General features: G+C 43.6%; 47 protein-coding genes, 3 pseudogenes and 2 riboswitches. Of the genes and pseudogenes, 5 read left to right on the plus strand and 45 right to left on the minus strand.

Translation table 11 applies throughout. The features are described 5' to 3' along the window. The 39 genes and pseudogenes from AWV70_RS05440 to AWV70_RS05620 all read right to left on the minus strand — a co-directional run. Positions 1-158: pseudogene (locus AWV70_RS05440) on the minus strand (TIGR01457 family HAD-type hydrolase); the annotation flags it as partial. Continuing rightward, positions 158-607 carry a DUF86 domain-containing protein gene (locus AWV70_RS05445; RefSeq protein ID WP_060204996.1) on the minus strand — a complete coding sequence of 150 codons (450 nt, stop codon included), beginning with the start codon at positions 605-607 and terminating at the stop codon, positions 158-160. The gene AWV70_RS05445 and the pseudogene AWV70_RS05440, both read right to left, overlap by 1 nt. 107 nt (positions 608-714) lie before the next feature. Then, complete coding sequence (locus AWV70_RS05450; protein WP_082713479.1) at positions 715-1,026, minus strand: YutD family protein; 312 nt, start codon at positions 1,024-1,026, stop codon at positions 715-717. 17 nt (positions 1,027-1,043) lie between these two features. Next, on the minus strand, positions 1,044-2,003 hold the full coding sequence (lipA, locus tag AWV70_RS05455) for a lipoyl synthase (protein ID WP_414714819.1): 960 nt from the start codon (positions 2,001-2,003) through the stop codon (positions 1,044-1,046). 156 nt (positions 2,004-2,159) lie between these two features. Then, complete coding sequence (locus tag AWV70_RS23360; RefSeq protein ID WP_153009906.1) at positions 2,160-2,267, minus strand: methionine/alanine import family NSS transporter small subunit; 108 nt, start codon at positions 2,265-2,267, stop codon at positions 2,160-2,162. A gap of 12 nt (positions 2,268-2,279) precedes the next feature. Then, a complete protein-coding gene (locus AWV70_RS05460; protein ID WP_060205000.1) occupies positions 2,280-3,821 on the minus strand; it encodes a sodium-dependent transporter in 1,542 nt (513 codons plus the stop codon). Positions 3,822-4,130: 309 nt separating this feature from the next. Continuing rightward, on the minus strand, positions 4,131-5,708 hold the full coding sequence (locus AWV70_RS05465; RefSeq protein ID WP_060205002.1) for a Na+/H+ antiporter NhaC family protein: 1,578 nt from the start codon (positions 5,706-5,708) through the stop codon (positions 4,131-4,133). A gap of 234 nt (positions 5,709-5,942) precedes the next feature. After that, positions 5,943-6,119: riboswitch (Lysine riboswitch) on the minus strand. A gap of 53 nt (positions 6,120-6,172) precedes the next feature. Beyond that, a complete protein-coding gene (gene yunB / locus AWV70_RS05470; protein WP_235588553.1) occupies positions 6,173-6,985 on the minus strand; it encodes a sporulation protein YunB in 813 nt (270 codons plus the stop codon). A gap of 41 nt (positions 6,986-7,026) precedes the next feature. Next, positions 7,027-8,442, minus strand: a complete 1,416-nt coding sequence (locus tag AWV70_RS05475) for a bifunctional metallophosphatase/5'-nucleotidase (protein WP_060205004.1) — start codon at positions 8,440-8,442, stop codon at positions 7,027-7,029. Between the two features lie 2 nt (positions 8,443-8,444). After that, the gene (locus AWV70_RS05480) at positions 8,445-9,269 is read right to left on the minus strand and encodes a sulfite exporter TauE/SafE family protein (protein ID WP_060205005.1); all 825 of its coding nucleotides are present in this window, start codon (positions 9,267-9,269) and stop codon (positions 8,445-8,447) included. A gap of 2 nt (positions 9,270-9,271) precedes the next feature. Beyond that, complete coding sequence (locus AWV70_RS05485) at positions 9,272-10,132, minus strand: DUF72 domain-containing protein (RefSeq protein WP_060205007.1); 861 nt, start codon at positions 10,130-10,132, stop codon at positions 9,272-9,274. Positions 10,133-10,372: 240 nt separating this feature from the next. Beyond that, positions 10,373-11,422, minus strand: a complete 1,050-nt coding sequence (locus AWV70_RS05490) for a 2,3-butanediol dehydrogenase (protein WP_060205010.1) — start codon at positions 11,420-11,422, stop codon at positions 10,373-10,375. A gap of 403 nt (positions 11,423-11,825) precedes the next feature. Then, positions 11,826-12,665: a metallophosphoesterase gene (locus AWV70_RS05495; protein ID WP_060205012.1), complete on the minus strand. Its 840-nt coding sequence runs from the start codon at positions 12,663-12,665 to the stop codon at positions 11,826-11,828. After that, on the minus strand, positions 12,662-13,642 hold the full coding sequence (locus AWV70_RS05500; protein WP_082713480.1) for an ABC transporter ATP-binding protein: 981 nt from the start codon (positions 13,640-13,642) through the stop codon (positions 12,662-12,664). The genes AWV70_RS05495 and AWV70_RS05500 overlap by 4 nt, the downstream gene beginning before the upstream one ends. Then, entirely contained in the window at positions 13,602-14,612 is a 1,011-nt protein-coding gene (locus AWV70_RS05505) for an ABC transporter ATP-binding protein (RefSeq protein ID WP_082713481.1), read from the minus strand. The genes AWV70_RS05500 and AWV70_RS05505 overlap by 41 nt, the downstream gene beginning before the upstream one ends. A gap of 13 nt (positions 14,613-14,625) precedes the next feature. After that, positions 14,626-15,432, minus strand: coding sequence for an ABC transporter permease (locus tag AWV70_RS05510; protein WP_060205016.1), 807 nt, complete (start codon positions 15,430-15,432; stop codon positions 14,626-14,628). Next, entirely contained in the window at positions 15,433-16,377 is a 945-nt protein-coding gene (locus AWV70_RS05515) for an ABC transporter permease (protein ID WP_060205018.1), read from the minus strand. It abuts the gene before it with no gap. Between the two features lie 12 nt (positions 16,378-16,389). Continuing rightward, complete coding sequence (locus AWV70_RS05520; RefSeq protein WP_060205020.1) at positions 16,390-17,943, minus strand: ABC transporter substrate-binding protein; 1,554 nt, start codon at positions 17,941-17,943, stop codon at positions 16,390-16,392. Next, positions 17,933-18,688 carry an MBL fold metallo-hydrolase gene (locus AWV70_RS05525; protein WP_060205022.1) on the minus strand — a complete coding sequence of 252 codons (756 nt, stop codon included), beginning with the start codon at positions 18,686-18,688 and terminating at the stop codon, positions 17,933-17,935. Before AWV70_RS05525 ends, AWV70_RS05520 begins: the two co-directional genes overlap by 11 nt. Continuing rightward, a complete protein-coding gene (locus tag AWV70_RS05530) occupies positions 18,685-19,524 on the minus strand; it encodes a MurR/RpiR family transcriptional regulator (protein WP_060205024.1) in 840 nt (279 codons plus the stop codon). The genes AWV70_RS05525 and AWV70_RS05530 overlap by 4 nt, the downstream gene beginning before the upstream one ends. A 178-nt stretch (positions 19,525-19,702) precedes the next feature. Then, on the minus strand, positions 19,703-20,245 hold the full coding sequence (locus AWV70_RS05535) for a 5' nucleotidase, NT5C type (RefSeq protein ID WP_060205026.1): 543 nt from the start codon (positions 20,243-20,245) through the stop codon (positions 19,703-19,705). A 333-nt stretch (positions 20,246-20,578) separates the two neighbouring features. Further along, entirely contained in the window at positions 20,579-21,976 is a 1,398-nt protein-coding gene (sufB, locus tag AWV70_RS05540) for a Fe-S cluster assembly protein SufB (RefSeq protein WP_060205027.1), read from the minus strand. A gap of 72 nt (positions 21,977-22,048) precedes the next feature. Then, entirely contained in the window at positions 22,049-22,489 is a 441-nt protein-coding gene (gene sufU / locus AWV70_RS05545; protein ID WP_060205029.1) for a Fe-S cluster assembly sulfur transfer protein SufU, read from the minus strand. Next, the gene (locus AWV70_RS05550) at positions 22,489-23,709 is read right to left on the minus strand and encodes a cysteine desulfurase (protein WP_060205030.1); all 1,221 of its coding nucleotides are present in this window, start codon (positions 23,707-23,709) and stop codon (positions 22,489-22,491) included. The genes sufU and AWV70_RS05550 overlap by 1 nt, the downstream gene beginning before the upstream one ends. Continuing rightward, positions 23,709-25,013, minus strand: a complete 1,305-nt coding sequence (gene sufD / locus AWV70_RS05555; RefSeq protein WP_060205032.1) for a Fe-S cluster assembly protein SufD — start codon at positions 25,011-25,013, stop codon at positions 23,709-23,711. The genes AWV70_RS05550 and sufD overlap by 1 nt, the downstream gene beginning before the upstream one ends. Positions 25,014-25,031: 18 nt before the next feature. Beyond that, on the minus strand, positions 25,032-25,811 hold the full coding sequence (sufC, locus tag AWV70_RS05560; RefSeq protein ID WP_060205034.1) for a Fe-S cluster assembly ATPase SufC: 780 nt from the start codon (positions 25,809-25,811) through the stop codon (positions 25,032-25,034). A gap of 273 nt (positions 25,812-26,084) precedes the next feature. Beyond that, complete coding sequence (locus AWV70_RS05565) at positions 26,085-27,284, minus strand: dicarboxylate/amino acid:cation symporter (RefSeq protein ID WP_060205036.1); 1,200 nt, start codon at positions 27,282-27,284, stop codon at positions 26,085-26,087. Positions 27,285-27,438: 154 nt separating this feature from the next. Beyond that, positions 27,439-28,293 carry a MetQ/NlpA family ABC transporter substrate-binding protein gene (locus AWV70_RS05570; protein ID WP_060205038.1) on the minus strand — a complete coding sequence of 285 codons (855 nt, stop codon included), beginning with the start codon at positions 28,291-28,293 and terminating at the stop codon, positions 27,439-27,441. 55 nt (positions 28,294-28,348) lie between these two features. Beyond that, positions 28,349-29,017 (minus strand): methionine ABC transporter permease, encoded by a 669-nt coding sequence (locus AWV70_RS05575; RefSeq protein ID WP_060205040.1) that lies wholly within the window; start codon positions 29,015-29,017, stop codon positions 28,349-28,351. Next, positions 29,010-30,020, minus strand: coding sequence for a methionine ABC transporter ATP-binding protein (locus AWV70_RS05580; RefSeq protein WP_060205042.1), 1,011 nt, complete (start codon positions 30,018-30,020; stop codon positions 29,010-29,012). The genes AWV70_RS05575 and AWV70_RS05580 overlap by 8 nt, the downstream gene beginning before the upstream one ends. 95 nt (positions 30,021-30,115) lie before the next feature. Then, positions 30,116-30,220, minus strand: a riboswitch (SAM riboswitch). Positions 30,221-30,276: 56 nt separating this feature from the next. After that, on the minus strand, positions 30,277-30,576 hold the full coding sequence (locus tag AWV70_RS05585) for a thioredoxin family protein (protein WP_060205079.1): 300 nt from the start codon (positions 30,574-30,576) through the stop codon (positions 30,277-30,279). Between the two features lie 21 nt (positions 30,577-30,597). Further along, entirely contained in the window at positions 30,598-30,939 is a 342-nt protein-coding gene (locus AWV70_RS05590; protein WP_060205044.1) for a toprim domain-containing protein, read from the minus strand. A gap of 112 nt (positions 30,940-31,051) precedes the next feature. Further along, entirely contained in the window at positions 31,052-31,435 is a 384-nt protein-coding gene (gene gcvH, locus AWV70_RS05595; RefSeq protein WP_060205046.1) for a glycine cleavage system protein GcvH, read from the minus strand. Positions 31,436-31,496: 61 nt separating this feature from the next. After that, positions 31,497-31,613 (minus strand): annotated as a pseudogene (locus AWV70_RS24360) (ArsC/Spx/MgsR family protein); the annotation flags it as partial. A gap of 580 nt (positions 31,614-32,193) precedes the next feature. Continuing rightward, positions 32,194-33,111 (minus strand): oligopeptide ABC transporter permease, encoded by a 918-nt coding sequence (gene opp4C, locus AWV70_RS05600; protein WP_060205048.1) that lies wholly within the window; start codon positions 33,109-33,111, stop codon positions 32,194-32,196. 14 nt (positions 33,112-33,125) lie between these two features. Next, positions 33,126-34,091, minus strand: coding sequence for an ABC transporter permease (locus AWV70_RS05605; protein ID WP_060205050.1), 966 nt, complete (start codon positions 34,089-34,091; stop codon positions 33,126-33,128). A gap of 68 nt (positions 34,092-34,159) precedes the next feature. Continuing rightward, positions 34,160-35,995 carry a peptide-binding protein gene (locus AWV70_RS05610; RefSeq protein ID WP_306464369.1) on the minus strand — a complete coding sequence of 612 codons (1,836 nt, stop codon included), beginning with the start codon at positions 35,993-35,995 and terminating at the stop codon, positions 34,160-34,162. Between the two features lie 140 nt (positions 35,996-36,135). Then, complete coding sequence (locus AWV70_RS05615; RefSeq protein WP_060205053.1) at positions 36,136-37,170, minus strand: ABC transporter ATP-binding protein; 1,035 nt, start codon at positions 37,168-37,170, stop codon at positions 36,136-36,138. After that, on the minus strand, positions 37,167-38,156 hold the full coding sequence (locus tag AWV70_RS05620) for an ABC transporter ATP-binding protein (RefSeq protein ID WP_060205055.1): 990 nt from the start codon (positions 38,154-38,156) through the stop codon (positions 37,167-37,169). The genes AWV70_RS05615 and AWV70_RS05620 overlap by 4 nt, the downstream gene beginning before the upstream one ends. A 315-nt stretch (positions 38,157-38,471) precedes the next feature. On the opposite strand from AWV70_RS05620, the pseudogene AWV70_RS25975 reads away from it, so the two are divergent. Then, positions 38,472-38,942 (plus strand): annotated as a pseudogene (locus AWV70_RS25975) (IS1634 family transposase); the annotation flags it as partial. An 89-nt stretch (positions 38,943-39,031) separates the two neighbouring features. On the opposite strand, the gene AWV70_RS05630 reads toward AWV70_RS25975, so the two are convergent. The 4 genes from AWV70_RS05630 to AWV70_RS05645 form a co-directional block, all read right to left on the minus strand. After that, positions 39,032-39,391, minus strand: coding sequence for an arsenate reductase family protein (locus AWV70_RS05630; RefSeq protein WP_060205059.1), 360 nt, complete (start codon positions 39,389-39,391; stop codon positions 39,032-39,034). Positions 39,392-39,652: 261 nt separating this feature from the next. Beyond that, the gene (locus tag AWV70_RS05635) at positions 39,653-41,440 is read right to left on the minus strand and encodes an acyl-CoA dehydrogenase family protein (RefSeq protein ID WP_060205061.1); all 1,788 of its coding nucleotides are present in this window, start codon (positions 41,438-41,440) and stop codon (positions 39,653-39,655) included. A 405-nt stretch (positions 41,441-41,845) separates the two neighbouring features. Beyond that, a complete protein-coding gene (locus tag AWV70_RS05640) occupies positions 41,846-43,021 on the minus strand; it encodes an acetyl-CoA C-acetyltransferase (RefSeq protein ID WP_060205063.1) in 1,176 nt (391 codons plus the stop codon). A gap of 30 nt (positions 43,022-43,051) precedes the next feature. Continuing rightward, entirely contained in the window at positions 43,052-45,436 is a 2,385-nt protein-coding gene (locus tag AWV70_RS05645; protein ID WP_060205065.1) for a 3-hydroxyacyl-CoA dehydrogenase/enoyl-CoA hydratase family protein, read from the minus strand. A 209-nt stretch (positions 45,437-45,645) separates the two neighbouring features. Here AWV70_RS05645 and AWV70_RS05650 point away from each other — a divergent pair, with 209 nt between their 5' ends. The 3 genes from AWV70_RS05650 (at position 45,646) to AWV70_RS05660 (ending at position 47,089) form a co-directional block, all read left to right on the plus strand. Next, positions 45,646-45,963, plus strand: coding sequence for a thioredoxin family protein (locus AWV70_RS05650; RefSeq protein WP_060205067.1), 318 nt, complete (start codon positions 45,646-45,648; stop codon positions 45,961-45,963). 128 nt (positions 45,964-46,091) lie between these two features. Then, positions 46,092-46,547, plus strand: a complete 456-nt coding sequence (locus AWV70_RS05655; protein ID WP_060205068.1) for a hypothetical protein — start codon at positions 46,092-46,094, stop codon at positions 46,545-46,547. A gap of 23 nt (positions 46,548-46,570) precedes the next feature. Then, a complete protein-coding gene (locus AWV70_RS05660; RefSeq protein WP_060205070.1) occupies positions 46,571-47,089 on the plus strand; it encodes a hypothetical protein in 519 nt (172 codons plus the stop codon). Positions 47,090-47,238: 149 nt separating this feature from the next. Here AWV70_RS05660 and AWV70_RS05665 read toward each other — a convergent pair whose 3' ends face one another. After that, positions 47,239-48,135, minus strand: coding sequence for a 5'-3' exonuclease (locus AWV70_RS05665; protein ID WP_060205073.1), 897 nt, complete (start codon positions 48,133-48,135; stop codon positions 47,239-47,241). 79 nt (positions 48,136-48,214) lie between these two features. Between AWV70_RS05665 and AWV70_RS05670 the strand changes: the two genes are divergently transcribed. Further along, positions 48,215-49,447, plus strand: coding sequence for an NAD(P)/FAD-dependent oxidoreductase (locus AWV70_RS05670; RefSeq protein ID WP_082713483.1), 1,233 nt, complete (start codon positions 48,215-48,217; stop codon positions 49,445-49,447). A 20-nt stretch (positions 49,448-49,467) separates the two neighbouring features. On the opposite strand, the gene AWV70_RS23760 is transcribed toward AWV70_RS05670, so the two are convergent. Continuing rightward, on the minus strand, positions 49,468-49,738 hold a 271-nt coding region (locus AWV70_RS23760; RefSeq protein ID WP_160327631.1), incomplete at its 5' end, for a hypothetical protein.

The following is a 49,738-nucleotide window of genomic DNA, read 5'->3' on the forward strand; positions in this document are numbered from 1 at the left end:
TGTCCTGCCGTAAGCGAAGAATTATTCGTTACATAATAAGGGGCGATGCCTCGACGCTGAAGTCCTTCTATTAAGAGGGCAGCTTCCGGAATCACTTCATTTCCCCGATAGACAGTCCCGTCCAAGTCAAAGCAGACCGCTTTATAGTTGTCCATCATTATTGCTCCAGTGGACTGAAGGCGGAAACAGGACCGAGTTCATTCTCCAGGTAATGGCGTACTTTTACCGGGAATTGCTTAATTTCCTTTTTTGATTCATTCAAAACCGCTTCGATTTCTTCATTGTCCACGTCAACAAATTCACGGACGATCATTTTACGAAGCCCGATCACTTTTTTCAAAGGATCAGCCATTTCCGGGGAAATCACTTTCTCATCTTCCATAATGTCAATAATATCGTCATAGCTTCCTGGATCACGCATAATGAAACCGTCGATCATCGAATTACCGACATCGATGATTGACTCGACAATCGTATGAGCAATCCTTTCGAGCGCTAAAGCGTGAACTTTACTTTCATTCCATTTTTGATGCCCTTCAAACAAAGCAAGAAGACTTTCCATATAAGCAAGTGTTTCATTGATTTTTTGACGATCGATAAAGTACAAAATCGTTCCCTCCCGGTTGTCTAAACTCATATCTATCATATCATAATGAGCACATGAATGAACCGCCCTGCACAACAGCATCCCGTGTACGAGGCGGTTCATCTTTTCTATTCCTGTTCAACACCTTCGACTGGCTGCGCCTTCGCCCTGCCGACTTTACGTAGGACAAAATAGGCACACCCGAAATTGCAGTATTCATAAAGATAATCCTGCAATGTGCTGATTTTTGTTTCATAGGTCGCCTTGGAATTACGATCTTCATAAAAACCTTTCAGCCGTAGCTGGCCGTATCCCCAGTCACCTAAAATATAGTCATATTTGGAAAGCACGTCACTGAATCTTGCGTCCAATGCTTCCTGATTGAAACCATTCCGGTAATCTGTCATGATTTCGTATTCAAAATTATTCATCGTTACCAAACTTATCACTTCCATTTTCAGCTTTGCACTGCTGTTTCTAACAGTGCGTCCCCGATCCGCTGTTTTTCTTTTGCAGCGGCATTGACTTGTTCGTCGGCATGATAGCTTGAACGTACCAATGGACCCGCTTCGCAATGGGAAAACCCTTTTGACATTGCTATTTTACGGAGCTCTCCAAATTCTTGGGGCGTGTAATACTTTTGAACTTTCAAATGTTTTTTCGTTGGCTGCAAATATTGGCCGATTGTCATGATATCGACTTTATGGGCTCGTAAATCATCCATCGTTTCGATGATTTCCTCCATTGTCTCACCAAGTCCAAGCATTAAGGAGGATTTCGTCGGGATTTCCGGATACATTTCCTTAGCACGAAGAAGAAGCTCCAAGGAACGGTCGTATGTCGCACGTGCACGAACCCGCGGCGTCAATCTACGCACCGTTTCTATATTATGATTCAAAATGTCCGGTTTTGCATCCATCAAGCGCTCGAGGTTATCATAAACCCCTCCCATGTCGGATGGCAGCACTTCGATCGTCGTAAACGGGTTTTTACGGCGGATGGCGCGGATCGTTTCAGCAAATACGGCTGATCCTCCGTCTTTCAAGTCATCTCTTGCAACTGCTGTAACAACGACATGTTTCAAGTTCATGAGGGAAACTGAATCCGCGACGCGTTCCGGCTCAGCTAAGTCGAGCTCGTTCGGCAATCCGGTTTTCACTGCACAAAAACGGCAAGCACGCGTACAAACAGCTCCGAGGATCATGAATGTTGCCGTTCGGCGTTCCCCCCAGCATTCATGGATGTTCGGACAGCGAGCTTCTTCACAGACGGTATGTAAGTTTTTTTCGCGCATCAATTTTTTTAGGTCCGTATAGTTTTCGTTCGTGTTCAATTTTATTTTAAGCCAATCGGGCTTTCGAACATGTTCTGTCTTTTTCCCTATTTCTGGTCTACATGACACGATAACCGACTCCATTCCTATATGCTTGTTTTGCAGTACATCACTTCTGTCAATGTATCATATATTCTGACATCCAACAACTATTCATAGCAGAGAAAAGACCTAGTATAAAAGAAAAAAAGCGCCGTGTTATAGGCGCTTTCCTTATAAGTTCATTCACTTCAGACAGAGTCAGGCTCTGCTTTTCGATTTAGATACTGCCCAAAATATACTTCCCGCAAGTCCTCCCCAAATGACGAGGATTCCGAGAATCATCATAAAAACAGCTCCACCGCTCATAGCGAATCCTCCTTATCGATTATCAAAATCTGTTGAGTCCATTGCTTTCCTGTTCCATTTCAGTGCCGTAAAGATGATTGCCATGACGATGGCGAATAATGCGACCATCCAGCCGCTCGACATGATGAAGGCATCCGGATATCCTTCGTAGTTTCCAATTACGTTTCCATCCGCGTCTGTATGCAATTTCATAATGTTGATGCGCAACAGATCGAACATCATATAGCCAAGGACGATTGGTGTAATGACACTCAAACAAATCTTCCACCACATGCCGACACGTATATCCGATATTTCGTTCGCGTGATTTTGGAAAACACCAAGCTTTCTGAAGACCCATGCAATCAGGATAACTTCCACTAGGCCGATCGCAGCGACGCCGAACTGGTTAATGAAATAGTCTGCTGCGTCGAGGAAGTACAAACCGCCTCGTGTAGCGAACAGCAATGAAACAATCGCTGCCAATCCAGCTCCGAAGATTACAGACTTCGTGCGCGAGATATTAAATTTGTCCGACAGACCTGCGATATACGTCTCACAGATCGAGATAAGCGAGGTGAGACCTGCCAAGACGAGCGACAGGAAGAACAGTGCCCCGAACAGACCATTCATCCCCGGCATTTCATTGATGATTTTCGGGAATACGACGAATGCAAGACCAACACCTGCGGAGGCAACTTCTGAAACTGGCTCGCCCGCTTGAGTCGCCATAAAGCCTAGGGCGGCGAAAACCCCGATTCCTGCAAGCAATTCAAATCCTGAGTTCGCAAATCCAGTGATGAATGCGTTATTTGTAATGTCCGATTTCTTCGGCAAATAACTTGAGTATGTGATCATGATAGCAAAGGCTATCGATAAACTAAAGAAAATATGTCCATATGCCGCTACCCATACTTGCGAGTTTGCCAGCTTGCTCAAATCCGGCTTGAAGAACGCCTCAAGTCCAAGTGCCGCTCCGTCAAGAGTGATTGCCCGGATGACGACAAGAAGGAACACGACGACAAGCGTTGGAATGAAAATCCTGTTCGCTAATTCGATTCCCCGTTTGACGCCTGCCAATAAAATGATGAAAGCGATTGCCCAAACTAAGATGAGCGGGATAAGCACGCCTGGCACAAGCCCGCCAACCTCTCCGGGATTATCCGCCAAGTTCAGAACGCTTCCGAACAGGAATCCTCCTGTATCGTCACCCCATGCTGTAGTGAGTGAATAGATCGTGTACTTCATCGCCCAAGCGATGATGACTGCATAATACGTTGAGATGACGAATGACACGAAAATGCCCCACCAACCCAACCATTCAGCCCCTTTTCCTTTCATCCGAAAGAATGATAGAGGTGCGGAGCCACGATACTTATGACCTATTGTGAACTCCATGATGAGAATCGGAATCCCTGCGGTCAGAAGTGCAAATAAATACGGAATGAAAAATGCCCCTCCGCCGTTTTCATACGCGACGTACGGAAAACGCCAGATGTTTCCTAGACCGACAGCCGATCCGACAGCCGCTAAAATAAAGCCGGCGCGTGTCCCCCATTGCGAACGCTGTTCCATTACAAATCCCCTTTCCTTTTATCCTGTTAAACGTTTGCTATTTTCAGATTATTATATAATCTTAAAATAAGTATATCCGTCTTAGTATCTATTGTCAAAATATTTTTTATTGAAAAAATACCCACTTCAGCTTATGACTTTTTCACTTCATCACGGGAATCGGGAAGTGTGCCGGTAATGGAAATTTATGATTAGGGAGCCCCTATTATGCCTTAGTTCAAGAACAAAAGTGAAGGACGCCCGGAGTCTAGATGATAAAAAAACCGCCACATCCGCCGGGTGCCCGGCAGATGTAACAGTTTTGATTCATTAGAAGGAAGTCGCTTTCACTTCTGCTTTATTCCGTTTTGAAGTCCATATAGTGAACAAGCAGGCGATAAGAATGATGACCGCTGCGAGTCCAATCCATACCGACCCTGTAAGTCCTAGGACAATATAGCCAACTGCAGCGATACCTGCAGACATCAATGCATAAGGAAGTTGTGTCGATACATGATCCATATGATTGGAGCCCGCCCCTGTCGATGAGAGGATCGTCGTATCGGAAATCGGTGAACAGTGATCGCCAAATACAGCCCCCGCTAATACGGCAGATAGCGCAGGAAGAAGCAGCTCAGGCTCCGCATTGATCATGATCGTTCCTGCAATCGGAAGAAGGATGCCGAATGATCCCCAAGACGTACCTGTCGAAAACGCCATTAATCCTGCAAGGACAAACATGATGACAGGCAAGAAATTGACAGGTACATTTGATTGTTCTACGACACTCGATAAGAAAGGTCCTGTTTCCAATACGTCGATCAAATGCGTCAAAGCCCATGCAAATACCAAGATAAGAATCGCCGGCATCATCGCGCTGATTCCGCTTGTGAATGCCTTGCCTACAAGGCTATAGGATGCGGTCTCGTTTTTCCCCATTTGGGAAATATAAAGGATGGCTGCCAATAGTGTACCCGCTAGGCCGCCTACGACCAATGACATCGGAACATCCGTGTTTTCGAAAATCGTCCAGATGCTCGGCGAACCGCCAATGCGATAGCCAGTCCAGACCATCATTCCTAATGTCACAATAACAAGCGTAACAATCGGAGCAATCAAGTCAACGACACGCCCATGGGAATGGACAGGAAAGTCTTCTTTTAATTGACCAGGAATCTCTTTTTCCGGATCGAAAAGCTCTCCTTTTTCCTGAGCACGCGTCTCATGCCTTTTCATTTCAAAGTAATCGATATTCGTCCAAGCAAAGAAAAACACCATTGCCAGCGTCGCGATAACGTAAAAGTTCATCGGTGCCATCATCAAGAAGGCGGATAGCGGCGAATAGCTTATCGCGGCAGATGTGCCGAAAATGAGAGCCAATTGGCCGATGAGAAATGCCCCCCAGCTGGAAATTGGCGAAATTACACAGATCGGAGCAGATGTGGAATCGATGAAATATGCCAATTTCGCCCTTGAAATGCGGTGTTGATCCGTAATCGGCCGTGCAATTTGCCCAACAGCCAATGAATTGAAATAATCATCGACAAATATAAGGATACCAATCAACACTGTCAGCAACTTCGCCCCGCGTCTCGTTTTAATACGCTTGACCGCCCATTCCGCAAAAGCCCTGCTTCCGCCGGACAAACTGACAAACGCCGTTATGACCCCTAGTAATAAAATGAATATCATGATGAAAATATTATAAGTGTTCAATTCCCCTTCGGACCAGAAAGAGATAAGCATACCTGTCCAAAGATTTTTCAACGTATCGACCGGTGAAAAGCTGGCGACCAATAATGCTGCAGTCACAATTCCCGAGCCAAGTGATAATAATACCCTTTTTGTTGCCAGCACCATAACAATTGCTACGATTGGTGGCAAGATTGAAACCCAAGTGCCTATCATAAAAAACATTCCTCCAAATTCTAAAGCGCAGAGTGGCGGTTAACTGCGACAGGCATAAGGCGGATCTGCGAAACGGCGCTCTTTGCCGTGCAGCAGAGCTGACTTATGACCCGAGCAGTTGCCACTCGGAGCTAGATGATAAAAAACCGACACCCTTTACACTAGAATGTGTAGTAGGTGTCGGCTTATTCTACGGTTCGTTTGTAAGATAATCTAAGATGTTTTATCTAACGTACGATCTGTAGCTCATCATGCGGTATTCGCATGACAGTGCCATTCCTATTCGGAATGACCCCAGCATGGATGGATCGGCAACCCATTACATGCTTCGGCAAAACTTCCTTTCACGGGCGGTCATCGATGCCAATCTCGCGTCCATTACTCATAAGCCTTGCAGCCTCTACCTAATCGGTGTTCCTTTTGTTATCCTAGCATAACACAATTTCGCTATTTTTCAAGGGCTATTATTGTTGGCTGCCAGGCGTGAATGGAACTTCAATTTGTGGAGGGTTATTTCCGCCCCCATTATAGATTTGAGGAATCGGGCTCTGAATCAAACCGATGGCAACAGGAATCCGCTGTTCTACTACACTTCTACTCGTCGCTAGCGGAACGATGATCTGGACATTCACCGTCACCAATATATTCACTTCAATCATTGCGTTATTAATGCCAAACTCGGTGACGTCCGTCTCGACCGTCGTCTGCGCCTCCCCGATTACGTGGAACCGTATCGGGATTTTCGGTCCGAAGTTTCCGATCAACGGAAGGCCTGTCGCTTGCCCCATCGGTACGAAGAAGACGACGCCTCCGTCTTCTTCCATCGCTTCGGGATCGTATTCGACGTTTTCGCTGAGCGGCAGCATTTCCAAATTTCCGCTTTCAGCCATTTTGAGATAGGCCTCTATGAGACTATGAATTTCCGCTCGTGTTTTATTGATGATTTCGGCATCCAATGTATTTGTCACCATTCCAGGTGAATCATTTGGAACATTTCCAATGATTTCACTGACATCATATATGTCTGTGGATCGTGACTTAATCGCTTGTGTGATGACATGCGCTGCAATCCTCTCCGTTTCAACTTCCGCGTAGGAGAGATAAACCGGAGTGAGCTTTGAGTTAATGAAATAAAGAAAAATAACGATCGTCACAAGGAACGCTGGAAAGATGAGCGGCAACAAACGACGCTTCCGGCGAGGTCTTCCAATATGACTGGAACGACGATAACGATTCTTTTTTGTATAATTTCGAGACGGCTGCCCATAAAATCTCAAAACGACCCCTCCTGCCTAATATTATGCAGGTCCGGGGTCGTTCATTCTTGTTTGTATCGCGCATTCCTCATATCCGGCGGGATGCAGCTGTCTCTTTTCATGCCATACCAACTGAAGACATCCCGAATCAATTCAGGCATATGATATTCTTTCAACGCATATTTTAAGGATGGGAAAAAGAAGCCGAACGTGAACATGTCAAGTGTTGCTAGCGTATAGGATTCCCCGGCAATCACTTTTCGATTGCCGGCGTATAGTTCCCCATCACTTTTCGTGAATAGCCTTTCAAAAATCATTTTTCCCATGAATGTGCCGCGAAAGCCGAGCCCTTTGATTTCCATTTCCGGCCATGACTCATTGCCGGAGAGCCTATGAACTTCCAATAGCTCCGTACCATCCAATGTGACCGTACAAGGATTGATCGGGTGTGGCAGTAAAGCATGCACCATCCGTTTCGTCACCCATCCTTTTTCGAGGCTCCCAAGGAAGATTCCTGCATTAAACATGGCACAATCCGCACCCGTGTAATCGATCAATGCTCTTCCAAAAAACGAAGACATCGGGCTTTCATCGAAGAGATGTTGCTTTAAAGGACTCTTCATATAAAAAACGTTTTCCTCCAATGCTTCATTCCCTGCTTGGATCAGATCATTCACTTCCTGTATGTCCTCTTCCTTACTTTTCAGCTCGCTCACATGGACAACTTCCGCTTTTTTTTCGAAGATCTTCCAGTCGTCTGCATCGATTCGGATTTCAATATGCCCGACATATTCCCCGAACTTTCCTGTGGCGGCCAGTAACGTATCATTCACCATTTCACCTTCTGGGAATAAATGATGGGTATGCGCGCCTAAAATGACATCGATCAGTTCGCATTCTTCGGCAAGAAGCCTGTCTTCATTCACGCCCAAATGCGATAGGCAGATAATGATATCCGTTTTATGCCGGATTTGTTCAGCCACTTTTTTCAATGCTTGCCTTGGCTCTTCGATGCGCCACCCTAATTTCGCATAAAAATCCGTATACATCGCGGTTGCACCTATGACTCCGATAGTGAGCCCGTCAGTAGTTTCGTAAATCTTGTAAGGCTCCAGCCATTTGGGGAATGAACCATCCGTATCCGTTAAATTGCATAGGACGACGTCGAAATCAGCACCTACGTAAAGAGTATCCAATGCTTTTTTGGACATTGTGATTCCTTCATTATTGCCGATTGTCACTGCGTCATACCCTGCACTGTTCAGCAATGCGACATTTCCTTTGCCGGATGTGCCTTCCGTAAAAGGATGATACCTGTCGACATGGTCTCCGATATCGAAAATGAAGCACGCTTCTTGTGCTGAATTGTGCAGCTGCCTCTGTGTGTGAAAATACCTGCTGATCTTCGGCCAGCTATCGAAATGGCTATGGATATCATTCGTATGGTAGAAATGGATTTTTTCTAAATTTCGTTTCATCGTTATCCCCAAATCCCCTCAATGATTGACCTCACCCCAAATAATAACAGCATGATTCGCAACACGAGCACCAATGTTTCCGAATTCATCTTTTTATTGAGCATCGTTCCGACCATACCGCCGATATAGGCGCCTGGAATTACAGGGAGCGCATATAGCCAAGGCACATGGCCTAAGGAGATATGGCTGATCGAGTTCACGATCGCTGATAGGAAGACGATGAACATCGATGTGCCGACTGCAATATGCGGCGGGAACAGGAACAAGAGGATTAGCGCGGGTACAATCATCGTCCCCCCTCCGATGCCGAATAGGCCGGAAGCAAAGCCAATGAGGAAAGTCAGTATGAGCGCAAACCAGATCGGATACCCATACACATGGGTTTCTCCATGCGTATCGGTAAATGTCCTCTGTTTGCCGTGTTGGACAAACCATTGAATCGGTTTCAAATATTTGCGTGCAAGCAAAAGAATGGAAAGGACAATAAGCAAGATGCCGAAGTATAAATTAAATGATGGCAAATCCATTCCTTTATTCACAAACGCCCCAATAATCATTCCTGGTATAGAACCTACAAAAAAGATCCACCCTGTCCGGTAGTCGACCGTTTTCACTTTCATATGTGAAATGGTGGAAGAAAGGCCATTGAAAACCATCATAATGACTGAAATACCGACTACACTTTGCGGGGTGATCCCTGGGATCCAACCGAAATTGATGCCGACCAATAATGTCAGCGGCACGAGAATCGTTCCGCCTCCGAGTCCGACGATCGACCCCATCACGCCGGATACCGCACCGATAATTGCCAACAACAGAAACGCCATACTTATTCCTCCTCAAAAAAGTCAAGCTGCTTAGGTGCAAGTGCCTGGAAGTCAATGCCCATCATTTTTTGAAAGCGTTTTGCGTTCTCAGCTGCATGGCCACCAGAATTATTATTAAAAATGACAAATACGTTATCCGTTTCCCTCTCCAATTTTAGGACAGTTTCACGGATTTCCTCTAGTTCTTCGTCTGAATAATTATAGAGATATCGAACTTTACGCCACGCTTCATTGTCTCCTGTCGTATTACGCCAGCCATTCACATTCCTGCCGTGCAGACGGACGAACACTTTATCATTACGTGTTGATACGGCAACGAGCGGAACACTGCCATCGCCAGCTTGCGGCTCATCACAAACGGTGTGAATGAAGTCCAAGTCTTTCAGAAATGAAAGTGTCTTTTCCTGTATGGATGGAGTGTACCAGGATTGATGGCGGAACTCGATTGCGACGTCATATCCTTCGAGCTGGCTTCGAATGTATCTGATCTGGTCCACGTTTTCCCTTTTGCAATCAAACCATGGCGGAAATTGAACTAGAATCATAGCAAGTTTCCCGGCGTCCCTCATCGGATCGATGGACAGCTTGAACTGCTCAAACATTTCTTCAGGAGTATCGTACGGCAACTTGCCTCGCTGATGTCCCGTCATTCCTTGATACGCTTTGACGATGAATTGAAAATCATCGGGCGTTTCGGCAATCCATTTACGGATGTTGCGCTCAGGCTGAATGGCGTAAAAGGATGCATCAAGCTCGACGATAGGAAAGTGAGCACTGTAATCGATCAATTTTTCATTTTTCTTAGAGGTTGGGGAATAGACATCCGGATGGTCGCCCCACCCTGTCAATCCGACCTGAATCATAGTATCCCTCTTTTCCGTTCGAAGATGAATATTGTCATCATATCATATGTTTGCAGGGTAATTCCGCCATTTTGCACTATGGGTGCGGGGGACGGTTTATAAGCGGGGGAACTCATTTATGAGCGCGGAGGACGGGTTTACGAGGGAGGGACTCATTCACAGCACACTGAGCGTGAGATACCCCACTCCAGACAAACGAAAGAGGCAGCCAAAATTTGGCTGCCCCGCAAATGGAGAGTATTACATTTCTCCGCTTAATTTCACTAAAATCTTTGATTGTGTTTTATCATTCGTCAAAGCTTCAAAGCCTTTATCCACAATATCATCCAACTCAATTTGAGAAGTGATAATACCTTGTGGTTTCAACTGACCCGTGCCGATTAAATCAACTGTTTGTTGGAAGGTAGTTGGTGTATAGGCGATGGACGAAGTTACTTTAACGCCAGTATTCGTCAATTGCATTGGATTCCATTCTATTGGACGAGCAAAGATCGATACGATAACCATCGTACCGCGAGCACGTGTTGCGTCGATTGCTTGTTTGAATGTTGGTGCAACGCCGGCAACTTCAAAAGACACATCCACGCCATCAGGAACCACGTCTTTAATGGCTTGTACAGGATCAACTTGTCCCGAATTGAATACATGTGTAGCACCAAGTTCTTTTGCTTTCTCTAAGCGTTCATCCGACAAATCAAAGGCAAAGATTTTGCTTGCGCCCGCTGCTTTAGCAGCAATTATCGTCAGCAATCCAATCGGGCCAGCACCAAATACTGCTACTGTATCACCAAACTGCATATTTCCTTCTTTAATTGCCTGTACGGCAACCGCAGTAGGTTCAACTAATGAACCATCCTGTAATGTCATACCTTCCGGCAATTTATATATAAAATTTTCACCTGCGTTTACAAATGTAGCAAAACCGCCGTCCGACCCTAAACCGATGAATTGGAAGCCATCATAAGCATCCACATCTTCATGCTTATTGCCGAATGTATACATAGGGTTTATTGCAACACGATCGCCAACCTTGATTGATGTTACATCTTTCCCTACTTTTTCAACAACACCCGCAAATTCATGACCCATTGTGAGTGGTGCTTGTTGTCCAGTTAACTGATGAGGTTCATTAACCGGAATAAATACTGGTCCCTCTTGATATTCATGTAAATCCGAACCACAAATACCTGCCCACGCTACGCGCACTGTCACCTCATTGTCTTGCAACGGCTTCAGTTCTCGTTCTTCTACACGGATATCATTCACGCCATACCATACTGCTGCTTTCATACTTCATACCTCCTATTTTTTGATGAAAATCTACTGCGAGGATTCTAAAATGGAAATAGAAGAATTAAATTAAAGCATCTTTAATTCAAGATAATTATATCACTTAAACTTCAACTAGTCAAAACATATGAATTAGGAAAGTAGTCTTTTATATGGAAGATATTATAAAGTTTTTACAGTGAAGAAATTAAAAAGCATTTGCAATGCATACTGGATTCGGAGCTAGCTGTTTTGGACGCGATTTCTGAAAAAGAAACATACTAACCGTTTGAAGCTTCCGCTCGAACTTGTTTAACGACGAATTTCAAGGATAATCAGTGGAATTCAGAATTAAACAAATGCTATTCAAATCCTTAGAGGGAATCATATCACTATAAATTCTTAGATTACACCTCGTCCTTGTCTACAACAATCGCCCGTTTCCTAAATCTATAACTTGAAAAGCGGATTGTAATTCCTTTTCTAAACTAGACGTCTGCCATTCTGATTCATTTCCTAAACAAGCACAGATGTAGGTTTGTCCATTTTTCGCGAACTTTTTTCTATAATGTACATGGCCATTAATAATATAGCGAATCGAAGGATGTGATTCAATCCATTCTGCATAACGTTTACTTCCTAAAAAAGCATTAAAATAGTCAAACACCGGGTGGGGTGTAGGCACGATAAAGGCATCTGTTGCAACCATGTGGAGACATAAAATCACCTGACGATTCCCAATGCGTTCAAGATCAGATTGTAGTTGAATCAAACTCTGTTCTACTACTTCATCATCTGTCATTTTCCAGTCAATATAAAGATGATCTTTCCATGTCCTACCATTGTACTGTTTTTGTTTAAATTGTTCGTGAGTAGTGAAGTGATGGCCAAAAGAATAATCGTACCATCCGCTATGACCGATCATTGCCCATTCGTCATTTAATATATATGGTCTATTTTGTAAGGAATGTAGATCTGCCTGAAGTTGGCCAGCAATTTGTTGTGTGTTTTTCTCTTCTTCAGAGATTGTCCATAGATCATGATTTCCTGCAACAAAACGAACTGGGCAGGGCAGATGATCCTCTAAATCGGTGATGAATTGTAAAGTGAGCTGACTATCATTACTAATATCACCGGCGATTGCTAAACAATCTAGCAGATGTTGCTCTGCTAGTTTAGACAGATGCTCTAAATAGCTAGCGTATAACCGCTCCGGATTTTTACGGTTGTCAATATGTAAATCTGAGATCACACCTATTCTCATTGTATGTCTCCTTTCTGAATCGAGGAAGCAAAATGACAACGAACAGCATTCCCGTTGGCTAATTGGTCAAGGGTAGGCAATTCGTGTAAACAAGTTTCCTGCACGTAGGGGCAACGTGTACTAAATTTACAGCCTATTGGCAAATCGATAGGACTTGGGATTTCACCTTTTAGCAATGTTAATGTTCCTTTTTGATCAACTTGTGGAATAGCAGAGAACAATGCTTTCGCATAAGGATGAACCGGTGTTTTACCAACGTTTTGGCGCTCTATGATTTCTACAATTTCTCCTAAATACATCACAGCAATGCGATCACAAAAGTACTGGATGACATTCAAATCATGAGAAATAAATAAGTAGGTCAATCGGTATTGCTTTTGAATTTTTTTCAGAACGTTTAATATTTGTGCTTGAACGGAGACATCCAGTGCAGACACGCCTTCGTCGATGACAATAAATGACGGGTCCAAGACAAGTGCACTCGCGATTGCTATCCTCTGTCTTTGTCCACCGGATAGCTGATGGGGGTAACGTTGAAAAAAGCTATCGTCAATGCCTACATCCTGTAACACGCGGCTCACTTTCTCACGGCGTTGTTCTGTATTTCCTAGACGATGAATACGTAAAGGTTCTTCTACAATTGAAAATACTGTTTTACGAGGGTTCAGAGATGAGTATGGGTCTTGGAAGACGATTTGCACTTCCTTGCGCCACTGCTTCATTTCCTTACGATTCATGGTCGCTATATCTCTTCCTTTATAGTTAATAGATCCAGAAGTTGGTTTTAGTAAACGTACGATTAGTTGGCCTGTCGTTGATTTCCCACAACCCGACTCCCCGACTACACCAAAGGATTCGCCTTCAAACAACTCTAAGTGAATACCATTTACTGCGTGTACAACTTTCTTTTTCTCAAAAAAGGACTGCTGAGGGACATCAAATGTTTTGCAGACATTTTCGAGCTGAATCATCGGCATCAACACCATCCTCCTCATATATGAGATGACAACTAGCATAATGGCCTAGTTCTCCAGTAATGAACGGTCGATCGACGATACATTGAGGCATACGCTCTGCACATCGATCAACAAATAGACAGCCATTCTTTCTTTCTTGCAAGGGTGGAACTGTTCCAGGAATTGTATATAAAGGATACCCTCTCTTACTGTACGTCGGAATCGCTCGTAGTAATCCTTTTGTATAAGGATGCTTCGGATGACTGAAGACATCTTCTACTGCACCTGTTTCAATAATTCTTCCTGCATACATAACGATGACACGATCACAAATTTCTTTAATGACACCAAGATCATGAGAAATAAATACAAGTGAAGACTGGCGTTTTTTCATCACGGATTTAAATACATGTAAAATTTGTGCTTGAATCGTTACATCAAGAGCAGTTGTAGGTTCATCCGCAATGATTAAATCGGGTTCATTGATTAAAGCCATCGCAATGACTACTCGTTGGCGCATGCCTCCAGATAGTTCGTGTGGGTAGGAACGATACAACGTCTCCACCCGAGATAATCCGACTTCACGCATCACTTCATATGCCTTCTCTTTTCGTTCATTTTTTGAAAGATTCGTATGTTGCTTTAAGCTTTCAGTCATTTGTTTACCAATAGTCATCAGAGGATTGAGGGCGGTCATCGGTTCTTGAAAAATCATCGCCATTTCATTTCCACGGATTTGATGCCAATCTGTTTGCTCGTTTAACACTTTACCATTCAATCGCATTTTACCTGCAGTTCGTTCTGAGCTCCGATGGAGTAAATTCATCATCGTCAATGATGTTAAACTCTTTCCACAACCAGACTCGCCTACAATTCCAACGATTTCATTCTGTTGGATTTCAAATGAAATTCCATCTAACGCTTTATATGTGCCGTCTTTCAAGTGAAAAGCTACATCTACATCGATCATTTCAAATAACGGTTGGGTCATCGATAAACTCCTTTCATTTTCTGGCATTTGCATCACGAATTCCATCGCTCAATAAATTAAACCCGAGTACCATACATGTAATAACTACACCAACAATGACGATATAACTTGGTGTAGCTGCAATAAATGGTTGAGCTTCTTTTAACATCCTGCCCCAACTCGCGAATGGGGGTTGTACACCTAACCCAAGATAACTTAAGCCGGATTCCGCTAAAACTGAACTCGAAAAACTTAATGTAATCGCCACAATAATTGGCGATAAACTATTCGGCAAAATATGGTGATACATGAGACGTACATGTGTTGCTCCTTTCGCTTTACTCGCTTTCACATAGTCGAATTCCTTCGCTTGCACGAAACATGAACGAATGATTCGGGTAAATGAAGGAACACTCATAATACCAATCGCAATAATCGTAATCGTTAAGCTGGGGTTAAAGACTGCTACAAGTACAATTGCAAATAAAATACCAGGTAACGCCATCATCGCGTCAATCAATCGCATAATGAGCTCATCGATCCATCCACCAAAATATCCGCTCATCGATCCGAGTAACAACCCAAACGATAAGCCGATCGCTACCGACAATGCTCCAATTAAAAACGCTGTCTGCGCTCCTTCCATGACACGACTCAGAATATCTCTCCCGAAGTTATCCGTGCCCATCCAATGTTCCATGCTCGGTCCTTGAAGCCGTTCATCAGGAAACATTTGATTCGGATCATACGGCGTATAAATCAAACTGACCAACATGAGTAAGGTGAGTGATCCCACAAGCACATAACCGATGTGTAGTGAAAGATTTTTCTTCACACGCATTCAACCTTTCTTCTTTATTCTTGGATCGATGATGCGGTAAAGCAAATCGATAACAATATTAATGACAATTACAAATATCGCAATATACGAAACGAGTGCTTGAATTAACGGAAAATCTCGACTCGTAATCGACTGAATTAACAAACTCCCTAAACCTGGTAATGCAAATACATTTTCGATAATAATACTTCCCGCAATGGTGTCCGCAACAATCATTCCCATAATCGTTAACACAGGAATGAATGCATTTCTTACAATGTGACGAGACATTACTTGATGATCTTTAACCCCTTTACTTTTCGCTGTTCGAACGTAATCCATCGTCGTCTGATCGAGAATGGTATTTCTTAAATAACGGACAACGACAGCAATATTTGATACAGCAATCGCAACACTCGGTAAAATAAACGATCGGATTGCTTGCATCGGATTTTCACTCCATGCAGTGTAGCCAAATGTAGGGAACCACCCTAGTTTCACACCAAATAAATAAATGAGCAAAAAACCAAACCAAAATGATGGAATTGCAATGCCTAGTTGCGTGAAGAGATTTAATACAAAGGCGTACCATTTGTCTTGTTTCATTGCGATAAATATTCCAAGTGGTATAGCGAGTAGAGCCGTTAAAACAAGTGATGACAGTGCTAAAGCTAGAGTGACAGGCACTCTTTGCTTTAACACATCAATCACTGGCATTTGGTACTTCAACGACTCTCCTAAATCGCCTGTAAAAATTCCTTGTACCCACTGCATATAACGAGTCGTGAGCGGTTCATCTAGTCCTAGTTTTTGTTCAAGTTGCTTGATTTGCGCTTCATCAGCATCAATCCCTAAAATGATTTGTGCCGGATTTCCTGGTAACACTTGAAACATGAAGAAAATCAACAAAGTGACGATAAACAAAGTAAGAATAGATGATAACAATTTATAAGTTAGTCGTTTCAATGGCTAAACTCCTTACTTCTTATCTGAAATTGTCACATCTTCAAGATTGAATTTTTGAATCGGATACATTTTAAAACCAGAAATTCCTTTACGCATACCGATTGAACGATCCGGATCCATGATGAAAACACTTGCGGCTTGTTCTGTCAAAATCGTTTGTGCCTTTTTATAAAACTCCGCACGCTCGTCCTCATCAGTCGTTGCAAGAGCTGATTGAATCGCTTGATCTAATGCAGGATCATTGAATTTAACGAAATTTTTCGCGTAATCACTTACGAATCGACCGACTACTTCAAACGGATCTAATTTTCCTGTAAAGCTAATGACAGTCGCTTCGTATTGCGCATTCGTATACACGCGTTCTAACCATGTACTAAATTCAATTGACTCAATCGTTACAGTAATTCCGACTTCTGCTAACTGGCTTGCCAACATTTGAGCTGTATCTACATGGAATTGATATTCAGATGGAACGGTTAACGTAAAAGAAAAGCCTTCTGGATAACCTGCTTCTTCAAGAAGCTTTTTCGCTTGTTCAATATCATATGGATAATGGTCATCTAATCCTTCTTGGAAAAAGAAATCCATTGCTGGACTAAAGTTTGAACCTAATTTCGTCCCTTTACCTTCAGCTACCGTTTGAATGATGACATCTTTATTAATTGCATGATTGATGGCTTGGCGGACTTTCACGTTTGTAAAAGGCTCAATTGAATTATTCATCGCCATTAGTTGCACCATGTTTTGCGGGCCTGAAACGACCTCAATCGCATTACCTAATTGTTGAATACCTAACTCGGAAATACCTGGAATCACATCGATATCTCCCGCTTGTAATGCAAGCAATGCAGCTTCTGAATCTGGCATAATTTTAAATTGTACTTCGTCAACAGTAGGCACCCGGTCCGTTAAATAATAGTTTTCGTTTTTCTCTAATACCAATTGTTGACCTGCATCATACTGTTTGAACGAAAATGGACCAGCACCAACCGGTTTCGTCGATTGTTCTTCATAACCTTCTGGTAAAATCGCTACGATATTACGTGCTAAAAATGATGAATCCACTTCTTTTAACACGACTGCCACTTCTGTATCTGACTTCGCTTCTATTGAAGATATGACTGAAAACTTAGACGAAAGAGGTTCACCTGAAGTTAAACCAGCTAAACGATCATAAGAATACACGACGTCTTTCGCAGTAAATTTTGCACCGTTATGGAATGTGACGCCTTCTCTTAACGTGAATGTATACGTAAGTCCATCTTCAGAGACCGCAACGTCTGTCGCTAATCGCGGCTCTAATTCTCCCGCTTCATTTGTATCAAATAATCCATCAAACACATTGTCCATCATCGAACCCGTATCAGTTGCTGCTGATTGATAAGGATCCAAATTATCTACTTCAGTAGCCATTGAAATACGCAACACTTGTCGTTCTCCTTGCGAAGAGGTTTGTACTTTACCTTTTTCACTTGTTTCTTTCTCTCCCTCTTCTTTTGACCCACAAGCTGTAAGAATCAGTAAAGCTGAAAGGATAATAAATACTAATGATTGATTAAAGCGCATGATGATTCACTTCTCCTTTGATCGTCATTGTCATAAATGGTTTTGCTAATTGTACTGCGTAATTTGTAAGTTGCTTCACTTCTTCTACTAATAGCTCTTGTTCACCATAATGCGGCAAATGCGTAAGAATCGTTTGCTTCGCTTTGGCAATATTCATCATTTTTGCCACATCGAATGACGTACAATGAGTAGATGCAATCGATTGCTGAGCTGCATAAAAACTACACTCAGTCAGATAAATGTCGGCTCCTCTCGCAAATTGCGCTAATTTTTCACAATAAGCGGTATCTGCTGTATAAACTAACACTTGATCCTTCCATTGTAATCGCATGGCGAGTGTAGGCACGTTATGATTCGTTTCAAAAAATGTACATGTTAATTCCTTCATCGTAATTTTTGATGAGGGTTGTAATAAATGACTTTCAATCATGTCGGGAAATTCAAATGAAATACTCTCCTCAGGGTCATAGAGAAACACTTGTAGTTTCTTCTTTCTTCGTTTTAGTTGGGTATCCACAAGTGCAGCGTATTGTAGCGTCATCAAATCCGCAATATGATCCGCGTGGATATGACTGACAAATACCACATCAATCGTTGCTAGATCTATCAATGTTCCAAGTTGAGCCAGGCTCCCACTTCCCACATCTACCACAATCTTCAAATCGTCACACTCTACTAAATAGCAGGCGGTTGCTTCTCCTTTTGCTGGATATGCTCCCCATCTGCCGATGATCGTGACTTTCATGATATTCCTCCATCTACCTCGTAATACCTTTGAAATTGGTGCTCCATCGATTCAATCTTTTTGACTAATCGAGAGGAGTCTTGTTGCGCAATCGCATGCATGATTGCGTGGCAAATCGAAAGTGCCCCCGTATAAGAATCTAAAAAATATGTTGACTCCTGACGTGACGTAAACTGAACATCAGCGTACGGTGCTGCAGGAGACGCGAGCTGGTCCGTCAAAACGATGACTGTCATACCTTTCTGTTTCGCTTCCCTTATGACATATAAAGTGTGCGGACAATATCTCGGATAAAAACTGACGAATAAAACGTCCTTCGCTTGAAAGACATCTACATATTCAGGTATATCTCCAATTGGAATGAAAGTCGTTCGGCCAAGTGTATAGTGTAAAAGATAACTCATATAACTCGTTACAGCTTGCCCCATTCGCCAACCAGCGACATAGATATGACTCGCTCCCAATAAATCACTAGCTGCTTGTTGAACATCATCTTCTTTCATCTGCTGTCCAGTCGTCATCACATTATCAACTTCTGTCATAAAATGTTTAAACAACCAGGATTCCGCAGGCACTTCAGTCATCTTCATCAGTTTAGTAATCACTTTTCGATTGTGCTGGTTTAAAAATTGTAGCTCTTGTTTCATTGATAAAAAACTGTCAAATCCAAGTTGCTTTGCAAAACGATGAACTGTCGTCTCACTGACTTTTGTTCGATTAGCGATTTGTTGTGCAGTCAAAAAACTACATTCTTGTAAATGCTGCAAGATAAATGTCGCGATATTCTTTTGCGACCTACTCCATTTCACATCCGGATTTTCTAACCTCTCAATCAATGTTGAAATACGCCTCCCTCCTTTCATCTCTACTGTAAGACCTGAATGTTAATCCTTTACGGTGTATTTGTAAAAATCTCATGAAGAAAAACCACCTTTTAATCACTTTTGAAAGGAATCCACCATTTTTTTAAAAAAATAACCTAACAACAGAACCGCAGCTCTGTTGTTAGGTTATTTACGCTATTACACTGAACTCTTCCATAAAATACGTCTCAACTTCTTGCCAGTTATTCACACGGACATCATAATCAGAATCGACATTTTGCGGTGCTGTAAACATTACGCCCCGCCCTTCAAAATGAGTCAATTGCTGGATATTGTCATCGATTAAATAATCGGCTTGTACGACTTTTTTATTGCCACAGAAAATAAATAAATGCGGATCTAAGAATGGAAAATGTTCAAGTAACCAATGAAACTTGGCAGCGAATGAATTCGGCACTTCCATCGCTGCTGTCGCAATGACGATTTCATAATGTTTACTGAGTCGCTCTAACACTACTTGACTACCTTCAATTACTTGCATGGTACGGAAGAAATAATCCGTGTGAATTTGTTCTACTAGATAGTCCATTTCATTCGGGTATAATTCTTCAATCGAATACTTGTCCAAATCAGCACGTGTATAGCTTTCATTTGTTTTTTCATTTAATACGTCGAGAACTTGTTGCGTAAAATCCGCAAGTACCTCATCCATGTCTACAGCAATTCTTTTCATAACAATCCCCTTTCTCTTCTATCCTCCCGAGTATACTCTACTATTTATTGATCACCTCACTTTTTACACAATCTTTACGCAACCTTATCATTCTCACAAAGTTAGTTGTTTTACATTTCATGCAGTCCTTACTAAGGGAAGCAGTACATTTATTGTTGATGGACTAGAATTCGTCAGATTTTACATACTATTTCAAAGCTAGTCATAGTAGACAAAATAGCCGGCGTATATGCCCAAAGTTTTGCGGTTTTATATTTAAGTAAAAATAATGTAAATATACATTTCCACAAAAAAACCTTGCCACAAATATTGATGTGACAAGGATTAAAACAATTATCCGATTGAACCTTCCATTTCGAATTTGATAAGGCGGTTCATTTCTACTGCGTATTCCATCGGCAATTCTTTTGTGAATGGCTCGATGAAGCCCATGACGATCATTTCAGTCGCTTCAAGCTCAGGAATTCCGCGGCTCATCAAGTAGAAGAGCTGCTCTTCTGATACTTTGGAAACTTTCGCTTCGTGCTCGAGTGAAATGTTGTCGTTCAGGATTTCGTTGTATGGAATCGTATCGGAAGTCGATAGTTTATCCATGATGAGCGTGTCACATTCGATGTTAGCACGCGCTCCATCTGCACGGCGTCCGAAGTGGACGATTCCGCGGTACGTAACTTTACCACCGTGTTGGGAAATCGATTTTGAAACGATTGTGGATGACGTATTCGGCGCCAAGTGCATCATTTTCGCTCCAGCATCTTGGTGCTGCCCTTTACCAGCCAAAGCGATGGACAATGTCATACCGCGTGCACCTTCACCTTTGAGGATACATGCAGGGTATTTCATTGTAAGCTTCGAACCGATGTTGCCGTCAATCCATTCCATTGTAGCGTTCGCTTCACATACTGCACGCTTCGTAACGAGGTTATATACGTTGTTCGCCCAGTTTTGAATCGTTGTGTAACGGCAGTATGCATCTTTTTTGATAATGATTTCGACGACCGCACTATGAAGTGAGTTCGTTGTATAAACAGGAGCTGTACATCCTTCTACGTAGTGAACGCTTGCGCCTTCGTCAACGACGATCAATGTACGCTCGAACTGACCCATGTTTTCCGAGTTGATACGGAAATACGCTTGAAGTGGCGTTTCGACTTTGATGCCGGGTGGTACATAGATAAACGAGCCGCCCGACCAAACAGCAGAGTTCAGAGCTGCGAACTTGTTGTCTGTGTTCGGAATGACTGTTCCCCAGTACTTTTTGAATAGCTCTTCGTTTTCACGCAAAGCTGAATCTGTGTCCTTGAAGACGATCCCCATGTCTTCAAGTTCTTCTTTCATGTTGTGGTAAACAACTTCGGATTCGTACTGTGCAGAAACTCCAGCAAGGTATTTTTGCTCAGCTTCAGGAATTCCTAATTTATCGAATGTGCGCTTGATTTCTTCTGGCACTTCATCCCAAGAACGTTCTGTCGCTTCGGAAGGTTTTACGTAATATGTGATTTCGTCGAAGTTAAGGGAATTCAAGTCTCCGCCCCATTGTGGCATCGGCTTGCTGTAGAAGATTTCAAGGGATTTAAGACGATAGTCTAGCATCCATTGCGGCTCTTCTTTCATTCTCGAAATTTCTTCAACAATTTCACGTGTCAAACCACGTTCCGAACGGAAAACAGATACATCTTTATCTGCGAAACCATATTTGTAATCGCCAATTTCAGGCATTTTTTTAGCCATCAATATTCCTCCGTTCTTACATTTGTCTTACCCGCCCAAACGCTTTGCATTAACCGACAATCGATTTCGGAATCATTGTTCGGACTCTTCAGTGACCCCTTTTTCCATTGCTTTCCATGCTAGTGTTGCGCATTTAATGCGTGCAGGGAATTTTGCTACTCCGGAAAGGGCTTCGATATCGCCAAGGTCGACAGAATCGTCGATTTCCTTGCCGAGCATCATGTCAGAAAATATATGAGCATACTGAACTGCAGTATCCACATCCTTGTTTTTGATGATTTGTGTCATCATCGAAGCGGATGCCATGGAGATCGAACAGCCTTCCCCTTCAAACTTCGCATCCTGTACAATGCCATCTTCGACTTTTAGAGTCAAATGGATGACATCTCCGCACGTCGGATTATTCATGTCGATTGTGACATTGTTCTCTTCCAGTACACCTTTATTCCGTGGATTTTTATAATGATCCATGATGACTGAACGATATAGCTGGTCTAAATTGTTTGTAGGCATTATTGGAAATACTCCTTTGCGATACGGAGTCCTTCTACGAGACGGTCAACATCTTCTTCTGTGTTATACACATAGAAGCTTGCACGGGCTGTCGCTGAACATTCAAGCCATTTCATAAGCGGCTGCGCACAATGATGACCTGCCCGCACTGCGATTCCGTTCATATCTAGTACCGTGGCAAGATCATGCGGATGGACATTATCCAAATTGAACGTCACGATGCCGGCACGTTTCTTCGGGTCATGTGGACCATAAATCGTCAGGCCGTCCATCGTTGACATTTTCTCCATAGCATAACCCGCAAGCTCATGTTCATGCCGTTCGATTTGATCTAAGCCGATTTCTTCCAAAAAGTCGATGGCGGCGCCTAATCCGATCGCTCCTGCAATGATCGGCGTACCACCTTCGAATTTCCATGGAAGTTCTTTCCATGTTGATTCGTGCAGACCGACAAAGTCGATCATTTCACCACCGAATTCAACCGGCTCCATTTCGTTCAATAACTCTTTCTTTCCATAAAGTACACCAATCCCCGTAGGGCCGCACATTTTATGGCCTGAAAAAGCGAGAAAATCGCAGTTCAATTCCTGGACATCCAATTTCAAGTGAGGGGCAGCCTGCGCACCATCGACAACCATGACGGCTCCATGGGCATGCGCAATCTCTGTAATTTCCTTGATCGGGTTCATCGTGCCGAGCACATTGGATACATACATGATCGATACGATCTTTGTGCGATCAGTGACCGCTTCCCGCACTTTATCAAGGGAGAGAGTGCCGTCTTCCTCTAGAACGATATACTTCAGGACTGCGCCTTTTTCCTTCGCCAATTGCTGCCACGGAATAATATTGGAATGGTGTTCCATATGGGTGATGATGATTTCATCGCCTTCGCTGACATTCGCACGTCCATAGCTTTGGGCGACCATGTTGAGGGCTGTTGTTGCTCCGCGAGTGAAAATCACTTCCTGCGTCGATTTCGCATTGATGAACTTACGGACTTTTTCACGCGCCCCTTCGTAATGATCGGTAGCCCGATTGCCCAATGTATGGACTCCGCGGTGGACGTTCGCGTTATCATACGAATAATAGTCATTGAGTGCCTCAATGACTTGCCGCGGCTTTTGGGAAGTCGCGGCGCTATCTAAATAAACGAGCGGGTGCCCGTTGATTTCCTGGTCAAGTATCGGGAAATGTTTGCGGATCTCTTTGCTGAGCATTAGCGCACTTTCCTTTCAATTACCTCCGTCAATTGCTTCTTGACGCCTTCGATCGGCAATTTGCTTACGACAGGTGCAAGGAAACCATGAATGACAAGGCGTTCTGCTTCCTGTTTCGAAATGCCGCGGCTCATCAAGTAGAACAATTGAAGCGGATCAACACGGCCTACGGATGCAGCGTGACCTGCAGTAACATCGTCTTCATCGATCAAAAGGATTGGGTTCGCATCTCCACGAGCTTTTTCACTCAGCATCAAAATACGTGATTCTTGAACGGCGTTCGATCTTGTAGCACCTTTTGCAATTCTGCCGATGCCGTTGAAGATTGAAGAAGAAGATTCCTTCATAACACCATGCTTCAGAATGAATGCATCCGTATCAAGTCCCCAATGGACAATTTCAGAAGTGAAGTTCTGCTTTTGGCTTCCACGGCCAACAACGACAGTTTTCAAATCGCTTGAAGAACCGTTTCCGACGAGGTGCGTGATGTTTTCTGAAATCGTATCGCTGTCATTCATCAATCCTAATGCCCATTCGATACGGCTGTTCAAACCGGCTATTCCGCGGCGGTTGACATATGTCGTGAATCCTTTTGCAAGGACGTCCACTGCGCCGTAGATGACCTTCGCATTATCGCCCGTAAAGACTTCCGCGATAATATTCGCTTGTCCTGCTGCCTCTTCGACCGTGGACAAATAGTTCTCCACATATGTCACTGAGCTGTTCGCTTCAGCTACGACTATCACGTGATTGAAGAGAGATGCTTGTGCATCATCATGTAAAAACAGCACTTGAAGCGGCTCTTCAATGACAACATCTTTCGGCACATAGACGAAAACGCCGCCGTTCATAAGCGCTGCATGCAATGCAGTCAATTTATGTTCATCCACTTTCACGCCATCCGTCATGAAATACTTTTTCATTAAGTCGGCATGTTCGCGTGAAGCAGTGAAAATATCTGTTAGGATAACACCCTTCGCTTTCAAATCATCTGAAAGGGAAATGAATGCAGGTGTATTGTTACGTTGTACATAGATGTTGCTTTGATTTTCTTCGACCAACTCTTTCGCTTCTGCTGGCAAATCTGCAAGTGTAGCAAATGTCGTGCTTTCCACTGAATGCGCAGGGAAATCAACAAAGTTCCACTTGTCGATTTTTGTTTTATCTGGTGTCGGCATCGGAAGCTGTTCCACTTTCGCTAACGCATCTGCGCGGAATTCTGCCATCCAATCGGCTTCATTCATGTTTGCGGAAAAAGAGCGGACGTCCTGTTCGGTCAATGCCATTTTTGTTTCAACCGTCATTTTGAATCGTCCCCTTTCTTATGCTTCTTGTCCAACTGTTTCGTCTTCGATTCCTAATTCTTCTTTAATCCACTCATAACCGCCCTCTTCAAGCTTCTTCGCTAGTTCGGCGCCGCCGGATTTCACGACTCTACCTTGCATCATGACGTGCACGAAGTCAGGTGTAATGTAGTTGAGCAGGCGTTGGTAGTGAGTGATGATCAGGCAACCGAATCCTTCTCCGCGCATTTCGTTGATTCCTTTTGAAACGATTTTCAAAGCATCGATGTCAAGTCCGGAGTCAATTTCATCGAGTACAGCGAATTTCGGATTCAACATCATCAGTTGAAGGATTTCATTGCGTTTTTTCTCTCCACCCGAGAATCCTTCGTTCAAGTAACGTGTTGCCATATCTTGATCCATTTCAAGGAGGTCCATTTTGCTGTCCAATTCACGGATGAATTTCATAAGGGATATTTCATCGCCTTCTTCACGGCGCGCATTAATTGCTGAGCGCATGAAGTCCGCGTTTGTTACGCCTGTGATTTCGCTTGGGTATTGCATCGCAAGGAAAAGACCTGCTTGTGCACGCTCATCCACTTCCATTTCAAGGACATCTTCGCCGTCAAGCGTAACAGATCCGGAAGTGACTTCGTATTTCGGGTGGCCCATGATTGCGGAAGCAAGTGTCGATTTACCGGTTCCGTTAGGTCCCATGATCGCATGGATCTCACCTGTATTGATTGTTAGGTTGACGCCTTTCAATATTTCTTTACCTTCAATTTCGACGTGAAGGTCTTTGATTTCCAAAGTTGCCATTCCAATACCTCCAATATGATAAAGATGAACGGGGTAAACCATTCTCTATTTAGTATCATTCTAATTTTAGCTCATTCGGCAGGTTGTTGCAAATCATTAAGAATTATTATCGTTTTATGATGAAATTACGATTAACTCAACGTTTTATATTATTATTTGTAAGCAACCCATTTTCAATTATCGCAGGCTTACTGAGAATCAATAAAAATATTTTTTTATCAAAATAAAAAGCAGAAGGCAGGAAATATTGAATTCCTTCTTCTGCTTTTTAGATTACTTCGTTTCAACGCCTTTTACTTTTGGAGTTAGGCGGTCGACAATCATGGCCAGGGCTCCGTCTCCGGTTACGTTTGTAGCGGTGCCGAAGCTGTCTTGTGCCATGTAAAGTGCAATCATCAACGCTACCATCGATTCGTCAAAGCCCAGCATAGTGCCAAGAAGTCCTACTGCGGCCATTACAGCTCCTCCAGGGACTCCTGGTGCAGCGATCATCGTGACGCCAAGCATGAGGATGAACGGCAGATAGCTTGCGAAACTGATCGGCATGCCGTTCATAAGCAGGACGCCGATCGAACAGGATACTAATGTGATCGTACTCCCAGACAAGTGGATCGTTGCGAACAACGGAATCGTGAAGTCCGTCACTTTTTCCGATGCCCCTGTCTTTTTCGCCTGTCTCAATGTGACTGGGATTGTTGCAGCCGAGGATTGCGTCCCGATTGCTGTCATATAGGCAGGTGCCATCGTCTTCATGAGGAAGAATGGATTCTTCTTGGAAAGGGTCCCGGCAACTGTATACTGAATGACCAACATGAGCAGATGCAAAGCAATGACCATGACAAAGACGAGAGAAAAGACTGATAAGACCTTCGCGACTTGCCCGCTATATGTCATGTTAAGGAAAATACCAAAAATATGGACTGGCAACAGCGGGATGATAATGAAAGAAATTACCTTTTCAATAAGGACATTCAACTCTTCAAAGAAGGAGAGCATTGTTTTGCTGTTGATGGATGCCATACCGATTCCGAAAATGAATGCAATCAGCAATGCCGACATAACGCCCATGATCGGTGTCATTTCAAGTTCGAAAAATGCTTCTGCTGGGGACTTCCCTGCATTTGCAACAGATTCAGAGCCAATGCCGCCAACGAAATTCGGCAAGATCGTCATTGCTGCAAAAAATGCTAAAATACCTGCCGCAATCGTAGATGCATAGGCAAGCACTGTAGCCAGCCCTAACAGTTTTCCGGATCCTCTGCCCAGTTTCGCTATTCCAGGCGCAATGAATGCAATGATGATAAACGGCACAACAAAGTTCAGAAAACCTCCGAAAATCATGTTGAACGTTGCGAATAACCTCGTAAATCCATGTGCAAAACCTTCATGTATTTCTGGGAGCAACATACCTAGCCCCACTGCAAGCCCTATAGCGATGATGATTCGCCATATGAGGCCTATTTTCCACTTCATAATGTGTCCTCCTCAAATGTACAAATGTTTATAAAAACAACAACACCACTTTACCATAGTAAAGGAAAAATAGGAACACCTTTATTAACTTTTATACATTTGAATTAGAAAAAAGCCATCTGCATCCTATTCGGAAGCAGACGGCTGTTCTTGATTATTTTACCGGAACGACGGAGCCGCCCCATTCTTTCAACATGAACTCCTGGATTTCCTTGGATTGCAACACTTCTACAAGTGCTTTGATTGCGTCGCTGTTTTCATCACCTGAACGGACTGCTACGACGTTGACATATGGTGAATCAGTCTTTTCAAGCGCAATTGAATCTTCCAGCGGATTTATACCTGCATCAATTGCATAGTTTGAATTGATAAGAAGTGCGTCGCCTTCGTCATTTTTATAAAGCGTCGGCATTAGAGCTGCTTCATAATCCGGTTCAAACTTCAGATTCTTCGGGTTGTCCACGATGTCCCCTAGTTCAGCTTTCACTTTTTCTACACCTTCAGCAAGTGTGATCAATCCTTCTTTTTCAAGCATTTCAAGCACACGGCCATGATCCGAAACCGAGTTGCTCATAAGGACCGTCGCACCGTCCGGCAATTCAGTTAAAGATTTATATTTCTTCGAATAAACCCCCATCGGTTCGATATGGATTCCTCCCGCGTTGACAAAGTCATAGCCAAAATCAGCAATTTGACTTTCCAAGTAAGGGATGGTCTGGAAATAGTTTGCATCCAATAGACCTGATTCCAAGTCCTTATTCGGCAATATATAGTCCTGATATGTTTCGATTTCCAAGTCATATCCTTTTTCTTTCAACATCGGCTTCACTTTTTCCAAAATGACGGCATGTGGCGTGTTGGATGCGCCGATGACGATTTTCGTACTTTCTTCTTTATCACCTGCCGCATTATTGTTACCGCTTGTATCATTTCCTTTATCTTTCGTTCCGCATGCTGCCAAAGCAAGCACAAGAACAGTCAGTAGAATTGCAGACAGTATTTTTTTCATAATTCCTCTCTCCATTCTTAGATGATGTTTATAATGAACAGGACATCCCTGTAAATTATCGCTTATCCAATTTTTTGACGGCAAAATCTCCAATGATTTGGATAATAAATACGATGACCAAGATGATGACCGTTGCGACAATCATTACATCGGTGCGGCTCCGCTGGAATCCTTCGTAGTATGCGAGGTTTCCGAGCCCGCCGGCGCCAATGACACCTGCCATCGCCGTATAGCCGACAAGAGCAATTGAAGTTACCGTGATTCCTGAAATGAGGGCCGGCATCGATTCAGGCAGCAATACTTTAAAGATGATCGTGCTTGTTTTCGCACCCATCGATCTTGCTGCTTCTATAACGCCTCTGTCTATTTCACGCAAGCCAATCATGACCATTCGCGCATAAAACGGGGCAGCCCCGATGACAAGCGCTGGGATTGCCGCTTCAGGACCACGGATCGTCCCAACGAGAAGGGTTGTGAACGGGATCAGTAAAATAATTAATATGATGAAAGGGATCGACCGGAATATATTGACGAACGCTCCGGTAACGCCATACACCAATTTATTTTTCCAAAGCTGTCCTGGGCTCGATAAAAAAAGGAGGACACCGAGAACTAGCCCGAAAATGAATGTATATAAAGTTGAAAGCCCCGTCATATATAATGTTTCAACAGTCGCTTCCCACATTTTCTCCCAATTGACATTTGGAAATAGATTTTCAATCATTGCCGATCACCTCTGTCTGCACATCTAGTTCATGGAGATAGGCAATTGCCGTATCAATATCATTTTTATTGCCAACAAGCTGTAAAATGAGCGAGCCATAAGCGCCACCTTTTGTATGGGAGATATTCCCTTGGACGATATTAACGTCAATATCGAACTTCCGGATCAAGCTAGCCAACACGGGATGTTCTGTCTTCTCTCCGACGAATGCAAGTTTTACAAGCGTGCCTCCTGGTATATGCGCGAGAACTTGTTCAGTTCCTGCCGGCTCCGTCACTTGCGAAACGAACCGCTTCGTAATCGGTGCTTGCGGTGACTGGAATACTTCAAGCACTGGACCGATTTCCACTACTTTACCGGCTTCCATGACCGCCACTCGATGGCAGATTTTCCGGATGACATGCATCTCATGTGTAATCAATACGATGGTCAAGCCAAGTCGTTCATTGATATTTGTCAACAGATCGAGAATCGCATCTGTCGTTTCCGGGTCTAGCGCAGAAGTCGCTTCATCGCAAAGCAGCACTTCAGGATCGTTCGCCAGCGCGCGGGCAATTCCAACACGCTGCTTTTGACCTCCGGAAAGCTCGGATGGATAGGCATTTTCCCTGCCGCTCAGTCCTACGAGCTCGATCAGCTCCGCCACTTTCCGTTCGCGCTCCGCTTTTTTCACGCCCGCAATTTCAAGTGGAAAGGCTATATTTTGCTTAACAGTCCGGGACCACAGCAAGTTGAAATGTTGGAATATCATGCTGATCTTTTGCCTTGCTTCACGCATCTCTTTGCCAGTGAATGCCGAAATTTCACGGCTCCCGATTTTGATTGTTCCCGTTGTCGGTGTCTCAAGGCCATTCAATAAGCGGATCAATGTACTTTTCCCTGCTCCGCTATAGCCGATGATGCCGAAGATTTCCCCCTCCTCGATCGTGAGGGACACGTTGTCCACCGCTTGGATTTCATTCGCCCGACCAAAACTTTTTTTGACGTCTTTCAATTGGATCATCATAATCACCTCTACACTATCTTGTCCAAAATAAAAACCTTTCTGCAGACAAGCAGAAAGGCTAAAACGTTATATCGAATAAACGTCAATCCGATCTCTCATCTCTCAAAGCAAACGCTTTGCGTGACTTGGCACCATTTCACTTTCGTGACGGTTGCCGGGCTTCATAGGGCACTTCCCTCCACCTCTCTTTATAAGAGCGACATATTCAGTTAAAGTTAATAGATATACTTATACCATGGGCCGCGAACTACTGTCAACCTATTATCTCAAGAAGATGAGGAATAGAATGGAATGCGTAAATTTTATGGACCACTTCCCCATCCTTCTGAACCAATAAACAAGGGACGCTTTCAATTTCATAATCGACAGCAAGATCCTCTATATAATTCAAGTCCGCCTTTCCAATAGGCAGGTCAGGTTTCATGGCAGCAATCACGTCCATCATTTTTGAAGCCACTGCACAAGTTCCGCACATGGGCGTATATAAATAAAATACCGATTCAGGAAAATCGCCTTTACTATTTTCCCATTGTTCACGTGTCCAGCTTTCAATATTGGCCACTCTTCATCACCTTCAAAGTAAAAATTCGGGATGCACTTCAAAACTTGCGGTAAGGAGGATGGCTGCAAGCACCCTGTATGGAGTCGTTTCAACTTGGCGGTATGTCCGCTCCGTGTAAAGATGGATCGCTTCGGGGCATTCCCTTTTGAATAAAGTTCGGATTTTATCCCCGGATTCATCAGCATCCAGAAAAATGAACAGCTCGCACTCTTCATAAGACATAAGCATTTCCTCAATCCGATAAGGGCTGATTGTCCCGTTCGTGCAAATGATTTCAACCGGCTCCGCCAGCACTTTTTGCAGCCTTTTCCGGTCTGACCCGCCTTCGACGATCAATACTTTCCGACTTTCCACTTGCCGGCCATCCTCCTTTGACAAAAGCGTAGAGCTTCTGACGCCAGAAATCTAGACGTGCGAACGATGAAAAAAAGCGCCGGAGTCATAGATCCAGGCGCCTCTTTACCAATTACTCGCCGACAGTCATTTTGTCGTAGTCTTCAGCTGACATAAGTGCATCGAGTTCCGCATCATCTGATGCTTCCACAACGATCATCCAAGCGCCTTCATATGGAGATTCGTTCACCAATTCAGGGCTATCTTCCAATTCTTCGTTCACTTCAACGACTTTACCACTGATCGGAGCATAAAGTTCAGATACAGTTTTCACTGACTCAACGCTACCGAATGGCTCGTCTGCCTTCACTTCGTCTCCAACTTGCGGCAATTCTACGAAAACGATATCGCCAAGCTCAGATTGCGCAAAATGTGTAATACCGATACGATACTTTCCACTTTCGTCCTTTACCCACTCATGTTCTTCTGAATAACGAAATTCTTTAGGTGTGTTCATCCCGTACCCCTCCATAAGTCTACAATTATTGATTTCCATTCAATTTTGACATATTCACATGCTAAAGACAAGAAAGTATATTAGCCTCTTCAAACTGGTCTACCTTAAAGCCGACAGTCACTTTCGAACCATCTGTCACAATCGGTCATTTCAGGAGCATACCATCCGTAGCCAATAGCTATAGTATTATTCTTATAATATCATATATAACTTCTTCCTTATATAGATAATTTTCCATGAAGCCAGCTATCTCATTACTTGTAGATAAAGCAAAAGTGATTGTCTAGAAAGTCGCATACTAAAACAGGCGAAGCAGAAATATCGATTTTCCCTTCACCCGTTTTAGTATAGTATTAATTAAAAAAGCTACAGAAAATATCGTCACGAAGTTTGATCAGGATAAGGCAATCAACGATTACCGGGACCTATGCAACGATTGTACAACCCCTTTCCAGTAGATTTCTATATAAGTTGAAATAATTAACTTCTTCTAACCGTTGATTTCCGTTCCGAGCGGACGCTTTCCGCAGGCACGGCTTCAGCCTCCTCGGATGTGCTCCCAACGCTGCGCTTTTGGTCGCAAAAGCCGTTCTTCGTGACGGCTTTTCCTGCGGGGTCTTCAGCTCGCGCTGTTCCCGCTGGAGTCGCCGCTCTGCACTCCAATCAACTAAGTTAATAGGTAAAATAATAAGTTCAACTTATATAGTTGAATAGATGCCTACCGATAGGGAACCATTTGTTTTTATTTGATATACATTTTATCGTCTATCACTCTTTGGATCAAACGCGTCTCTTAGTCCGTCCCCAATGAAGTTGATACTGAGTACCGTTAGGAGAATTGCGAGACCTGGTGGAATCCATGCTTCAGGATGATACCGTAGTATACGTAACCCTTGTGCCTCTGAAATCATATTTCCCCATGTTGGCGTCGGTTGGGGAATGCCCATGCCGATGAAGCTAAGTCCGGATTCGACGATAATCATTGCAGCCATTAATAATGTCGCGTTTACAATGATCGGCCCAATTGCATTCGGTAAAAAGTGTCTAAAGATGATTCTGAAGTCGCTTGCACCAATTGCCCTTGCACCAAGGACAAATTCCTGTTCACGTAAGGAAAGGAAAGTACCACGAATAATTCTCGATAATGTCGGCCAGCTTGTAACTGCAATAATGACTACGAACAGCCCGATCGTAACTTTTTTCAAAAGTGCAATGATTGTCAGCGCCAAGACGAGAAACGGTAAAGCTAGAAACAAATCCGTGATTCGCATAATGATGCTGTCGATTTTGCCGCCGTAGTAGCCACTAAGTGTCCCAAAAATCATGCCTAACAAGACGGTGAAAACCATTGTGCTAATACCGATGGTCAATGAAACTCTTGCACCGTATAGCAATCTAGAGAAATTATCGCGACCCGAGCTATCCGTTCCTAGAATGTGTTCTTTGCTTGGTTTTTGCTCAACCTTTAAAAGATTATGCTCTTTCGGATCATGGTCCGTCAAGAGAGGCGCGAAAACCGCTGACCCAATGATAATGATGAGAACAATCATGCCTGCGATGGCGAGCTTGTTTTTCAGGAAACGCCGAAGAGACAACTGCAAAGGACTTCGATGTTTCCTTGTTGTTTCAATCTCGAGTTCATCATGTTGATTTTCTTTTTCATTAACAGTATGCATATATTCTCACCACCTCAGTCATAGCGAATCCTCGGATCTACGACGCTATATAATATATCTGCCAACAAATTCCCTACAAGAATTGCAACTCCCAATAAAAGAGTAATCGCCATAACAACTGGATAATCTCGGTTAATAACGGAACCGATGAAAAGTGTGCCGATACCAGGGAAGTTGAAAACCTGTTCGGTAATAATTGCTCCGCCAAGTAAAGGGCCAAGTTCCATGCCGAGTAATGTGATAACCGGAATTAGCGCGTTGCGAAGTGTATGTTTGTAAAGAACGTTATTGTTCGACATCCCTTTTGCTTTGGCAGTTCTAATATAATCACTGCCAAGAACATCCATTACTTCAGATCGCATGTAACGCATATAACTAGCTGTACTTGCCAACCCAAGCGTCAACCCTGGTAAAATCATGTGATGTATTCTATCTTTGAACTCTGCAAAGCCTGTTAGTTTATTGGAAGAAAGAGTCCCTTGTGCAGGAAACCATCCTAGTTTGATGGAGAATAAGTAAATGACAACCAGACCAAAGAAAAAGTTTGGAACGGCTAGTCCGAAAAAGCCGAATGTCGTTGATCCGTAATCCAACAGTGAGTATGGACGGCGTGCGGAATATATCCCGATAGGAATCGCGACTAGTAAAGTAATAAAGAGTGCGAATAATCCTAAATATACAGTGTTTAGGAAGCGCTCTTTAATTAGACTCTCAACGGATCTTCCTTTATAAGTAATCGACTCACCGAAACTGCCTTGTACAATTTTTTCTGCCCAGCGCAAGTATTGGACTGGAATTGGTTTGTCCAAACCAAGCTCTGCTCGTTGTTTTTCATATATCTCCATACCGACTTCCGGATCAAGAATCTTGCCTGAAAATGGATCACCAGGAGCTGCCTTTGCTAAGCCGAAAACGATGATTGATAATGCAAGTAACATTGGGATGAATTGTAAGACTCGTCTTATTATATATTGGTACATTCGTTTTCCCCCTACCTAGGAAGGAGGAGAGTATACGATTGACGTATACTCTCCATATTTCCTTCATGTTATTCCGCGTCCTCGACCCACCATTCATGTGCATCTTGGTACATGGAATGTGGAAGAATCTTGATGCCTTGAATACGATCATTGTATGCCCAAAGACTATTTTGCGCGTAAAGGAGCAATGCTGGCAATTCTTCAGAGAAATGTTTTTGCCACTCAGCATATACCTCAGAACGGTAATCTTGATCAAAAGCGTCAGGAGCTTTTACAGCTTTTTGCATTAACTCCTCAGATGTAGGACTGTTCCAACGGGAGAAGTTGTAACCCGCTTTAGTCGCCCATAAACCAGCTGGATCTGGATCTGTACTACTTAAGCTCCAACCAATGAGGTAAAGATCCCAATCCGTATTGTCATCTGTCAAACCAGGTACATAAACTGACATTTCAGCAGGTTGGCGTAGGTTGACCTTAATACCCACATTTTCTAAGTCCGACTGAAGGATAGGAGCAGAACGTTCACGTAGTTCGTTTCCAGTAGGATAATCAAAATTCAATATCCATTCCTTGCCATCCGGGTCTTCTCGGAAGCCGTCGCCTGTAACATCAACATAGCCGAGGTCATCTAAAATTTCGCCAGCTTTTTCCGGGTCATATTCATATGCGGTAACCGCAGATTCGTCATATGCCCACATTTGTTGTGCGATTGGTGAATTGATCGGCTGTCCACGACCATGTAATAGACCTTCTCCGTGCCCAGTACCAACAAGACCTTGACGGTTAACAGCGTGAGCAATTGCTTGACGCACTTTAGGGTTAGACAATTTTTTGTTCGGGACCCAATTATCAGGATTCAAGGCACCCGACTCTACATCGGCTGTCGTTCTATGGTTCATCTTAAAGCCCATTAGTTGATAACCAAAATCAGCTTGCTCAATAATTTCAATGTTTCCAAAGTCAGCTACAATGTCATAATCAGCTGGAGCAATCCCACCAGGACTTGCTACAAAGTCAATTTCACCTTTTTCAAGCAGTCCGATCATGACAGATTGTGCAACTACTTTCCAAACTATGCTGTCTAGGTGTGGAGCACCTTGCCAATAATCTTCATTGCGCTCAAGAATATATTGTTCGCGTTCAATCATATCAGCGAATTTGAAAGGTCCTGTACCAATTACTTTGCCAGGATCTTTTGATTCAGCAGCTTCAGGAATATCCTTAACAGAAATAGAACTGAAAATATGTTCAGGGATAATTGGGAAGCTCGCATAGTAAAGTGGTGATACGTTCGGTTCAGCGAACTTGAATGTCACCTTATAGTCCCCATCAGCTACTACTCCTTCAAATACGTCTGTTTCTCCAGATTGGTAAGCCTCGTATCCAAGTAATGGAGCTACGTAGTTTACTCGTACACCACCAGCGTTTTCATATTCAGGATCAGACATTGCTTGATAAGTGTAGACAACATCATCAGCTGTGAATTCCTCTCCATCATGCCATTTCACGCCTTCTTTCAAGAAAAACGTGATTTCAGTTTGATCATCGTTTACTTCCCATTTTTCGGCGAGGTTTGAAATAAATTCAAGTTTATCATTTTGTGTTACTAAACCTTCATGTGTAAAGTCTAAAATGTTTGCTTCATAAGCTTCTTCATAAAAGATTGGATTGAACATCCCTGCTGGTGCAGAATACATAGCACCTACAATTGTCCCTCCGTCTTTTGGACCACCGTCATCTGTTGCATCTTCTTCACCGTCATCCGTTTCCGACACATCAGGAGTTTTAGAACCGTTTGGATCGCTTAGTTCTTTATCACCGTCTTTGTTACATGCAGCCAAAATCATTCCTAGCGTCAACAATAAAATCAGAAGAGCAAATCTGTGTTTAAAATGTTTTAACAAAATAGCGTCCCCCTTTATTTACTTTAGTCGTAGAACAAAATGAAGCCTTGCTACAATGAGTCACGAATCACCCCCTAAAAGTAACTGCCTGAATTAGTAAAATGAAACTCAAATGAGTTGTCATAGATGCTTAAGTATACTTAACCTTCACTATATAAATGACAGGCGACGAAATGGTCCTTCTCAATCTCTAAAAGTTCAGGTCTGTCAACAGCACACCGATCGTGTGCCTTAGGGCATCGGGTTCTAAACGTGCAACCTGAAGGCGGGTTAGCCGGGCTAGGTAAGTCTCCTTCAAGTTTGATTTTTTCTTTCTTTGCATTTCCTACATTCAAGTCAATGGTTGGAATAGAAGAAAGTAATGCTTGTGTATACGGGTGTAAAGCCTTCTCGTATAATTGTTTTTTTGGTGCAATTTCTGCAAACCTTCCTAAATACATGACAGCTACACGATCACTGATGTGCTTTACGACACTCAAATCATGGGCGATGAATAAGTAAGTAAGTCCTAAATCGCCTTGTAGGTCTTTCATTAAATTAAGAACTTGGGCTTGAATTGACACATCCAAGGCGGATACTGGTTCATCACAAATAACAAACTTAGGATTAAGAACAAGTGCACGTGCGATACTGATTCGTTGTCTCTGACCTCCTGAGAATTCATGGGGATATTTTTGTAAATCGTCTTTACGTAATCCGACTTTCTCAAGAACCTCTAACACCTTTTCTTTACGTGCAGCTTTTGCCAACTTCCCTTGGACAAGCAAAGGTTCTTCAATAAGCTGTTCTATACTCATCTTGGAATTCAAGGATGCAAACGGATCTTGGAAGACCATTTGCATGTCCTCACGAATAGGTCTAATTTGTCGTTGTCTTAAATTGGTTATATCAGTCTGATTAAAGATAATCTGACCAGCTGTCGAATCTAACAATCTGATAAGAACCCGTCCGAGTGTCGACTTTCCAGAGCCGGATTCACCGACGATACCTAATGTCTCACCTTTGCGAATAGTGAAAGAAACATCGTCAACTGCTTTTAATTGCCCGACCGTTTTCTGTAAAATGCCACCTTTAATAGAAAAATACTTTTTTACATTGCGCACTTCGACGAGAACATCCTCATCGATCGACCGTTTTTCATCAAGAGCCTCTTGCTGTTTTGTCAACATTGTCATTGACTCTCGCCTCCTTCTTCATAAAGATGACAACGGACAAAATGATCTGTGTCATTTTGAAGTAACTCCGGATTCGTCTGTTTGCATTTTTCCATTACAAATGGACAGCGGGTCGAAAACCTACAGCCTACCGGGAAGTTATAAGCGGCAGGGACTGTACCTTGGATAGTTCCTAATCGTTCTACATCTTCATCCATTTTAGGCAAGCTGCTCAACAAACCTTTTGTATAGGGGTGCTTCGTGAGAGATAAGAGCTGCTTTGTAGGGGCTTGTTCAACGATTTGCCCTCCATACATGACAATAACTTTGTCGGTATACTCATAGACAACACCCAAATCATGAGTAATGAGAAGAAGTGCCATGTTATAACGCTGTTGCATCTCAAGGAGCAAGTCTAATATTTGCGCTTGTATGGTCACATCCAGCGCCGTAGTCGGTTCATCGGCGATAATGAGTTCGGGCTCACATGAGATTGCCATCGCAATCATCACGCGTTGTCTCATTCCGCCCGAAAGTTGATGAGGATATTCTTTGATGATTTGTTCGGGGCGGGGGATACCGACAATTCTAAGTAATTCGATTGCCTTCAGTTGTGCAATTTGCTTAGATACCTTTTTATGTTTACGTATCATTTCGGTAATCTGATTGCCAATCGTGAATACGGGATTTAAAGCAGTCATGGGCTCTTGAAAGATCATTCCAATATGGTTACCACGGATAGCCGTCATCTGCTTAGGTTTTAAATTAAGCAGATTTTTATCTTTTACGTGAATACTGCCTTCCACAATTCGACCAGGCTTGTTAATCAATTGCATAATGGAAAGCGCAGTAATACTTTTTCCACTTCCTGATTCGCCAACAATCGCCACAGTTTCCCCTGGGTAAACAGAAAAACTGACGTCGTCCACAGCTTTTGCAACTAACTCCTGTTCCAAATAGAAATACGTTTTCAACTTCTGAACATCCAATACTGGCTGACTACTCATATAGACACTCCATTCCATTCCTTTTGGTAAGATTCGCAAGTCTTTGAGAATAGTGATTGTCTACAATTTTGCAGACTATAAATTAAATAAATCAGATAATTATATATAATCCTAATGATAAGTTACTGAATTGTCAATCGATTATTTAGTAATATATTGTAAGCTATAGTAGATTAATGTCGAAATATGTATTTTCAGGAATACTATTCGGGTCAGTAAATTTACGGATGACGAAATACTAATTGAACTAATTGGATAAATAGACAGGATTATTTATCTATGGAATCGCGTCGAATGCTAGTTCCCGCCCGATAGAAGCAATCCATGTATGATGGGTTTTATACGGTATGTACAAATTTAGAATCGACAATTGAAGAGATTATCAAAATTAATCAAAGAAGATGGGAAATCGAGGAGACGTTTCGTTTATTAAAAAGCGAATTCCAAACTCGCCCTGTTTATCTACAAAGGGAAACACGCATAAAAACACACTTTCTAACATGTTTTCTATCTTTATTGATTTATCGTATCTTAGAGAAAAAATCAGATGAGAAGTTTACATGTCCTGAATTAGTCAACACGTTGAAAATATGAAAATGATAGAACTGGATGGTGATGAGTATATACATATACCGAACAGAAATTACGGACGCTTTACATGATGCTTTTGGCTTTAGAACCGATTTGGAGATCGTCATTCAAAAAGAGTTGAATAAATTTAAGGCAAATGAAAAAAGTGAAATAGTACGCAGTATAAAATATAGAAAAAATCGCCGCAAACGTTGAAGTTTCAACATTTGTGGCGATTTTTGGTGTCAAAGATGAGATTTCCATTCAATTTTGACATATTCAGATGCTAAAGACAGGAAAGTCTATTAGGCTCTCCAAACTTCTTCAAACTGATCTTCCTTAAAGCCGACAGTCACTTTCGAACCATCTGTCACAATCGGTCTTTTCATGAGCATGCCGTCTGTAGCCAATAGCTCGACCTTTTCGTCATCCGTCATTCCCGGCAGCTTGTCCTTCAAATTCAATTCACGGTATTTCATTCCACTTACATTAAAGAACTTCTTAATGTCCAGGCTGGAGTTTCCGATCATTTTTTGCAACTCTTCTTTTGTTGGTGGATTCTCAACGATATTGATATCTTCAAAGTCCAGCCCTGCGTTTTCCAGCCACTTTTTCGCTTTCCTGCATGTCCCGCATTTCGGATAGCCGTAGTATATTAAAGACAATTCGCAACACCTCCATTTTCCCTAAGTATAACAGAGAAACCGCCCGGGATAAAAATAACCCGGGCGGTATTGAAATCAATTACGCCTTGGCGTAACTGCGTTTGGATTTTTATCGAGCTTGCTCGATAAACTCCCCTACAAATCCATGACATCCGCCGGAGGCAAAACTTAATTCAGCAAGAGTTTAGACTTCCACTGAACTAAGGTGCCTGGGGATGATCACAACATGCACAGAAATTTGGGACATTCTGCTGGATTAAGTTAAACGACGTATTTTTCTGCGTCAATCAATTTAACGGATGCTTCGCGTTTTTTCGCGATGATGTTGTACGGATTCGATCGTGTCAGCTTGCGTAATGCGGAAAGCATCATCCGTTGGTTATCGCCTTCGACAGATGCAAGAAGTGTCTCTTTCGCATCCTTTTCGATGGCTTCGAATGCTTCTTGGCAGAAGATTTCAGTGTAAAGGATCTTCTGTTGCTCTTTTTCTTCGCCATTTTTAGCGATTGCTTTTTCCGTACGTAATAGTGCGGATTCCATTGCAAAAATGTTATTTGCGATGTCAGCAATATTTACAAGCACTTCCTGTTCTTTATCGAGCTTTGTGCCGAAACGTTGTGCTGCCATTCCAGCTGCGAGCAAGCCGATTTTCTTCGCGTTTTTCACGAGCACTTTCTCTTGGGCAAGCGCTTCGTCGCCAATTTCTTCCGGCATCATCATAAGCAGCTCTTCCTGCAAGCTTTGTGCCTGTTCAAGCAAAGGCAACTCGCCTTTCATCGCTTTTTTCAAGAACGTTCCTGGAACGATCATACGGTTGATTTCATTCGTCCCTTCAAAAATGCGGTTAATACGGGAATCGCGGTACGCGCGCTCCACTTCGTATTCTTGCATGAAACCGTATCCGCCATGCAATTGAACCGCTTCATCAACTACGTAGTCAAGCACTTCAGAGCCTACAACTTTGTTGATGGAGCATTCGATTGCATATTCAGCAATCGAAGCCGCAACCGCTTTTCCGTCTTTTTGCTGTTCCGGAGTCATTTGGCTGTTGCGCTCTTCAAAATAACCGACTGTCCGGTAAATCAAGCTTTCCGTCGCATAGATCTTAGAAGCCATCGTCGCAAGCTTTTCTTTCGTAAGGTTGAATGAAGAAATCGGCGTTTTGAATTGTTGGCGCTGATTCGCATACGTAACCGCCAATTCAAATGCACGTTTCGAACCGCCGACCGTACCTACACCCAATTTATAACGGCCGATGTTCAAAATGTTGAATGCGATGATATGACCTCTGCCGATCTCGCCTAACAAGTTTTCAACCGGGACTTGTGCATCTTCAAGGATCAATGTACGAGTGGAAGATGATTTGATGCCCATCTTCTTCTCTTCTGCCCCGACTGAAACACCAGGGAATTCTCTTTCGACGATGAATGCCGTGAATTTATCGCCATCCACTTTCGCATAAACGACGAATACATCTGCAAATCCAGCGTTTGTAATCCATTGTTTTTCACCGTTCAGTACGTAGTGCGTACCTGCTTCGTTCAATCTTGCAGTTGTTTTTGCACCAAGTGCATCTGAACCTGAACCTGGCTCCGTCAATGCGTAAGCTGAAATTTTGTCACCTGTAACGGAATTCGGCAAGTATTTTTTCTTTTGCTCTTCGTTACCGAAGAGGACGATAGGCAATGTACCAATCCCGACGTGCGCACCATGAGTGATTGAGAAGCCGCCAGCTACAGACATCTTTTCGGAAATCAACGCGGAAGAAATCTTGTCGAGGCCTAAGCCGTCATATTCTTCAGGTACGTCTGCTCCAAGAAGACCAAGATCTCCTGCAGACTTGAGTAGTCTGACAGAATGCTCGAACTCATGGTTTTCCAATTTTTCAACGACTGGCAAGACTTCGTTTTTGACGTAGTCTTCAGTTGTTTTTGCGATCATTTTTTGTTCATCTGAAAAATCCTCAGGTGTAAACACGCGTGATGCGTCGATATCCTCGATAAGGAATGCTCCTCCGCGAATGAAATCCTTTGTTGTTGTTTCAGTCATTTTATATTCCTCCTTGGGATTAATAAAAACTTACTCTAGAACGGATTTCCGCTACGGGCGGACGCTTTCCACCGGCATGGCTTCAGCCTCCTCACTACGCTTCAATCCTAAATGTATGCTTAACAACTCATAATTCACTATAAAGACGCATAAACGATTCCAATTACGCATAACTCTTCGGAATCACGCATAAATAGCATCAAAGGCGCATAATCCGCTGGAAAGACTCATAACTCCACGCAGGTACGCATAAATGCGCTTAAAAGTTCATAAATCTCTTTCTTACTGTCCTGCTTCAAGCGCTAGTTGCTTGGGGCATAAGTCAAAGCTGCTATGTGGCAAAGACCGCCACTTCGGATCTTCTCCTTATGCCTGTCACATCTGAGCAAGCGCCTTCCGCTTTTCTTACAGTAGCTCGAACACGCCGGCTGCGCCCATTCCGCCGCCGATGCACATGGTGACGACGCCGAATTGCTTGCCTTGTCGTTTTAATTCATTCATCAGCTTCAATGTCAGTACAGAGCCTGTTGCGCCGAGCGGGTGGCCTAATGCGATTGCGCCGCCGTTGACGTTGACTTTGTCCATATCGATGCCTAAGTGGCGGACGACTTGCAATGATTGGGATGCGAATGCTTCATTCAGCTCCCATAGATCAATATCCTCGATGGAAAGTCCGGCGAGCTTCAATGCTTTCGGAACAGCTTCGATCGGGCCGATGCCCATCACTTCAGGCGGAACTCCCCCTACAGCGAAGGAATGGAATTTCGCAATCGGCTTCAAGCCTTTCCCTTCTGCGATTTCACGGTCCATGACGAGGACAGACGCCGCGCCATCAGACGTTTGGGATGCATTCCCCGCGGTGACGGAACCTTTCACCGAGAATGCCGGGCGTAATTTCGCCAACACTTCCATCGATGTGCCGTTCCGTACCCCTTCATCCATTTCAAATAGAACTGTCTTCTCCTGATACTTGCCGTTTTCATCGACAAATCGCTTTACGACTTCTACTGGTACGATTTCATCTGCAAATTTGCCAGCCGCAATTGCCGCCGCTGCTTTTTCATGCGAGCGGACCGCAAATGCGTCCTGATCTTCCCGGCTGACACCGTATTTCATTGCCACTTGTTCGGCTGTATGACCCATTCCCATATAGTATTGGGGTGCTGTTTCAGCGAGCTTGAAGTTCGGTCTGATCGTATTACCCATCATCGGCACCATGCTCATCGACTCGACGCCGCCAGCGATGATCGCTTCGGAATGGCCGAGCATAATCCGCTCCGCTGCATACGCGATTGATTGGAGTCCTGATGAACAGAACCGGTTGACCGTAATGGCAGGCGTCGTGTCAGGCAATCCAGCAAGCGCCCCGATATTGCGGGCGACGTTCATTCCTTGTTCCGCTTCCGGCATAGCACATCCAATGATCAAATCATCTATCGGTCCATCATATCCATTTGCACGTTTCAGTGTTTCTTTAATTGTTAGTGCACCCAGGTCATCCGGGCGTACAGTTGCCAGGGACCCACGACCCGCTTTTCCGACCGGCGTCCTTGCACCTGCTACAATTACTGCTTCACGCATTTGTCTTCCTCCTTTTGCAATATGTGCAGATCAGTTGCGCAGCGGCTTCCCTTTCAGAAGCATATGCTGCATCCGCTGTTGGGATTTCGGCTCTTGAATGAGGCTCAGGAACGCCTCACGCTCAAGATCCAACATGTATTGTTCATCGACAAGAGTTCCATAAGGCACTTTTCCGCCTGATAAAACAAATGCGAGCTTCTTCGCTATCTTCAAATCATGGTCGCTAATATAGCCTGATAGATGCATGCCCTCCGCTCCGAGAAGCATCGTTGCATATCCGGAATCTCCCGTGACTGGAATCTTCTCTTTCTTCGGCGGCGTATAACCCGCTTCATACAATGCAAGTGCAGCCTGCTTCGCGTCATAGATCAAGTGATCCGGATTGACGCTTATGCCGTCCGCGAAATCGAGGAAGTTATTATCCTTCGCCTCTTCAGCGGATGTCGATACTTTCGCCATCGCAATCGTTTCGAACACTTTATTCGCAACGTATTGGTAATCTACGTGCACGCCATTCGGCAAGCCTTTCAAATGTTTCGTATACAGATTGACGTTGCCGCCGCCTCCAGGAATCAGGCCGACACCGACTTCGACTAAGCCGATATATGTTTCCATCGATGCTTGGATATGCGCAGCTGGCAAGCACACTTCCGCACCGCCGCCAAGCGTCATTTGGAACGGAGCCGCAACGACCGGCTTCCGGCTATATTTGATTTTCATCATCGCGTTTTGGAATGAACGGATTGTGTAATCCAATTCAAAAATATTGTCATCTTGCGCTTCCATCAAAATCATCGCTAGATTCGCACCTACACAGAAGTTTTTCCCTTGGTTTCCGATGACAAGACCTTTGAAATTCTTCTCCACTTCATCGATTGCGAAATTGATCATTTGGATAATATCAAGACCGATCGCGTTCGATTGGGAATGGAACTCCAATAGTGCGACGCCATCGCCAAGATCGATCAGGCTAGCACCGGAATTCTTCTTAATGACGCCGTGCTTTTTCTTGTAACGCTTTAGGTCAATCGCTTTATCATTGACTGAAACAAGCTTGTAGCCTTCTCCGTCATAGAAATAAAGATCGCCGTCTTCTTCCTTATAGAAAGATTCAACACCATTGTCGAGCATATTTTGGACGAAAGCTGGAATTGCTACGTCTTCCTCTTTCATTCTTTCAACCGATTTCGCAACACCGATCGCATCCCAAATCTCGAACGGCCCTTGCTGCCAGCCGAAGCCCCATTTCATCGCATTGTCGATAGAGACGATATCTTCTGCGATTTCACCCGTCAATTCAGCTGAATAGCACAGCGTCGGCGAAAGGATGCTCCAAAGGATCTCCCCAGTTCGATCATTAGCGTATACGAGCGTCTTCACTTTATTCGCAAGGCCTTTTTGCTGCTTCGCCATTTCAATTGAAGGCGTTTTCATTTTTTTCGTCGGTCCGTATTCGAAAGTCTCCAGGTCAAGCTCAAGAATCTCTTTACCTTCTTTCAAATAGAAACCTTGCTTCGATTTCGCGCCAAGCCATCCGTTGTCGATCATTTTCTTCATGAACGGAGGAAGCTCGAACACTTTCTGTTCATCGCCTTCCGTCTTGTCATACGCATTTTTAGCAACATGCATGAATGTGTCCAAACCGACGACATCCAATGTACGGAAAGTTGCCGATTTCGGACGGCCGATCAATGTGCCTGTCACCGAGTCGACTTCTCCGATTGAATAGCCCCTCTTCTCCATTTCACGAAGTGTTACAAGAAGACCGTACGTTCCAATCCGGTTCGCAATGAAATTCGGTGTGTCTTTTGCGATGACGACACCCTTGCCCAAACGGTCTTCACCGAATTGGAGCATGAAGTTCAGCACATCGGCATCCGTCTTTTTCGTCGGAATCACTTCAAGCAGCTTCAAATAACGAGGTGGATTGAAGAAATGCGTTCCAAGGAAATGCTTTTGGAAATCCTCCGAACGTCCTTCAGCCATCGCTTCAATGCTGATTCCTGATGTGTTGGAGCTAATGATTGTCCCCGGTTTCCGAACTGCATCTATTTTTTCATACAAACTTTTTTTAATGTCCAGATTTTCGACGATGACTTCAATGATCCAGTCAACATCTTTCAATTGTTCCAAGTCGTCCTCTAAATTACCGACTTCAATAAGTGATAGATTCTGTTTTGCTGCCAATGGCGCCGGCTTCTGCTTCAATAGTTTCTCCAAAGCTGTCGATGCAAATTTATTACGGACTTGCTTATCCTCCAATGTAAGGTTCTTTGCTTCTTCTTGCTCTGTCAGCTTTTTTGGAACGATATCCAGCAGAAGGACAGGTATGCCGATATTGGCGAGATGGGCTGCAATGCCAGATCCCATTACGCCTGAACCCAATACTGCCGCTTTCTTGATTTGATATGCCACGTTGCGAAGCCTCCCTTTTCTTTTGAATGAACACTCATTCATTTTGTAAGCAAAAAAAATAGAAACGTTATCTATATCTACCAGTCTAAATCATTCTCTTCTTTTTCGCAATATTGAAATGCATATATTCCCTATTTTTTGTTATGGGCATTTTATTATCCTCCTTCGGAAAAAGAAGGTACACTATTTACTAAAGGAGTGTGTTCAAGATGAAATCAATTACAACAGTTGAAGAGTTCAACAAGGTCATTAATAGTGAAAACAAATCACTTATTAAATTCCAAGCTGGCTGGTGTCCGGACTGCACACGCATGGATATGTTCATCGACCCGATCGTAAAAGATTATGACATGTATACATGGTATGACGTAGATCGTGACGTGTTGCCTGAAATCGCGGAGAAATATGAAGTGATGGGTATCCCAAGCTTGCTTATTTTCCAAAATGGTGAAAAGAAGGCACATTTGCATAGTGCAAACGCCAAAACACCGGATCAGGTGACTGACTTTCTTGAAGAAGTGAAATGATGGAATCATAGGATTTACGAAGAAATGGAGGGGCAGCCAATTGGATGCTTCCTCCATTTTCATTTCACTTTTCTCTTATTTATGTGTTTATCGTATAATAAAAGAAAACACATATGCCGAGGTGCCAAATGGATTACGAAATAGAAATAGAAAAATATAAAAAAAGAATTGCCGAATTGGAAGAAACGATCAAAAGATCATCCGTACCAATTATTTCATCAGTTGTCGATGATACAATTCTTGTGCCGGTCGTCGGCTATACAGGAGCAGAGCGGTTTGAACTGATCCGTACACTCGTCTTGGAACACCTGGACAAACACCGGAGCGTGAATTGTGTCATTTTCGATTTCACAGGGGCTGATTTGAATGAAAAAGAACTATCTGATTATGACTCGCTCGCACTCGAACTGCAAATGCTGAACAATACGCTGAAGCTGATGGATGTACGTCCGATTTCAGTCGGCTTCAATCCTCTGATTGTCAGAAGAATCATTGCCGCCGGCGTCCAAATGGAGTTTGAATCGTACATCAATTTCCGGATGGCACTCAAAGTTCTACTAAAAGAACAAAAAGCTTCGCTATAATTCGGTTAATGGGGGGGCGGCAAATGAAACAGGTGAAAGGGTTTCGAGGCAAATCACAATACGACGATGAAATCGATAAGCGTTTCCAGCCTTCCGCATGTGGTCCGGTGACTGCTTTCACAATCCTCCGCCATCATCTGCTGGATTCCGGCATTCGGGTGAATGATCTTTACCGAATGCTCGGTGGAACCCGAATTGGCTTATTTAAATGGCGCTTCATCCACAATCTCCGAAAAATGCTCGGTTCTGGTTGGTCGGTTGCAGAGTGTGGGGTTGTGGATATGAAGCGGGAAATCGATGAGGGTCGGCCGGTTGCTGCTAAGTTCGATAAATGGTTCGCATTTCATTGGTTTGGCAATTATGCTTTTGATTATCATTGGGTTCCAGTCATTGGCTATAAGGAAACTGATAATGGACTCGTATTGCTCATTCATGACAATGGCGGGAGGAAACGGGAAAGCCGTATCCGTGAAATCGCCTATGAACCTAACCGGCCCATTCTATCGTTCATAAAGATCAGAAAAACCACTGCCGAAAAATAAGCAGTGGTTTTTCTATTCCATTCATTAAAATACGCATAAATGCTTCTAAACACGCATAATCCTTTGGAAAAGTCCATAAACGCTCCTAGAAACGCATAAACGCTTCCAGACGCGCATAAAACGGAAAAATAACGCAAACACCCGATTTGTTAAGCAATCAACTGCGGAAATAATGAATTCAACTGCCTAAGAATCATTGTATAGCCCTTTTCCTCCAATTGCTCCCTCGCCCCCGAGAAATCCGGAAGGCGCAATTGCTCGATCGGGTCATTAAAGTCAAGCTCACAATGGATTTGTGCAAGTTTCTTCGATAGAAGCAACATATCCATATCTCCTTCAATCTTCTTCCTCATTCCTGGAGCAAGCTCCTCCAACGACTCAATGACACTTTCGACCGATCCATATTCCTTCACAAGTTTCAACGCTGTTTTCGGGCCGATCCCTTTGACACCTGGATAGCCGTCACTCATATCTCCCGTAAACGCCTTCACTTCGACGAACCGTTCCGGTGCAATTTCGTATTCCTCAACAAACCGCTCCTCTGAATAGATGTCATATACATTGTATCCTTTTTTCATAAATGCAATTTTCACGCCAGGACGCAGTAGTTGTAAAAGGTCCTTGTCCCCTGTGACGATTGTGATATCCGCCTTGCCTTCCCATTCACAGACGAGTGAGCCGATCAAATCGTCGGCCTCCATTCCTGGAACCCCATAATTCTTCCAACCGATTAACTCGGACACTTCCCGCGTCATGTCAAATTGCGGCACAAGTTCAGGCGCAGGTGCAGGACGGTTCGCTTTATAGCCATCGAATAAATCATTTCTGAACGTATGCGCTCCCATATCCCAGCAGACCGCCATATGGGTAGGTTTGAAAATCGAAGCCGCAGTTAATGCATGGCGGGCAAATCCTTGCACGCCATTTGTCGGGACCCCTTCATCATTCGGGAAGAAATGCCCCATTGCCGACGTTGCAAAAAACGATCTGAATAAGAGGGCCATCCCGTCAACTAGCAATATATGTGGTTTTTGTTCGCCAGTCATTATTATCATCTCCTAAAATATTGTACTTTACTTTTCCAAACCTTATTAGATGGGTAGTGAAAGGTAAGGAGGTATTTTTATGGATTTACATAAAGGTTCGTTATATTGGCCAACTACCTATCAAACAACTTATAGAAAAAAGCCTGCCATAAAAGCGGAGCACTATGATGCTGTCATTGTCGGGGGTGGCATGTCGGGAGCACTTACTGCCTTATCACTGCTAGATCGCGGATTACAGGTCGCCATTTTGGATAAAAGGCGTTTTGCGGCAGGAAGCACCTCCGCCAATACAGGTCTTCTCCAATACTCTAATGATATCATGCTTCACGAATTGATTGAACAGATCGGGCTAATTGACGCAGTCGATTTTTATCGAAACTGTTTAGAAGCGATGAAACAATTGAAGAGAGTTGCTGATCGACTGCCAGTTGATCCTCATTTCATTGGCAGGGAAAGTATTTATTACGCAAGTGATGAGAATGATGTCAGGCGGATAGAAAAGGAATATCAAACATTAACTAAATATGGCTTCCCTTGCACCTATTGGGATAGGCATGCCCTATTGAAAAACACAGGCATTGACCGTCCTTGCTCCATTGTGACCTTCGGAGATGCAGAGGTGAATCCATATGCATTTGCAAACGGGATTTTTGACCTTGCCGAAGCGATGGGGGCGCACCTCTTCGAATTCACGGAAATGCTAGATGCGAAGGAGTCTAACGGGAGTTTGACAATCACAACATCAGACGGTAAGATGCGTACCAAAAATATTATTTTCACGACCGGCTATGAAACTTTGCCAGTCGGCAAACGGTGCGGAGCGGATATCAATCGATCCTACGTCATCGTGACGGAGCCATTGAAAGAACTGCCTGCTTGGTATGAAGATGCGCTTATTTGGGAGACGAAACGCCCTTATCTCTATATGAGAACGACTGCTGATGGGAGGATCATCATTGGTGGATTAGATGAAAACAGCGGCGGGATGGAAATTACGGACGAGTTGCTTCGTAAGCGTGGAAATGAATTGCAACGTGAATTTAATGGAGTCTTCCCTCATTTGGATATACAAATCGATTACGTCTATTGTGCAACATTCGGTGAATCGATTGACAATTTGCCATTTATCGGCGAGCATCCCCATCGAAAAAATCACTTTTACCTATTGGGGTACGGTGGAAACGGCACAGTCTACAGCATGCTTGGCGCTGAAATACTTGCGGATCAGCTATGCGGGATCAAACATCCGGCAGCACATATTGTGCAGGTGGAAAGAGATGCTGAGGAAGTGAATGGAAAGATGATTTTGTAATAGACGTGTGAAACGCCGCTTTAGATGCCCGGTGGATTGATTTGGACGCGCGGCGAATTGCTTTGGTCGCGCAGCGGCTCGTTTTGGACGCGCGGCAGCTTGCTTTGGACGCGCGGCGAATTGCTTTGGTCGCGCAGCGGCTCGTTTTGGACGCGCGGCAGCTTGCTTTGGACGCGCGGCGAATCGCTTTGGACGCGCAGCGAATTGCTTTGGTCGCGCAGCGGCTCGTTTTGGACGCGCGGCGGCTTGCTTTGGGCGCGCGGCGAATTGCTTTGGGCGCGCAGCGGCTCG

Source organism: Sporosarcina koreensis (genome assembly GCF_001531445.1).
Lineage (GTDB): Bacteria > Bacillota > Bacilli > Bacillales_A > Planococcaceae > Sporosarcina > Sporosarcina koreensis_C.

Excerpts from the sequence above, each read along its gene's own strand:
- lipA (WP_414714819.1), bottom strand. The coding sequence starts at position 2,003 with ATGGAGTCGGTTATCGTGTCATGTAGACCAGAAATAGGGAAAAAGACA.
- AWV70_RS23360 (WP_153009906.1), bottom strand. The coding sequence starts at position 2,267 with ATGAGCGGTGGAGCTGTTTTTATGATGATTCTCGGAATCCTCGTCATT.
- AWV70_RS05460 (WP_060205000.1), bottom strand. The coding sequence starts at position 3,821 with ATGGAACAGCGTTCGCAATGGGGGACACGCGCCGGCTTTATTTTAGCG.
- AWV70_RS05465 (WP_060205002.1), bottom strand. The coding sequence starts at position 5,708 with ATGATAGGCACTTGGGTTTCAATCTTGCCACCAATCGTAGCAATTGTT.
- AWV70_RS05475 (WP_060205004.1), bottom strand. The coding sequence starts at position 8,442 with ATGAAACGAAATTTAGAAAAAATCCATTTCTACCATACGAATGATATC.
- AWV70_RS05480 (WP_060205005.1), bottom strand. The coding sequence starts at position 9,269 with ATGGCGTTTCTGTTGTTGGCAATTATCGGTGCGGTATCCGGCGTGATG.
- AWV70_RS05485 (WP_060205007.1), bottom strand. The coding sequence starts at position 10,132 with ATGATTCAGGTCGGATTGACAGGGTGGGGCGACCATCCGGATGTCTAT.
- AWV70_RS05490 (WP_060205010.1), bottom strand. The coding sequence starts at position 11,422 with ATGAAAGCAGCAGTATGGTATGGCGTGAATGATATCCGTGTAGAAGAA.
- AWV70_RS05495 (WP_060205012.1), bottom strand. The coding sequence starts at position 12,665 with ATGAGAATAGGTGTGATCTCAGATTTACATATTGACAACCGTAAAAAT.
- AWV70_RS05500 (WP_082713480.1), bottom strand. The coding sequence starts at position 13,642 with ATGCCGATGATTCAGCTCGAAAATGTCTGCAAAACATTTGATGTCCCT.
- AWV70_RS05505 (WP_082713481.1), bottom strand. The coding sequence starts at position 14,612 with ATGACCCAACCGTTATTTGAAATGATCGATGTAGATGTAGCTTTTCAC.
- AWV70_RS05510 (WP_060205016.1), bottom strand. The coding sequence starts at position 15,432 with ATGCGTGTGAAGAAAAATCTTTCACTACACATCGGTTATGTGCTTGTG.
- AWV70_RS05520 (WP_060205020.1), bottom strand. The coding sequence starts at position 17,943 with ATGCGCTTTAATCAATCATTAGTATTTATTATCCTTTCAGCTTTACTG.
- AWV70_RS05525 (WP_060205022.1), bottom strand. The coding sequence starts at position 18,688 with ATGAAAGTCACGATCATCGGCAGATGGGGAGCATATCCAGCAAAAGGA.
- AWV70_RS05535 (WP_060205026.1), bottom strand. The coding sequence starts at position 20,245 with ATGAAAAGAATTGCTGTAGACATGGATGAGGTACTTGCGGATTTTACG.
- sufB (WP_060205027.1), bottom strand. The coding sequence starts at position 21,976 with ATGGCTAAAAAAATGCCTGAAATTGGCGATTACAAATATGGTTTCGCA.
- sufU (WP_060205029.1), bottom strand. The coding sequence starts at position 22,489 with ATGCCTACAAACAATTTAGACCAGCTATATCGTTCAGTCATCATGGAT.
- AWV70_RS05550 (WP_060205030.1), bottom strand. The coding sequence starts at position 23,709 with ATGCTCAGCAAAGAGATCCGCAAACATTTCCCGATACTTGACCAGGAA.
- sufD (WP_060205032.1), bottom strand. The coding sequence starts at position 25,013 with ATGACGGTTGAAACAAAAATGGCATTGACCGAACAGGACGTCCGCTCT.
- sufC (WP_060205034.1), bottom strand. The coding sequence starts at position 25,811 with ATGGCAACTTTGGAAATCAAAGACCTTCACGTCGAAATTGAAGGTAAA.
- AWV70_RS05565 (WP_060205036.1), bottom strand. The coding sequence starts at position 27,284 with ATGAAGTGGAAAATAGGCCTCATATGGCGAATCATCATCGCTATAGGG.
- AWV70_RS05570 (WP_060205038.1), bottom strand. The coding sequence starts at position 28,293 with ATGAAAAAAATACTGTCTGCAATTCTACTGACTGTTCTTGTGCTTGCT.
- AWV70_RS05575 (WP_060205040.1), bottom strand. The coding sequence starts at position 29,017 with ATGATTGAAAATCTATTTCCAAATGTCAATTGGGAGAAAATGTGGGAA.
- AWV70_RS05580 (WP_060205042.1), bottom strand. The coding sequence starts at position 30,020 with ATGATCCAATTGAAAGACGTCAAAAAAAGTTTTGGTCGGGCGAATGAA.
- gcvH (WP_060205046.1), bottom strand. The coding sequence starts at position 31,435 with ATGAACACACCTAAAGAATTTCGTTATTCAGAAGAACATGAGTGGGTA.
- opp4C (WP_060205048.1), bottom strand. The coding sequence starts at position 33,111 with ATGCATACTGTTAATGAAAAAGAAAATCAACATGATGAACTCGAGATT.
- AWV70_RS05605 (WP_060205050.1), bottom strand. The coding sequence starts at position 34,091 with ATGTACCAATATATAATAAGACGAGTCTTACAATTCATCCCAATGTTA.
- AWV70_RS05615 (WP_060205053.1), bottom strand. The coding sequence starts at position 37,170 with ATGACAATGTTGACAAAACAGCAAGAGGCTCTTGATGAAAAACGGTCG.
- AWV70_RS05620 (WP_060205055.1), bottom strand. The coding sequence starts at position 38,156 with ATGAGTAGTCAGCCAGTATTGGATGTTCAGAAGTTGAAAACGTATTTC.
- AWV70_RS05635 (WP_060205061.1), bottom strand. The coding sequence starts at position 41,440 with ATGACTGAAACAACAACAAAGGATTTCATTCGCGGAGGAGCATTCCTT.
- AWV70_RS05640 (WP_060205063.1), bottom strand. The coding sequence starts at position 43,021 with ATGCGTGAAGCAGTAATTGTAGCAGGTGCAAGGACGCCGGTCGGAAAA.
- AWV70_RS05650 (WP_060205067.1), top strand. The coding sequence starts at position 45,646 with ATGAAATCAATTACAACAGTTGAAGAGTTCAACAAGGTCATTAATAGT.
- AWV70_RS05655 (WP_060205068.1), top strand. The coding sequence starts at position 46,092 with ATGGATTACGAAATAGAAATAGAAAAATATAAAAAAAGAATTGCCGAA.
- AWV70_RS05660 (WP_060205070.1), top strand. The coding sequence starts at position 46,571 with ATGAAACAGGTGAAAGGGTTTCGAGGCAAATCACAATACGACGATGAA.
- AWV70_RS05665 (WP_060205073.1), bottom strand. The coding sequence starts at position 48,135 with ATGACTGGCGAACAAAAACCACATATATTGCTAGTTGACGGGATGGCC.
- AWV70_RS05670 (WP_082713483.1), top strand. The coding sequence starts at position 48,215 with ATGGATTTACATAAAGGTTCGTTATATTGGCCAACTACCTATCAAACA.